This window comes from uncultured Sphingomonas sp., from assembly GCF_964244265.1.
Lineage (GTDB): Bacteria > Pseudomonadota > Alphaproteobacteria > Sphingomonadales > Sphingomonadaceae > Sphingomonas.
Map to the genome: position 1 here is coordinate 1 of NZ_CAXTHV010000027.1, position 51,881 is coordinate 51,881.

Here is a 51,881-nt window from a genome sequence, read left to right on the forward strand (position 1 = left end):
TCGAACCGGTTGGAAACCTTGTCGACGCAATCCTCGACAGTGACGCGCGCCATGGACGGCTTTCCTTCGCAACAACGATAGATGAAGAGGCGGCGGGTTAGGCAGGTAACGACGCGAAGTCAAGAAAACGCGGCCCCGCCTCGGTGCCGGCTTGCCGAGCGCGAGGTTCGCGGTCATCTGCGAACGCGATGGCCGACCAGCCCAGCTTCACCGTCGATGGCAACACCCTGCGGCTGATCACCGAGGGGCCGGAGCGGCTGGCAACGCTGATCGACCTGATCGTCAATGCCCGCGCCAGCCTGCGCATCATCTACTACATCTATGTCGACGACGATGCCGGCAAGCGCGTCCGCCAGGCGCTGATCGACGCGGCGGGACGCGGGGTCTCGGTCTATCTGATCGTCGACGGCATGGGCAGCGAGCATGCCGCCAACCACCGCTTCTTCGATTCGCTGAAGGCGGCGGGGGTGGAGGTATGCCGGTTCGTGCCGCGCTGGGGCCGGCGCTACCTGCTGCGCAATCACCAGAAGCTGGCGCTGGCCGACGAGCGGATCGTGCTGATCGGCGGCTTCAATATCCAGGACAGCTATTTCGGGACCGAGGACGAACAGGCATGGCGCGACCTGGGGTTGCTGATCGAGGGACCCGACGCCGGCGGCCTGGTCGGCTATTTCGATGCGCTGGCGGAATGGGCGCGCGAGGTGTCGCCGCCGTTGCGCCGGCTCAACCGGCTGCTCGATCGATGGAGCGGCTCGGACGGCAACATGCGATGGCTGCTCGGCGGTCCCTCGCGCCGGCTGTCGCCATGGGCGCGCGCGGTCAGGCAGGATCTCAAGAAAGCCATGCGGGTCGACCTGATCAGTGCCTATTTCGCCCCCAACCCGGCAATGCTGACGCGGCTCGACCGGGTCGGCGAGGAAGGCCGGGCGCGCCTCGTGCTGGCGTCCAAGAACGACCATGGAGCGGCGATCTGGGCGTCGCGCTTCACCTATGCCGGCCTGCTGCGCAAGGGTGTCGAAATCTACGAATACCAGCCGACCAAGCTGCACACCAAGCTCTTCCTGATCGACGACGTCGTCTATATCGGTTCGGCCAATTACGACATTCGCAGCCTGTTCCTGAACATGGAGATCATGCTGCGCGTCGACGACACCGCATTCGCCGAACATGTCCGCGCCTATATCGACGGCGAGATCGCCAATGCCGAACGGATCACGCGCGACCTCTATCGATCGCGGACCAGTGCGTGGACGCGGGTGAAGCAGGCCGCGGCGTTCTTCGTGATGACCGTCCTGGACTATAACGTGACGCGCCGGCTGAACTTCGGCGGCCGTCCTCCGAAACCTTGAGATCAGTCCTTCCAGCCCCAATAGAGCTGGGCGGGGGGCACGTTCCACCATTCCATCGCATGGTCGATCCGTACGAAATGGGCGGCCAGGAAATCGCGGACGCGCGGCGTGAACTGATAGGCGAGGAAGGCGCCGCCGGGGCGCACCGCGCGATGGGTCGCCGCCGCGATCGCCGCGCCGACGCCGGGCGGCAGCGTGGAGAAGGGCAGCCCCGACAACACGTAATCGGCGGAAGCAAAACCGTGGCCGGCGATGATCTCCTCGACATCCGCCGCCGAGCCCTTGACCGCGACCAGCCGCCTGTCGGCGAACGTCTGCCGCAGATAGCGAACGAAATCCGGGTTCGTATCGATCGCGACATAGGTGCCGTCGGCGGGAAGCCGGTCGAGGATCGCCTGGCTGAACGTGCCGACGCCGGGCCCATATTCGACGAACAGCCTCGTCGCAGACCAGTCGATCGGCGCCAGCATGCGATCGATCAGCCGGCGCGACGACGGAATGACCGATCCCACCATCACCGGGTGCTTGAGAAAGCCGGCCAGGAACATCGCCCAGGGCGACGCCGTCCGGCGGTCGCGCGACGACGCGCTGGAAAGGGCAATACGGGAATCGGTCATGTTGCTCCTTGGGCAGGGCGCGGGCGGCGCTTGATCGTCATGTTGCTGTCGCAAAGCCGTAACGTCCGATCAAGCGCGGCGTTGCCTCCGACGGACAAGCCGGACTGCGCCGCCTCACTCGATACCCTTGGGTCCATGCGGGTGGAGCTGGCCGGGAGCAACGAAGCCGATCGGCTGGAGCGACGCCGCATCCTGCTTGAGGGTCGCCGCCATCTGTTCATAGCTGCGCTCCATGTCCGACGTCACGCTGGCACGCGATTCGCCGGTCGCCGCGGTGAAATCGGCCATTGTCACCTCTTTCACGTCCATGCTCCGGCGCAGCGCGATCAGGCCGGCGCGGCGCACGAGATCCTCGAGATCGGCGCCGGTATAGCGGTCGGTGCGCCCGGCGACGACGTCGAGATCGACATCCGCCGCCAACGGCATCCGCTGCGACTGGATCGCCAGGATCCGCCGCCGGCCCGCACGATCCGGCACGCCGACATAGATCAGCTCGTCGAACCGGCCGGGACGCAGCAACGCCGGATCGATCAGGTTCGGGCGGTTGGTCGCGCCGATCACGACCACCGACTGCAGTTCCTCCAGCCCGTCCATCTCGGCCAGGATGGTGTTGACCACGCGCTCGGTGACCTGGGGCTCGCCCATCCCGCCGCCGCGCGCCGGGACCAGCGAATCGAGCTCGTCGATGAAGATCACGCACGGCGCGACCTGCCGGGCGCGGGCGAACAGCTTGGCGATCTGCTGCTCGCTTTCGCCATACCATTTGCTCAGCAGGTCGGACGATTTGGTGGCGATGAAATTGGCTTGGGCCTCGCGCGCCACCGCCTTGGCCAGCAGCGTCTTGCCGGTGCCGGGCGGTCCGTAGAGCAGGAAACCCTTGGCCGGCCGAATGCCGATGCGGCGAAACGCGTCGGGGTCCTTGAGCGGCAGCTCGACGCCCTCCTTCAGCCGCATCTGCGCGTCGTCCAGCCCGCCGACATCCTCCCAGCGCACGCGCGGCGCCTCGACCATCACTTCGCGCATCGCCGATGGCTGGACGCGCTTCAGGGCGTCGAGGAAGTCCTCGCGCGTCACCGCCAGCGTGTCGAGCACCTCGGGCGGAATCGTCCGCTCCTCCAGGTTGAGCCGGGGCATGATCTTGCGCACCGCCTCGATCGCCGCTTCGCGGGCCAGCGCGGCAAGGTCGGCACCGACAAAGCCATAGGTCGTGCGCGCCAGTTCGTCGAGGTCGACCCGGTCGCCAAGCGGCATGCCCCTGGTATGGATGCCCAGGATCTCGCGCCGGCCGCGCTCGTCGGGCACGCCGACGACGATCTCGCGATCGAACCGGCCGGGGCGCCTGAGCGCCTCGTCAAGCGCCTCGGGGCGGTTGGTGGCGGCGATCACCACCAGATTGGCGCGCGCCTCCAGCCCGTCCATCAGCGTCAGCAATTGCGCGACCAGCCGCTTCTCGGCCTCGCCCGACACCTGGCCGCGCTTGGGCGCGATCGAATCGATCTCGTCGATGAACACGATCGACGGCGCGTTCTTGGCGGCCTCGTCGAATACCTCGCGCAACCGCTTTTCCGATTCGCCATAGGCCGAACCCATGATCTCCGGCCCGTTGATCAGGAAGAATTGCGCGTCGCTCTCGTTCGCTACCGCGCGCGCCAGCCGGGTCTTGCCGGTACCGGGCGGCCCGTGGAGCAGCACGCCCTTGGGCGGCTCGACCCCCAGCCGCTGGAACAGCTCGGGATAACGCAAGGGGAGTTCGACCATCTCGCGCAACTGGTCGATCGTGTCGGCCATGCCGCCGATATCGTCATAAGTGACGTCGGCGCGGCGCGCGTCCTTGGCCTCCTCATATTCGGCGCGCAGCTCGATCTCGGTATTCTGGTCGATCAGGACGACGCCCTTGGGCATCGTCGCGATCACCGCCAGCCGGATTTCCTGAAGCGCATAGGCCGGTGCGCGCAGATATTGCGCGACGCTGGGCGGCATGCCTTCTGGATCGACACGCTGCTGGCCGGCGGTGGCAACGACGTCGCCCTGGCACAGGGGCCGCCCCAAGAAAGTGCGCTTGAGCGCCGCGGTCGATCCCTGAAGGCGTAGATTCTGTTGCGCCGGCGCAAAGACGACGCGGGCCGCCGGCTTGACGTCTGCCTTGCGGACATCGACGAAATCGCCCGAACCGACCCCCGCATTGGCCCGCTGGAGCCCGTCGATACGGATCAGGCTGAGCCCCTCATCCTCGGGATAGGGCGCGACCGCGCGGGCCGGCGTATTGGTCTTACCGACGATCTCGATCACGTCACCCTCGCCGATCCCCAGCGCCGCCAACAACGCCCGAGGCACATGCGCCAGCCCGCGCCCGCTGTCTTCTGGGCGGGCATTGGCGACCTGCAGCTTGCGGGGAGGAGCATCGTCGCTGTCGGCCATCAGATCCACCCGGCTGGAAAGTTCAACAGCGTGTGAGATAGCGACCCGGGTCCCGCGATCCTAGGGGTTGACCATCGGACAGGCCAAGTGCCGGACATGTAAAAAAATGGCCGGACCAAAAAGGCCCGGCCTGGAAAGTTTTAGGAGAGGATGCCTGAAAGGCACGACCTATGTGCGGTGCGGACTTTTTTTGTGCAAGTGCGAAATGAAAAAATCCGCATGCGTTTGATGCAATCGTCGCTGGCAGGATCGCTGTCGGCAATGATACGCTATGCCGCAGAGCAAAATAAGGGGGCCAAGCATGCGTCGCCTGCCGCCGCTGACGGCGATCGAGGCATTTGTCGGGGTTGCGCGCACGGGGTCGATCAAGGCCGCCGCGCAGGAACTGGCGCTGTCCGCGCCGGCGCTGAGCCGGCGGGTCCAGTCGATCGAGCGGTTCATCGGCAAACCGCTGTTCGAGCGGCGTCATCAGGCGGTTGCCCTCAACGCCGATGGCGAACGCCTGCTCACGCTGATCGCGCCGGCGCTCGACCGGCTTTCCGATGCGGTCGAGGCGATGACCAGCGGCACCGAGGTGCTGCGACTGCGGCTCGGCGTGCCGCCCCTGTTCGCGGCGCAGCGCCTGTTTCCGCACATGCCCGACCTGCGGCGGCGGCATCCGTTGCTCCATCTGGATATCGATACCGCGGGACATAACATGGCGCGCGTGGGGGACAGCCTCGACGCCGCGATCGCGCTTGCGCGCGACGTCGATCCCGCGCTCTACGCCAGGCGGCTGGACCGGAACTCGGTCTATGCGATCGGTGCGCGCGCGCTGACGGAGGGGCCTGATGCGGTACGCCGGCCCAGGCAAATGGCCAATCTGACCGCGCTGATCCATCGTGACATGCCCGACACGTTCATGGCGTGGCGGCGCGCCGCCGGGGTTGACGAGCTCGAGCCGGCGGCAATCGACCATTTCGATTCGGGTGCGCTGATGCTGGAGGCCGCCGCACAGGGACTGGGCATCGCCTTCATGCACGCCAGCCATTTCGACGAGGCCCAGGATCCGCGCCTCAGCCGCCTGTTCGATGTCGAAGTGCCGAGCCCGTACAGCTATTGGTTCGTCTGCCGCCCGCGCGCCCTGCAGCAGCGGCCGGTCCAGCTGTTCCACGACTGGCTGGTGGAGGTGCTCGCCGCGGATTAGCCACGCTAATCCGCGCGTCGGCGAGCACCTGGGCCGGCAAGGACAAGGTCTAGGCGGCGCGCGCCTTCAGGATCTTGCCCGGCGACCGGGGCGGCTCGCCCTCAGGCAGCGCGTCGACATGTTCCATGCCGCCGGTCACCTGACCCCAGACGGTATATTGGCCGTCAAGGAAGCGGGCGTCGTCGAACACGATGAAGAACTGGCTGTTCGCCGAATTGGGATCGTTGGTGCGCGCCATCGACGCGACGCCGCGGACATGCGGCTCCTTGGAGAATTCGGCGGGCAGATTGGGCTTTTTCGACCCGCTGGATCCCGTGCCGGTCGGATCGCCGCCCTGCGCCATGAAGCCGGCGATCACGCGATGGAACACGACGCCGTCGTAAAAGCCCTCATTGGCCAGTTCGGCGATGCGCTCGACGTGCTTGGGGGCTAGGTCGGGCCGCAGCGTGATGGCGACGTCGCCGCCCTCCAGCGTCAGGGTCAGCGTCTCGGGGGTGTCGGGCATGGGAAAGCTCCGTATCGGGGAAAGGCGCCGCCCTAAACCCGGCGCGCGGCGCTGGCAAACGCCGAAGAATAAGGCTATCGGCCGCGATCATGGAAGCCGCGACCACGCCCGTGCCAGTGACCGTGCCAGTGACCGTGCCTGTGACCGTGCCTGTGACCGTGCCCGAGAGGTCAGACGATGAGCGAGACCGATCTGTCGCCGGTGGAAGGCGAAACCACCCAGCAGCTTGACGAGGACGACCGGCTCAAGCCCGAATTTGTCCGCGCGGTTACTGACGCGGTCGAGGCGGGCGACGCCGACGCCGCGCACGCGCTGGTCGAACCGCTGCATCCGGCCGACATTGCAGACCTGTTCGAACTGATCCCGCAGGAAGACCGCGCCAGCCTGGCCAAGGCGATCCCCGATCTGCTCGACGGCGACGTTTTTGCCGAGATGAACGATTACGTCCGCGAGGACCTGATCGATGCGCTCGAGCCGCACGAGGTCGCCGATATCGCGTCCGAACTCGATACCGACGACGCCGTCGCGATCATCGAGGACATGGAACCGGAGGACCAGCGCGAGGTCCTGCGCGCGCTCGACCCCGACGATCGCGCCGCGATCGAAGAGGCGCTGTCCTACCCCGAGGAATCCGCCGGCCGGCTGATGCAGCGCGAACTGATCGCGGTGCCGGAACATTGGACCGTGGGCGACGCGATCGATTACCTGCGCGGCCATGAGGAGCTGACCACCGACTTCTGGGAGATATTCGTGGTCGATCCCGGGCACAAGCCGGTCGGCACGTGCCAATTGTCGTGGGTCTTGCGCACGCCCACCGGCGTCGCGATCGGCGACGTGATGAAACGCGAACAGACGCTGATCCCGGTCGACATGGATCAGGAGGAGGTGGCGCTCCGCTTTCAGAAATACGCGCTGATCTCGGCCGCGGTGGTTGACGGCGTCGGGCGGCTGGTCGGCATGATCACCGTCGACGATATCGTCCACATCATCCAGCAGGAAGCGGGCGAGGACGTCCTCCGGCTGTCGGGCGCCGGCGACGGTGACATCAACGAGCCGATCCGGCTGACGGTGGGCACGCGGCTGACCTGGCTGGTGGTCAATTTGGGCACCGCGATCCTGGCGGCGTCGGTGGTCGGGCTGTTCCAGGGCGAGATCGCGCGGTTCGCGCTGCTCGCGGTGCTGATGCCGATCGTCTCGGGCATGGGCGGCAATGCCGGCACCCAGACGCTGGCGGTGGTGGTGCGCGCAATCGCGACCAACCAGCTGACCGACAGCAACACGCGGTGGATGATCCTGCGCGAATTGCGCATCGCGGCCGCCAACGGCGCGTCGCTGGGCGTGCTGATCGGGCTGGGTACGTTCATCGCGTTCGCCAATCGCGACCTGTCGATCGTGATTGCCATGGCGATGGTCATCAACAACCTGATCGCCGGCCTGTCGGGCGTGGTGATCCCGGTCACGCTCGACCGATTCAGGATTGATCCGGCGGTGTCGTCGGCGGTGTTCGTGACGATGATGACCGACGTGATGGGCTTCTTCTCGTTCCTCGGTCTGGCGACATTGTGGGGACTCGGCGCCTGACCCATATCGGGGACATGGCGCTTCATCTGACCAAGGTCGCGTTCGGCGCGGCGAGCGTCGACCACCTCGCCGAACGGCTGACGGCGCGTGCCGCCGACGGACCGGTGTTCCTGACGACCCGCTATCTGCCCAAGCGCCATGCCGAGGTCGCGGGCCGGGGATCGCTGTTCTGGATCCTGAAGCATCAGCTCGTGGCGCGTTCGCCGATCCTCGGCTTCGGCGAGGCCGAGGGCGGCCGCGTCGCGATCCGGATCGATCCCGCGCTGATCCTGGTGCGGGCGCGACCGAAGCGCGCGCATCAGGGCTGGCGCTATCTGGAGGAGGCGGACGCGCCGGACGATCTCGGCGACGGCGGCGACGGGGTCGGCGCGCTTCCGCCCGCTTTGGTCAGCCGGCTGGCCGAACTGGCACTTCTCTGACGATCAGGGCGCGATGACGTTGCCGCAGCTGATCGGCCCGCCGGCGACCGCGTTGGTGATGCAGGCCGGGCTGCCCGCGACGGTGATCCGCCCCAGCCCGGTCGAGGTCAGGTTGGCGGTATAGCGCGCGGTCGCGCTCGTCTCGCCGGGGCCGTCGAGCCGGACCGCCAGGTCGTTTGTCGTCAGCGCGGTCGCGGTGATCGTCCCCGATCCGCTGGTCAGCAGCCGTGCGCGCCGCGCCCTTCCGCCGACCGCCACTTCGCCGGCACCGAGCACGGTTACGTTCAGTTCGTCGGCATCCACGGCCTGGGCGTCGATCTTGCCCGGTCCGGTTACCTGAAGGTCGATGCGCTGGCCGCGCACGATGCCCGATATGGCCAGCTTCCCCCCGCCGATCACCGTCGCGGTGCGCAACGTCGGCGCGGCCACCCGGACCACCAGCGGCGTGGCCGGACCGCCGCTGCCCCGCTCGGCCGCGCCGTTGCGATTGCGCCGGATGATCAGCGTGGTGCCCTGCACGTCAAGATCGACGGCATCGAGCGCATCGGCATCGCCCTCGACGATGCCCCGCGTCTGGGCGCCCACCTCCAGCCTCACGTCAAACGCGCCGTCGACGCGAAGGCGATCGAAGCTGGTGATGGTAAAGGTACGCTGCGCCGCGGCGGCGGGAGCGGCGAGCGCAAGCAGCGCGACGAACATCAGGCGAGGCGACATCGCCGCTGTGTCGCACCCCGCGCCACCGGCGTGCAAGCCCTAGCTGCAGCTCACCTCGCCCGATCCGATCTTGCTGGTCGTGCACCGCGCGCCACCGGTCAGCCGGACGTCGCCGGACCCCAGCATCGTGACATCGGCCGGGCCGTTGACGACGGCGTCGATCGTACCGGAGCCCACCATGTTGATCGTGACGGACGACATCCTGAGCGCCTTGCCGGCGACATCGCCCGAGCCGGCGCTGGAGAACTTGCCGGTCGCAGCACTGCCCGCCAACGTCACCTTGCCCGATCCGGCCAAGTCGACCGACAGCGACTTGACGCCAAGCGACGCGACCGCCAGGTCACCCGACCCGCTTGCCCGGGCATCGAACCGATCGCCCTGAACCCGGTCGATCATCAGCGATCCGGAGCCCGCCGTGCTGGCGGCGGCAAGGCGCGGCAGCGTGACGACTATCCTCGCGCCCTTGTCCGCGGCCCAGCCGAACCCGGTCTGCGGCTTGCGGCCGATCATCAGGGTGTCGCCGTCCTTGCGGATGTCGAGCTGGTCGAGCAGCTTCGGGTCGCCTTCGGCGCGCACCGAATAGCCCGGGCCGACGCGGACGTCGACGTCGTCCGACCCGCCAAGCACGACGGCGCTGAACCCGCTGACCGAGAAATCGCGCGTCGCCCCGCCGCCGCTGGCCGCGACCGGCGTGCCGCTCGAGGCGCCGGCCGAGCAAGCTGCTGCGAGCATAAACAAGGTGGTCAAGACAAAGCGGTGCATGGCGATCTCCCTGTGTATTGTGAGTATAACACACGTCGCCGGTTACGCAAACGCAAAAACGGCGGAGCCGCGGCCCCATCGTGATTGATTCCGGGGGAACCGGGGAGGGCTCGGAGTCCGTCTGAAACTTGCGAAAAGGCGAGTTCAATACGGTGCCGGCCTGCTCCCTCAGCGCGTTTTCAACCAGGCTCTCACTCAGGCCGGCTCCTTGTCCTTGTTCCACTGGACCGCCGCCTTGCGCAGGATGTCGAGGATCTTCTCGAGCGCGCCCTTCTCGTCGGTTTCCTCCATCGCGCCGAGCTCGCGGGCCAGACGCGACGCCGCCGCCTCGAAGATCTGCCGTTCTGAATAGCTCTGCTCGGGCTGGTCATCGGCACGGAACAGGTCGCGGACCACTTCGGCGATCGACACCAGGTCGCCCGAATTGATCTTCGCTTCATATTCCTGGGCGCGGCGCGACCACATCGTGCGCTTGACCTTGGGCTTGCCCTTCAGCGTGTCGAGCGCCTCGCGCAGCGTCTTGTCCGACGACAATTTACGCATGCCGACGCTTTCGGCCTTGTTGGTCGGCACGCGAAGCGTCATCCGCTCCTTCTCGAACCGCAGGACATAGAGTTCGAGCTGCATCCCGGCAATTTCTTGCTTGAGCAGCTCGACGACACGGCCGACGCCGTGCTTGGGGTAAACGACATAATCGCCGACGTCGAAGGACAGCGCCTTGGCAGCCATTTGACTTCAACCTTTCTGTTGTACCGAAAGCCCGCATTGCACGGTGCCGTCACGGGCGCCGCGGTTCGGGGCTGGATGGTGCGTGTATCTCTCCACCGAAGGCGTGAATACAGCCTCCGTTCTGGACCTGTTTAACACAGTCGTAATAAAATTACCAGCCCGGCGTCGCATTTAGCGTATGACTCAGCAAAGCTGAATCAGCGGTACCGGCCCGCTCCCCCACCCGACCGCCAATCAGGATACATTGTGGGCGGTCGGGGGGGAGCGGGCCGGTACCGCTTCCACGACCGTGGATCAGACTCCGGGCGGCGCCGGTTGCGGATCGGGACGTGCGGCGGCGCTCAGTCGCCCTGGCCGGGCTCCGGCGAAAAGAACTTGCCGTATTTGCCCTCTTCGCCCTTGTGCTCGTCGGCGTCGGCGGGGGTCTGGTCGCCCTTGCGCGTGACGTTGGGCCATTGCGCGGAAAAGGTGTTGTTGAGTTCCAGCCACTGTTCCAGCCCGCTGTCGGTATCGGGCAGGATCGCCTCGGCCGGGCATTCCGGCTCGCAGACGCCGCAGTCGATGCACTCGCTGGGATTGATCACCAGCATGTTCTCGCCCTCGTAGAAGCAATCGACCGGGCACACTTCCACGCAATCCATATACTTGCAGCGGATGCAGGCATCGGTGACGACAAAAGTCATTTCGGGCTCCCACGCGACGAACGGCGCTTGCTATGCCGGTGGTCACGCTCCGTCAATGACCGGCATTTTGCCGGCATCGGTCATGCTCGGCACGGACAGCTCCTCATAGGCCAGCCGCGCCTCGGCCGGCGGTCCGCGCCGCCCGGGCAGCGCGACGACGCGCAGCACCCGGACCGATCCGTGCCCGGCAAAGGTCAGGACGTCGCCGACCCGCACCGGCGCGGCGGGACGATCGATCGCCCGGCCGTTGAGGCGCAGATGACCCGAACCGGCGATCGCCTGCGCTGCAGCGCGCGACCGGGCGGCCCGGGCATACCACAAATAAAGGTCGAGCCGCATGGTGCCCGCCGCCCCTGGCCGCTCAGCCATCGACCATCGTCGCCAGCGCGGCAAAGGCGTTGTCGCGTGGCGCAGGCGTCGGCCCGGCGATCGGCGTCAGGCCCTGCCACGTCCAGCGCGGGAGGCCCGCCGCGTCGGGTCTGGCCCCGCGAAATCCGATCTGCGCCATCAGCCGCGCGATCGTCGCCGGGGCCAGTCCGATCGAGGTCGCCAACGCCAGATCGGGCGCAAACGGGGCGCGGCCATGCCCCGTTGCCCGCGACCGCGCGTCATGCACGACGCGCACGATCCGCTCGACCATGTCGACACGCACCGCCTGCTCGCCGAACGGGCGGAAGCCGTGGTCGAGCGTCGCCCCCGGAGCGTCGCGGGGCAATATTGTGGCGCCATCGCGCGGCGCGTCGGCCAGGCCCAGCAGCAACCGCCGCCAACGCGCGGCGGCGGGCTTGAGCAGCGTCGGGACGAACAGGTCGAGCGTGCCGATGGTGACGCCGGCGGTGCGCAATCGCCGGCGCCCGGCGGCATCCAGCGCCTCGACCATGGCCCCCGTGGCCCGGCGCGGCAGCAGTCCGCCCGCGGCCAGCAATGCCGCGGCGATGGCGCGTGCCGGACCCCCGGCGTGGGGGTCGCGGGCGATCGCCTCCAGCCGGGCGAAGACCGGTACGTGTCGCGCCATTTCGGCCGCCAGCCATTGCTCCAGCCGGTCGCGCACCGCCTTGCGCGCGGCCACATCCAGCACGTCGAGCGCACGGTCGAGCACGACCTTGTGCCCCGCCATGCCCGTCCCGCGCGCGGTCGTCGCGACTTGCTCGCCACGCCACGTGATCGCGATCGGCGCGCCGGGCGGGCGGTCCGCGGCGGCGGTCGCGAACTCGCCGTCGCCACCCGACACCAGCGCCTCGGCGCGCCGGGCGAGCTCGCCGCCCAGCTGCCTTTCCGCGGCCGCCAGCAGCAGGCGCTTGTCGACCGCGCGGGCATCCGCGGCGACCGTGAAACGGAATCCGTCCAGCCGGCCGATCGGATGATCCTCGACCATCACCTCGCCCTCGGTCCCGATCACCACCGGCAGGGCGCCGGCGTCGCTGCCGATCCGGCGCATCAGCATCGTCGTCCTTTTGTCGACGAACCGCTGGATCAGCGAGGCGTGGAGCGCGTCGGACAACCGTTCCTCGACCGCGCCGGCGCGCGCCGCCCAATGCGCGGGATCGGCCAGCCAGTCGGCGCGATTGGCGATATACGACCAGGTGCGAACCGCCGCGATCCGCCCGGCGATGGTCTCGACGTCGCCGCGCACGTCGTCCAGCCGCGCAACCTCCTGCGCGAACCAGTCGTGCGGGACGTGACCGGCGCCTTCGCTCAAATGCCCGAACAGGCGCGACACGAACCGCGCGTGCGGATCGGCGCCCAGCTTGCGGAAATCGGGCAGGGCCGCTGCCGCCCACAACCGCGCGACCATCGCCGGCGCGCGGGCCCGGGCACGCACCCATGCCTCTTCGGCGAGGAGCTTCAGCACCGCGAGGTCGATCGCCGGCGGTGCCGCGCGCAGCACCCGGTCGTCGGGCGGCCGTTCGAGACTGGCGACCAGCGCGTCGATCGAATCGAGATCCGGGACGCCATCGCGCCAGTAAAGGTACTCCAGGCGCGGAAAATGATGCTGCTCGATCGCATTCACTTCTTCGGGCGTGAACGCCCCTGGGCCCTCTTCGATCAGCGCACCGAACGTTCCGTCGCGCTGGTGCCGCCCGGCGCGGCCGGCGATCTGCGCCATTTCGGCCACGGTCAGCCGTCGCTGGCGGCGCCCGTCGAACTTGCCGAGCGAGGCGAACGCGACATGGTCGACATCCATGTTCAGCCCCATGCCGATCGCGTCCGTGGCGACCAGGTAATCGACCTCGCCAGCCTGGAACATCGCCACCTGGGCATTGCGGGTGCGCGGGGACAGCGCGCCCATCACCACCGCCGCCCCGCCGCGCAATCGGCGCAGCATCTCGGCCACGGCATAGACCTCCTCGGCGCTGAACGCGACGATCGCGGTCCGCCGGGGCAGGCGGCTGATCTTCTTTGCCCCGGCATAGCTCAGCGTCGAAAAACGCGGGCGATGGACGATCTCCGCGCCGGGCACCAGCGCGCGGACCATGGGCTTCAGCGCCGCCGATCCCAGCAGCATCGTTTCCTCGCGCCCGCGCGCGCGCAGCAGCCGGTCGGTGAAGACATGGCCGCGTTCGGGATCGGCGCCGAGTTGCGCCTCGTCGAGCGCGACGAACGCCAGATCCTTGTCCAACGGCATCGATTCGGCGGTGCACAGGAACCAGCGCGCATCGCGCGGCACGATCTTTTCCTCGCCGGTGATCAGCGCGACGCGCTCCCGGCCCTTGATCGCGACCACCCGGTCATAGACCTCGCGCGCCAGCAGGCGCAGCGGAAAGCCGATCATGCCGCTGGAATGCCCGCACAGGCGCTCGATCGCGAGATGGGTCTTGCCGGTATTGGTCGGCCCCAGCACCGCGGTGACCGGCCGTGGGGTGGGCGCGTTCATTACCCACGCAATGTCGACCGCAACCCCGTCCAGCGCAAGGCATCGCGGACGGCGGGACGCCATAATCCATGGTTTGGCGGCTTTCAGCGTCTTCATCCGGTCCAGTGCACGGCTCGTCGCGCCACCCCCGCGCCGCAAGTCCAGTTAATTTGACTTTAGGATTCCGCCTCCACAGTCATGCCGCCTGTGCCGGGGGTGGATCGGCGAGAAATCGGGGGGTGTGCCGCGCCGTGTTCCTGCGCAGCGATCAGTTCGAACAATCGGGCGGTGCGGCGGCCTTGTCGTTCGGCCGGGCGATCATGCCTGTTGCCGAATTGTCGCCGCTCGACAAGCTGCGCGCCGCCATCGCCCGCGTCGACTGGACACCCGATCTCGGCGCGCGGATCGGATCAACCGACTGGTTCCGCGGCCTCGCCACCTGTACTGCCCTGCTGACCGCCACCTGGGCCCTCTCGCCCAGCCTTTCGGAACCCATATTCGGCATCGGCCCGGCGCCGCTGACCGGCCTTGCCTGGGACGAGGCGCGCGCGCTGACGATCGCCCCGCGCGCGCTGGGCGCCGACACGGGCAAGCGCATGGCGGCCAACGACCTCGTCCGGCCCTTGAAGGAAGTGCCCGAACGCCCGATCCTGGAACTGACCGCGACCTTTGCCGAAGGCGACCAGTTGACGGGGCTGCTCAATCGCGCGGGCGTTTCGAAGGGCGACGCCGCCGCCGCCGCGCAACTGGTATCGCAGGCCATCGCGCTGGGCACGATCCGGCCTGGCACGCGGCTCGATCTCACGCTGGGTCGACGCGCGAGCAAGGCGGTGCCGCGCCCGCTCGAACGGCTGTCGTTCCGGGCGAGCTTCGACCTCAACCTGACGCTGACGCGGGTCGGCCAGGGCCTGAACATGGTTCGCCAGGCGATCGCGATCGACAATACGCCGCTGCGCATCCAGGGGCTGGTGGGGTCCAGCCTGTATCGGTCGGCGCGCGCCGCCGGCGTCCCGGCCAAGGTCGCCGAAAGCTATATAAAGGCGCTCGCGACGCGGCTGTCGATCGGCGGTGACGTCCGTGCCAGCGACCAGTTCGACTTCATCATCAAGCAGCGCCGTGCCGCGACCGGCGAGGTCGAACTGGGCGAATTGCTGTTCGTCGGGCTCGACCAGGGCCGCCGCAAGGTCCAGCTGGTCCGCTGGGCAGGAGAGGACGGCGACGCGCAATGGTATGACGCCAACGGCCAGAGCGAACGGCGCGGTTTCACCGGGATGCCCGTCGCCGGCCGGATCAGCTCGGGCTTCGGCATGCGTTTCCATCCCATCCTGCACTATTTCCGCATGCATAGCGGCCTCGACATCGCCTGCCCCTATGGCTCGCCGGTCTATGCGGTAATCGACGGCACGGTCACCTATGCGCGCATGCGGGCGGGCTATGGCAATTTCATCAGCGTGACGGGGCCGGGCGGCGGCATCGGCAGCGGCTATGCCCATCTCAGCCGGATCGTGGTGAACGTCGGCATGCGCGTGTCGCGCGGCATGCTGATCGGTTACTCGGGCAATTCGGGCCTGTCGACCGGACCGCATCTGCACTGGGAAATGTATCGCAATGGCGTGCCGGTGAACCCGCGCGGCTTCTCGTTCGCCTCGCTGGCGACGCTGTCAGGCAGCGCGCTGAAAGCGTTCAAGGCGCAGGTCGCAGCGCTGCTCGCGGTCCGCCCCGGAACCGTCCGCTAAACCACGCTGTCCTACACGTCCGGCTTCCGCTATCCTGCGGACGGAGCTTTGACAATACCGGTGGAGGGCAGCAAATCACGCATGGCTCAGGCTTCGGTCCAGGCCCGACCCCCCCCCGTGAACTTCTGTGAACTTTGGCCGCGGCGATCCTGCCGCGCGCATTACCGCCCCTGTGATCGCCAGCGACGGATCGTTCGGCCGATGATCTGCTCCTCGCCGCCGGTCTCGCGCCACAATTCGGAGAATAGCGGATCGCCCGACGCCGGTCGCCTGGACTCGTCGAGCGCGTCGAACGACACGCGGATCGGGATGGCGACGCCCTCGCCGCAGATGATGCACTCGCGATTGCGCAGCGCCGGGATCGAATCGAGGAAGCCGCGCGCGCCCTCCGGCATTGCGGCGCGGACGAACGCCTGGTCGCGATCGTTGTTGAGCCGCATCGAGATGATCGTGCCGCATTGCGACAGGACGCCCTCGGCAAGATCGGACGGCCGCTGCGTGATCAGGCCCAGCGACACACCGTATTTGCGACCTTCCTTGGCGATGCGGCTGAGGATGCGGCCGACCGACGATCCGTCGGCGTTGCGCTCGTTGGGGATGTAGCGATGCGCTTCCTCGCAAACGAGCAGGATCGGCCGCTGTGGTTCGTTGCGCGACCATATCGCGAAATCGAACACCATCCGCGCCAGCACCGCGACGACGACCGAGGTGATCTCGCTGGGCACGCCCGAGACGTCGATGATCGAGATCGGCTTGCCGTCGCCCGGCAGGCGGAAGACGCGGGTGATGAACGCCGCCATGGTATCGGCGACCAGCATGCCCGAGAACATGAAGCCATAGCGCGGATCGACCTTGATCTCGTCGATCTTGGTCTTGAGCCTGAGGTACGGCGCAGTGTCGCCGGCACGGTCCATCTTGCCCATTTCCAGGCTGATCAGATTGGTCAGGTCGCTGAGCAGATAGGGAATCGGGGCATCGACCGTCAGCTTGGCGATTTCCTGCCCCAGCCGGCTCTTGCCGCGCGCCATCAATAGGCATTTCGCAAGGATGTCGGCGTCGATCTGCCGTTCCGGGCCCGAGGTCGTGAGGAAAACCTCGCAATGCTCCTCAAAATTCATCAGCCAATACGGCATCTGCAGGTTGGATACGTCAAAGATCGCGCCATTGCCCTCGAACGCCGCCGAATATTCGCCGTGCGGATCGACCATGACGATATGGCCCTGCGGCGCCAGGTCGCAGATACGGTGCAGGATCAACGCCGCCGATGTCGACTTGCCGGTGCCGGTCGAGCCGAGCAGCGCGAAATGCTTGCCGAGCATCGCGTCGACGTACAAAGCGGCGCGGATGTCGCGCGTCGGATAGACGGTGCCGATCTCGACATTGGCGCGATCGTCGGCGGCGTAGATCTGCTTCAGGTCGGCGGTCGAGACGGGAAACGCCCCGGCGCCGGGCGACGGATAGCGCGTGACGCCGCGGCGGAACTTGTAGAGCTTGCCGGTCAGCCGCTCCTCGTCGCCCTCGCCCAGAAAGTCGATCTGCGCCAGGATGCCATGCTCGCCCAGCCGCAGCGAGCGGATGTTGGCGATCATCCACGTCCCGCCGACGCGGATCTTCAGCTGCGTGCCGACCGACCCGGCCGATGCCAGGACGGGGTCGGCATTGCCGGCAAAGGTTTCCAGCGCATCGGGTTCGAGCAGGACGAGGCCGCCCGATCCGGCGATTTCGATCAGCGTGCCGACCTGGTGCATGATGGCCAGCACAGCGGGCGCCAGCGCGGGCGCCGGCGTCACGACTTGCCCAAAGGCCTGGCCGCCCAACATTTCGGTCATCAGGTCTCCCGTGTCTCGCCAAACGGCTTCTGCCTGCGCCGAGACCGGTAAAGATTGCGTGTCGCGGGCTAGATCCTGCGCGCGGTCCAGCCCGCCGCCCAGCCGAGCGCCACAGACAGGAATACCGCGACCAGGCCATAGCTGATCGATGCGCGCTGCGCCGATCGCGCGACGAAGCGCTCGAATCCCGCCTTGCGGATGTCAATGTCGCGGACCGCCGCCGCCAGCACGCGGCCGTCGCGGATCAGGAAGGTCTCGGCGGTGAACCGGCCGACCGGCACGCGCGCCGGGATCGTGATGCGCGCACGGTACAGCACGCCGTCGGTGATCTCGACCGCGTGCGATGCCTCGTAATAGAGGCCCGACCGCCGCTTCAGGTCGACCAGCCCGGCAGCGAAGCGATCCTGTTCGGCGGGCGGCGCGCTGGACGCCGGCGACAATTGCAGGCTGTCGAGGCCCAGTTCATAGATTGCGCGGGTACGGTCGTCGACCATCGCGCGGATCGGCCGGGACGAGGCGAGGCCGTAGAAGCTGGGCGCCGAGCGATAGCGCATCCGCGCGGCGTTGATCCAGATGCCGGCGACATTCGCCTTTTCGCGGACCAGGATCGACTGGACCGGCCCCTTGACCACCACGACGATATCGGTGGCCTTGTCGCCATCGGGCAAATGGCCGCCGGGATAGAGGATCGCCCCGAACAGCAAGAGGTCGGCGCCGGTGAACGAATAGGCGATCTCGATCTCGCGCTGCGACACGTCGGGGACCAGTATCGGCCTGGCCTGTCCCATCAGCAGCGGCGCGGCGACCAGCGCCAGCGCCCCACGCGCCTTCACGACAATTCGACCGAATAGAGGATGTCCGGCCGCCAGCCGAGCCCGACCGCCATCCGGATCGCCACCAGCAGGACCATCGCGGCCAGCGCGAGCCGCAGATATTCGGGCCGCGCGCGGTTGGCCAGACGCGCGCCGACCTGGGCGCCGATCACCGAGCCAAGCAGCAGCAGTCCCGCGAGCACGATATCGACCGCCTTGGTCGTGGTCGCGTGGACCATCGTTGCCCAGGCGGTGACGAACAATGTCTGGAACAGCGACGTGCCGACCACGACCTGTGCCGACATGCCGAGCAGGTAGATCATCGCCGGGACCAGGATGAAGCCGCCGCCAATCCCCAGCAGGACGGTCAGCATGCCGATCATGCCCCCCAGCAGCAAGGGCGCGATGGGCGAGATGTATAGCCCGGAACGATAGAAGCGCGTGCGCAGCGGCAAGGCCGCGACCAGCGGGTGGTGGCGCCGCTTGCGCGGCCGGGGGGCGATGCGGCGGCGCTGGTCGATCACCTCGCGGACCGAGGCGAACGCCATCAGTCCGCCGATCGACCCGAGCAGCAGCACATAGACGACCGCGATCACCGTATCGATCTGGCCCGTCGCCTGGAGCATGGTGAAGACCCACGCTCCGCCGATCGACCCGATGATGCCGCCGGCGACCAAGATGCCGCCCATCTTGAAGTCGACGCCGCGCCGCGAGAGATGGGCGAACACGCCGGACACGCTGGCGCCGGTCACCTGGCTGGCCGCCGAGGCGGCGGCGACCGTCGGCGGAATGCCATAGACGATCAGCAGCGGCGTCGTCAGGAACCCGCCGCCGACGCCGAACATCCCCGACAGCAACCCGACGAACAGGCCCAGCGCGACGATCACGAACGCATTGACCGACAGGTTGGCGATAGGAAGGTAGAGATCCATGCGCGGCGGGGCATACAGGCTGGCGCGGGCCGGCGGAAGGCGTCGGAGGTTTTGGAACGCACCGCCTCAAAACGCACTCTTCCGCACGTTTCCCTTGGCTTTCAGAAGTCGCCGCCGACGGTCAGCGCCGGCCCCGATCCCGGCCGCGCGCGTCCGGCGACCCGCTGGCGCCAGTCGAGCGTCACGCGGATCGTCCGGTCGGCGACCGGCACGCGCATGCCCAGGGTCGGACCGGCATCGAGCCGGGCGGCGTCGCGTTGCGCTCCGCCCCATGTGCCGATCCCGAGATCGATCGTCGCGCGGCCGAGGCGGGTCAGGGGACGCGTGGCGCGCGCCGCACCGTCGATAAAGGCTTCCGTCCGGTCGCGCCGGATCACCCCGGCCTGGCCATAGGTTTCGAGATCGATGCCCGACGCGGTCCGGGCGGGGCCGGTGCCGCCGACGATGCCGATCGCCGGCCCGCCGCGGCCGCCGTCCAGCGACCAGCGCTGCTCGGCCACCAGCCGGACCGGCAGGCTGGTCGGACGCCATTCGAGACCGACCGATCCCTCCCGGCCACGGCCCGCCAGCGGGGTCGTGACCCGCGCAACCGCCTGCAACCGGCGGGCGCGGTCGATCGCATAGGCGACCCTGATCCCACCCTGCGCGCCGCCCAATTGGCCGCCGTTGATACCCGCGCCCAGGCCGCGCCCGTCGCGCGCCACCAGCCAGCCGCTCACCGACCAGCGGCTCGCCGTCGCGGCGCGTGGAGCGGTGACCATCGCCCCCGCCATCGGTACGCCGTCACCCGAGGGGACCGAATTGCCGGTGACGGAGGCAGGATTAGGATCGTCCATGGCATCGGCCGCCGGGGGCCGGCGCCGGCCGACCATCGGATCGCGCACGATCGAGCGCGCGCCTAGCGCACCGCCGGCGACACGCGGACTTCCCAACACCATGTTCCCCGTGACCGGAGATGCGCTGAATGGTCCCGCCTCCGACGTCCTGGCAGCCGCCGCCGGCACCAGCGCCCCGCGCACCGCCGACGGCGCATCGAGCGCCGGCCACAGCATCAAGACGCGCGCCGCCGTCCAGGCCGCCAGCGTGGCGCCCAGGAACCGCAGCGGCCGGCCGATCACGACGTTTCCCGGAGGATGTCGGGAAAGCGATGCTGTGTCTTTTCCCACGTCGTCGGGGCGCCCCGCAACGTCGCGACATAGCGCCACATCGCGCGGCGGGCGGCGAGCAGCGCGACGCAATTGGCGACGAACACGCGGGGTACCGACCATGCCGCCTCGACCGGGCCATAAGCACGCCAGGTGAACAGCACGCGCATCGCCAGCCGCCAGCCGAGCAGCCCGGCATTGACCCGCAACAGCCAGGACATCGCCAATCCCGGATCAGGCGGCGCGGTCCCGGTCAGCGCATGGACCAGCGTCGATGCTCCCCAGCCGAGCAAGGCGAGATAGGCCGCGAGCAGCACCAGCATCGCCAGCGGCGCGCGCCGGTCGCGCATCCGCATCCAATGTTCGCGCCAGTCGAGCGGCCTGCCCCAGCCGACCCGGTCCCACCCGGCAAGCGCGATCCCGACCATCCACCGCGCCTTCTGCCGGACCGCGCCGTCCAGCGTCGCCGGAAAATATTCGCGCACCGCGATCAGCTGGCCGGCATCGTCCCGCATCCGGGCGAACGCCTGTCGCGCGCCGAGGCTGGCGGTCAGCAGGCCGAGTTCGTAATCCTCGGTCAGGCTCGCCGCGTCGAACGGCCGGCCATCGCGTCCGTCGGCGATCCTGCCGAGCAAGTCGCGAGCGATCGCGCACCCGACCCCCGCCAGCGGCAATGCCGCGCCCAGCACTTCGCGCGCGATCAGCGTCTTGCCGTGGCTCTCCGCGAACTCGTCGCAATAATGCCCGGCGATCAGCGGCGATCGGGCATCGGCGAGCGGCAGCACGGGCAATTGGACGACGTCGGCGATCGACAGATAGCGCCTGAACACCGCCAGTTCATCGCGGTGGACAACATCCTCGGCGTCGTGCAGCACCACCCCGATCGCGCGCCATTGCTCGCCGCGTTCCTCGCGCAGAAGCGCTTCCCAGCAGCAATTCAGGCTGTCCGCCTTGGTCGTGGGGCCGGGCAGCGGGTTGACGACCAGCCGCACCCTGGCATCGCGTTCCGCCACCGCGACGACGACGTCGATCGTCGCACGATCGTTGGGATAGGCGCCGACATAGAGCCGGAACCGGTCGTCGCCGAACCTGGCGAGCGTGGTCGCCAGCATCGGCGCGATCACCGCCGATTCGTCCCATGCCGGCACGAAGACGGCGATCGGCCCGCCGGCGCCGGGCGATACGGCCGGGGGTGGCTGCCCGGCTGGCCGGCGGCGCAGCCGGGACCACCAGAACACCAGGTCGAGCGCGACATCGTCGATCCCACCGATCAACAGACCGGCACAGGCGAACATCATCGTTTCGCGCGCCAGCACGTCGATCGCCGCGATCAACAAGGATTCCACGCATATCCCCCGATTTGCGCGCCGGACCTTCGATGAGCGGACCGATCCGATCAAGGGGCTTCAACCCGGATATGTCCTTTTTTAAACCGCTGGACATCGCGCGTGCAGCGATTAGCCTTTGGTCCGGGAGTGGGGGGGAGAACGTATGAAGCTCGCGGTCCGGCTTGCCTTGTCGGCGCTCGTCCTCGCACCCGTTGCCGCGTTCGGCGACAGCGCGCCGCGGGTGATCCTGGCCACGCCCGGCGTGGGCGACGGGTCGATCGAACGCTATACGATGCGCTTCAGCCAGCCGATGGCCGCCCTCGGCGATCCCCGCGCGGCATCGCCGTTCGACGTCGACTGCGCCGTCGGTGGCACCGGGCGATGGGCCGACCAGCAGACCTTCGTCTATGAATTCGCCACCCCGCTGCCGGGCGGGATCAAATGTGCGTTCAAGATCCGCGACGGGCTCAAGAGCGTCACCGGCTATGCGCTGGAAAGCGGGCAGACGTTCACCATCGATTCGGGCGGGCCGATGGCGCGCGCGATCCTGCCCGGCGCCAATGGCGACGAGATCGAGGAAGACCAGGTGTTCCTGATCGCCGCCAATCTGCCGCCCGCGCCCGCCTCGGTCGCGGCCAACGCCTATTGCGCGGTCGACGGGCTGGGCGAGAAGATCCCGGTCGACGTCCTGCCCGCCGATACCGCCGTCAAGGTGCTGGGTGCGATGGGCACCGACGATTACATCATTTCCGGCTTCCTCGAAAATGCCGGCCTGCCCGCGACGATCCCGGCCGCCGCCGCTGACCGCCGGAAGATGCTGGCTGGCATCGTCGCGCTCAAATGCCGCCGGCCGCTGCCGCCGGGGCGCGACATGGCGCTGATCTGGTCGGGCCGGATCGCGTCGGCCGGCGGCAAGCCGGCGGGCGCCGACCAGCGGTTCGACTATACCGTGCGCAAGCCGTTCACCGCGCGCTTCGAATGCTCGCGGACCAACGCCCAGGCCGGCTGCAGCCCGGTCGAGAAGGCCTATGTCCGCTTCTCCGCGCCGGTCGCGATGTCGACCGCGCAGGGCGTGCGCATCACCACCGCGGACGGCAAGACGCTGGCGCCGGTGTTCGACAAGGATGACCTGAAGAAGGCGACGATCAGCGACATCGCCTTTGCCGGGCCGCTGCCGTTCTCGACCACCGCCAAGGTCAGCCTGCCCGCCGGCGTCAAGGACGAGAGCGGTCGCCCGCTGTCGAACGCCGAGCGCTTCCCGCTCGACATCCGCCTCGATGCCGCGCCGCCGCTGGTCAAGTTCGCCGCACCCTTCGGCATCCTCGAGCTGAAGGAAGGCGGCGTCCTGCCGGTAACCGTGCGCAACGTCGAACCCGCCTTGCAGGGCCGGAACCTGGCGGTCGGCGGCCAGGCGCTGAAGGTCGACGGGTCGGACAGGCAGGTCGCCGGCTGGCTGCGCCGGGTCGGTTCCGCCGGCGACACCCAGGTCGACGAGGAGAAGCGCGGCGACGAGACCGTCCGCATCCAGAACACCGGCGCGACATCGATCCTGGCCGATCAGTCCGGCACCTCGGCGATGAGCGTCGGACTGCCCGGCAAGGGCAAGGATTTCGAGGTCGTCGGCATCCCGCTGGCCAAGCCCGGCTTCTACGTCGTCGAGCTGGCCAGCCCGGTGCTCGGCGAGGCGCTGCTCGGGCGCAGGGCACCGCGCTATGTCGCGACCGCCGCCCTGGTCACCAACATGGCGGTGCATTTCAAATGGGGCCGCGAGCGCAGCCTGGCCTGGGTCACGGCACTCGATACCGGCAAGCCGGTCGGCAATGCCGAGGTGCATGTGACCGACAGTTGCACCGGGCAGCTGCTGGCCAAGGGTGTCACTGACCGGCAGGGCGGGCTGTACGTCCCCGCCGGGCTGCCCGATCCCGAAACCTATGGCGGCTGCGACAGCGGTTCCAGCCACCCGCTGATGGTGTCGGCGCGCGCCGCCGACGATTTCAGCTTCGCGCTGACCCACTGGGGCGAGGGTATCCGGCCGTTCGATTTCGACCTGCCCTATGGCTATGAGGCCGCCGGCGAGATCTTCCACACCGTGTTCGACCGCACGCTCGTCCGCCAGGGCGAGACGATCCACATGAAGCATATCGTCCGCCAGCCGAACGGATCGGGCTTCACGCTGGCGCCGGGCTTTACCGGCACGTTGCGGTTGACGCATCGCGGATCCGACACCCAGTTCGACCTGCCGCTGACGATCGACGCCAACGGCATCGGCGAGACCGAATGGACCGCGCCCCAGGGCGCGCCGATGGGCGATTACGACCTATCGGTGATCGACGGCGACCGGACGATCTCGACCGAACAGTCGTTCAAGGTCGACGAGTACAAGCTGCCGACGATGCGCGCGACGGTGGCCGGGCCGAAGGACGCCGCGGTCCGGCCCAAGTCGCTGCCGCTCGATCTGTTCGTCGGTTACCTGGCGGGGGGCGGCGCCTCCAATTTGCCGGTCGAATTGCGCGTCGGCTATTTCGGACGGTCGGCGACGCCCGAGGGCTATGACGGCTATACCTTCGGCGGCGCGCTCGTCGCTGAGGGGACCAAGCCGCTCAACGGCGACGGCGACGAGGTGACGACGCCGCTGCCACCCACGCAGACGTTGCCCGCCACGCTGGGCGCCGACGGCACCGCGCGATCGACGGTCGAGGTGCCGGGGCTCGACGACGCGACCGACATGCTGGTCGAGATGGATTACCAGGACGCCAATGGCGACGTGCTGACCGCGTCGAAGCGCATCCCGATCTTCCCCTCGGCGGTGCAATTGGGGGTCAAGACCGACGGCTGGCTGATGAAGCAGGACGACCTCAGGCTGCGTTTCGTGGCGCTCGACACCGACGGCAGACCCCGCGCCGGCCAGCAGGTCCAGGTCGCGCTGTACAGCCGCCAGGTGCTGACCGCGCGGCGCCGGCTGATCGGCGGCTTCTACGCCTATGACAACCAGATGAAGACGGCCAAGCTCGCCGGCGCGTGCAGCGCGACGACCGACTCGCTGGGCCTTGCGCAATGCCAGGTCGATCCGGGCGTGTCGGGCGAGGTCTATGTCGTCGCCACCACCACCGACGCCAACGGCAACGTCGCGCGCGCGACAAGGTCCGTATGGCTGGCGGGCGACGACGAATGGTGGTTCGGTGGCGACAATGGCGACCGCATGGACGTCGTCCCCGAACAGCCCGCATACAAGGCCGGCGAGACCGCTCGGCTCCAGGTGCGCATGCCGTTCCGATCGGCCGAGGCGCTGGTCACCGTCGAGCGTGAGGGCGTGCTGTCGAGCTTCGTTACCGAATTGTCGGGGTCGAACCCGGTGGTCGAGGTCAAGATGCCGGCCAGCTATGCGCCGGACGTCTATGTCTCGGTGATGGCGGTGCGCGGGCGCGCGCAATCGGGATGGCTGTCGTGGCTGCGCGGCATCGGTCGCGCGATCGGGCTGGTCAAGGGACCCGACGAGACGCAGGAGCCGACCGCCTTGGTCGACCTCGCCAAGCCGAGCTATCGGCTGGGCATCGCTAAGGTGAAGGTGGGGCAGGAGGGGCATCAGCTGCAGGTCGCGGTCAAGGCCGACAAGCCCCGCTATGCCGCCCGCGATACCGCGATGGTCGATGTTTCGGTCCGCACCCCCGACGGCAAGCCGGCACGATCGGCCGAGGTTGCGTTCGCGGCCGTCGACCAGGCGCTGCTCCAGCTTGCGCCCAACGATAGCTGGAACCTGCTCGACGCGATGATGGGCGACCGGCCGCTCAGCGTCCTGACCGCGACCGCGCAGACCCAGGTGGTCGGCAAGCGCCATTACGGGAAGAAGGCGGTCGAGGCCGGCGGCGGCGGTGGCGGCGACCTGTCGGGGCTGAACCGCGAAAATTTCCAGCCGGTGCTGCTGTGGAAGGGCCGCGTCGCGCTCGATGCTCAGGGGCATGCCCGCGTGCCGGTCCAGCTCAACGATGCGCTGACCAGCTTCAGGCTGGTGGCGATCGCGACCGACGGCGCGCAATTGTTCGGCACCGGCATGGCCGATATCCGCAGCGCGCAGGACCTGACGGTCTATGCCGGCCTGCCCGGCCTGATACGCACCGGCGATTTCTACGCCGCGGGCTTCACGCTGCGCAACGGGTCCGACAAGCCGATGACGGTGACCGCGACGGTCGACCTGTTCCCGCGGGTCGCGACCGGCAGGCCGCTGACCGTGACGATCCCCGCCGGCGGCGCTGCCCCGGTGGCATGGAACCTGGCCGCGCCGATGGATCCGGGGCAGTTGAAATGGACGATCAGCGCGCGGTCGGCCGACGGCAAGGCGGTCGATCGGCTGACGACGGTGCAGGACGTCGTGCCCGCGGTTCCGACCGAGATCTGGGCGGCGACGCTGGCGCGGGTCGGCGCCGGCACGCTGATCCAGATCGCCCCGCCGACCGGCGCGCTGCCGGGGCGCGGCGTCGTCGACGTCCGCCTCGATGACAGCCTCGCGCCGCCTCTTGCCGGGGTGCGGGCCTATATGACCGCCTATCCCTATGATTGCTTCGAACAGCGGCTGAGCAGGATCGTCGCCCTGGGCGATACGGGCGGCTGGAATGCGCTGGCGGGCGAAATCCCGACCTATCAGGCCGATGACGGGTTGTTGCGTTACTGGCCGATGGCGTCGCTGTCGGGGTCGGAAGCGTTGACCGCCTATGTCCTGTCGCTGACCGCGGATGCCGGCCTGCCGATCCCGGAAGCGGCCAGGACCAGGATGGTCGAGGCGATGAAGGCGGTGCTCGACGGGCGGTTGCGGCACGAGGATTACGGCGACGTCCGCGTGCAGCGGCTGGCGGCGTTCAACGCGCTCGCCCGCGCGGGTGCGGCGACGTCGGCGATGGTCGGGCAGATCGGCCTGACCCCGGCCGAGATGACGACGGCGAGCCTGGCCGACTATATCGTCGCGCTCGACAAGGTGCCGGGCCTCGCCAACGCGCCCGCATTGCGCGGCGCGGCGGAGGCGACCCTGCGCACGCGGCTGGTCTATGAGGGCACGCGGCTCGATTTGTCGGACCAGGACAGCGCCGCCTGGTGGATGATGTCGTCGGGCGACGAGAGCGCGATCAAGGCGGTGGTCGCGACGCTCGGTCGCCCCGGCTGGGAAGACGATGCGGCCAAGATGATGGTCGGCGTCGCGCTGCGCCAGTCGCGCGGGCATTGGGATACGACCACCGCCAACGCCTGGGGCACGATCGCGGCCAAGAAGTTCGGCGAGCTGTATCCGGCCAGCGCGATCACCGGAACGACCAGCCTGATGCTCGGCGGCCAGGCGGTATCGCGGGCCTGGCCGTTGGCCGACGGCCAGCGGCTGGCGAGCTTCCCGCTGCCCGCGGCGGCCACCCCGCTCAGGCTGGCGCAGTCGGGCGGCGCCGGGCCTTGGGCGACGGTCCAGGTTTCGGCGGCGGTGCCGCTGACCCAGCCGCTCTATGCCGGCTACCGGATGACCAAGAAGGTCGAAGCCGTCTCGGCGCGCGTCCCCGGGCAATTCACCCGCGGCGACGTGCTTAAGGTGACGATCACGGTCGAGGCGACCGCCGAACGCAATTGGGTGGTGATCAACGATCCGATCCCGGCCGGCGCGACGATCATCGGCGATCTCGCCAACCAGTCGTCGATGCTCGGCACTACCGAAAGCGAGGGTCTCTCGCCCAGCTATGTCGAGCGCGGCCGCGACGCCTGGAAAGCCTATTTTGCGTGGGTGCCGCGTGGCTCGTTCACCGTCGCCTATACGATGCGCCTCAACGGCGCCGGCCGGTTCGGGCAGCCGTCGACACGGGTCGAGGCGATGTATTCGCCGTCGATCCGCGCGCAGCTGCCCAACCCCGCGGTGACGATCGCCCAGCGGTGACTGAGCGGAGGACCGGAAAGACGATGCAAGCCAGGGTGCGGACCCTTAGGATGCTCGTGCCAGCGATGACCGTCCTGACGGGAGCGTGCGACACCACGCTGGACCACAAGCCGATGCTCGCCCGTTGCGAGCAGCAGATACGCGCCCGGGTTGCCGTCCCCGCCAGCTTTCGGGTGATCGCCACCTCGCCGCCTGTCGAAATCGTGCAATTCGCCAGTTCGAAGCGTGAATCCCAGTGGATCTTCTTTCAGGTCGCCGGCACGGACGGGGCGATCCATCGGGTCAATGTGCCTTGCACGCTTGGCGAGCCGCTGATCGATGTCAACGATCCCTTGACCGTGCTGAAGAACGCCGGGTCCGCGACCGCCGGCACCGGCACCAACGCGGCGGGCGCCGACGCGCGATGATCCTGCGCCGGATCGCCGCGATCGAGGCGTGGGTCGATGATGCCGTCGCCCGGTTCGGCCGCCGGCTGCGCAATGGCTGGCCACCGCGCCGGGGGCCAGTCGCGGTCGCCGCGCTGGGGTGTCTCGCGGTCGCCGCCGGAATGGTCGATTATCTGACGCTGCCGCCGCCGCTTCCTGATTACCGTACGGTGCGCGCGCGGTGGCAGCCGTCCGAGGCGTGGCTGTACGATCGCAACGGCGTGCTGATCGATTCGTCCCGGGTCGATTTCGCGCAACGCCGCCTCGCCTGGGTGCCGATCGACAAGGTCGCCCCGGCCGCGCGCACGATCCTGGTCGCCGCCGAGGATCACCGTTTCTATGCGCATGGCGGCGTCGACTGGCTGGCGACGGGCGGCGCGCTGCGCGACCGGCTGGAAGGGCGCGCCTCCCGCGGCGCGTCGACGCTGTCGATGCAGGTGGCGGGGTTCCTCGCGCCCGATTTGGCGCGGCCGGGCGCGCGCGGCTGGCTCGACAAATTGCGTCAGATGCGCGCGGGGCTGGCAATCGAGCGCGGGTGGAGCAAGGACCAGATCCTTGAGGCATATCTCAACCTCGCGGGATTTCGCGGCGAGGCGCAGGGAATCGGCGCCGCCGCGCTCGGGCTGTTCGGCAAGACTCCCGACGCGCTGGCCCGCGACGACGCGTTGCTGCTGGCGGCATTGCTGCCCGATCCGCGCGCCGGCCCGGCGACGATCGCCAGGCGCGCCTGCATATTGTCGCGTGAGAAGGAGTGCGCGCGGTTCGAAGGCGCGGCCTATTCGATGCTGGGCCCCGCACGCAGCCTGATGCTCGACCCCGGCCTTGCCCCGCATCTCGCGCAACGCCTGCTGACCAAGCCTGGCGCCAAGGTGACGACGACGATCGATGCCGCGGTCCAGCGGGTCGCGATCGCCGCGCTCAAGCGCCAGCTGGAGGGCCTGGGCGGCAGCCGTGCGCGCGACGGCGCGGTGGTGGTGATCGACAATGCCGGGGGCGACGTGCTCGCCTATGTCGGCGGGATCGGTGGCAATTCGACCGCCTCCTCCGTGGACGGCGCGAATGCCTATCGTCAGGCGGGATCGACGCTGAAACCGTTCCTTTACGCCCAGGCGATCGAGAAGGGATATCTCACCCCCGCCTCGATCCTGGACGATTCGCCGGTGCAGCTGGACACCGCGTCCGGCCTCTATGTCCCACAGAATTACGACAAGGGGTTCAAGGGGCCGGTTTCGGCGCGCTCGGCGCTGGCGGGGTCGCTCAACGTGCCGGCGGTGCGGACGCTGCTGCTGGTCGGGGTCGATGCGTTCCGCGACCGGCTGTGGGACAGCGGCTATCGCGGGCTGGTCGAGGATGGCGATTATTACGGATTCAGCCTGGCGCTGGGTTCGGCCGAGGTGACGCTGCTCGAACAGGCCAATGCCTATCGCAGCCTGGCCAATAGTGGGCGCTGGGCGCCTTTGCGCCTGCTCGCCGACGATCCCCGGCCGGCACCGCGCGCTGTCGTCGGCACCGCGGCGGCGTGGATCGTCGCCGACATGATGGCCGACGCCAATGCCCGCGCGGTTACCTTCGGGCTCGATTCGTCACTTCGCCTGCCGTTCTGGGCGGCGGTCAAGACCGGGACGTCGAAGGCGATGCGCGACAATTGGTGCGTCGGCTTCAGCGACCGCTATACCGTCGCGGTATGGGTCGGAAACCTGGAGGGCGATCCGATGCGCGCGGTGTCGGGGACCAGCGGCGCGGCGCCGGTATGGCGCGACGTCATGCTGGCGCTGCACGCCGACCGGGCAAGCACGGCGCCGGCCATGCCGGCCGGGGTCGAGGCGCGATCGATCCGGTTCGAGGGCAATATCGAACAGCCACGCCGCGAATATTTCCTGCGCGGCACCGGCATGACGCTGGTGGCATCCACCCCGGGCGAGGCGCGCCGCCCGCGGATCACCAACCCGGTGACCGGCAGCGTCTATGCGATCGACCCCGACATTCCGATCGATCGCCAGCGGCTGGCGGTCGCCGTATCCGGCGATGCGGCGACGCACCGGCTGGTGCTCGACCGCCGCGACCTGGCATCGGCCGACGCCGCGCCGCTGATCCTGCCCGGCCCCGGGCGCCATCGTCTGGCGCTGGTCGACCTGGGCGGCAGGATCGTCGACCAGGTGGTCTTCACCATGCGTTAAAGGCCGTCTTGTTCAGCGGCACCAACCCGCTTCTCACCGGGCGTCAGAGCGAAGCGAGGCCTCCGGGCATTCGGGCCTATGGCTGGTCGCGCCCGTTGCCGCCCCCGGTGCCGGCGCCCGTCGTGCCGACGGCGCCGATATTGCCGAACAATTCCTGAAAGAACGAGCGCTTGCGGCCCAGCGTCGGTGTGGTCTTGCCATAGGGATTGACCGCCGCGACCTGCGCCATGCCCATCCTGGTGATCGAGGACACCGTCCCGCGCTGGTCGAAGCTGATCTTCAGCGTGACCTGCTCGCTGGGACGCGGGTTGCGGAATGCCAGGTTGCGGCTGTCGCGGGCGACATAATACCAGTCGCCGTTGTTGAATTGGCTGGCGAAGCTCGGCTTGCCCAGCGTCTGCACCACCGACGCCCGGTTATCGACGCCCGGCTGGACCGAATTGACCAGGTCGGCATCGATCAGATAGCCCTGGTGCGAGCGCAGCTGGGTACAGCCGGCGGTCATCGCCGCCGCCGCCATCATCGCCGCCAGCCCCAATGTCCGAAGGGCCTTGGTCATCATCGTCTCCCGCGCGCTCAAGCATAACCGGCACCGCGATTGCATCGCGGGCCGTTCGCCTCAATATGCGGGTGGCGGCGGACGCACAAGGTAGCGGTGACGATGGGCTTATTCGAGCGGTTCAGGAAACGCGACGCGGCGGCGTCGCTCTACGCAGCGATCGTCGCGCGCGCGCGCCAGCCGCACTGGTTCGAGGACGGGCAGGTTCCCGACAGCGTCGACGGACGGTTCGACATGATCGCCGCGGTGCTGGCGATGGTGCTGCTCAGGCTGGAGACCGAGCCGGCCGGCGCCGAGCCGGCGGCGCGGCTGACCGAGCGGTTCGTCGAGGACATGGACGGCCAGTTGCGCCAGATCGGCATCGGCGACATCGTCGTCGGCAAGCATATCGGCAAGATGATGGGGATGCTGGGCGGGCGGCTGGGCGCCTATCGCGCCGGACTGGCGGCGGGCGACGTCAAGCCGGCGTTGCTGCGCAACCTCTATCGCGGCGTGGCACCCGGCCCGGCGGCGCTGGCCCATAGCGAAGCGGCTTTGGTCGCGCTGCGCGACGCCATGGCCGGCGTGAGCGTGGCCGAGCTGGCGTCGGGCACGCTGCCGTGAAAGCCGAATTCTCGCGACCGGTACGCATTGAGACGCTGGGCGAAGGCGAGCGCGCCATCGAAATCGCCGCCGATGCGACCGAATGCGCGGCGCTGGCCGAGCGGTTCGGCCTGCTCGCTGTCGACCGGCTGGAGGCACGCTTCGCGGTACGGCGCGAGGCCGGGGCGATCGCCGCCACTGGCCAGGTGACGGCGACGCTGGTCCAGGCGTGCAGCGTGACTGGCGACCCATTGCCCGCCACGGTCGACGAGGAGGTGGCGCTGCGCTTCGTCGACGACGATGCGGCGACCGGCGACGAGATCGAGCTGACTGACGACGACCTCGACGTCATTGCCTATGACGGCGGCGCGATCGACCTGGGTGAAGCGGCTGCCGAGACGATGGCCCTGGCGCTCGACCCTTTTCCGCGCGGCCCCCGCGCCGCCCACGCGTTGCGCGAGGCAGGCGTGATCGGCGAAGAAGAGGCCGGCCCGTTCGGCGCGCTGGCCGGGCTGAAGGACAAGCTGGCGGCACGCTGAGTCCGATCGCGGCTCAGAACACCGGTTTTTTACGCGCAGCGCCTTTACCTGTCGTTGCGATGGCGCAACAAGGACGCAGCACCGATTCCCTGGGAGGAAATGCCATGCGTTTGTCGTTATGCATCGCCGCGCTCGTGTCGATGAACGTCTCGCCCGCGCATGCCGCCGTTACCCCCCGTGGACAGACGATAGCGATCGCCTGTGCCGGGCCGGTGGCGGTCGCCGCGCGCAAGGTGGCGATCACCAACGGCATCAAGCTCGGCAGCGACCCCAAGGCCTGTTTCGGCAAGATGCAGATCTTCGACGGGCCCAGTTTCCAATATGTCGTGGTGGTGCCGTCGGTGACCTGCCCGGGCGGCAAGGCCGTCGATGTCTACGGCAAGTCCAATGCCGGATCGTGGTACAGCTATTTCGAAAAGCCGGTGTGCGGCTCCCGCGTATCGATCGGGCCCGAAAACCAATGGGGTGACTGGATGATCACGGTCGACGGCAAGCATTATGACAGCCGCGGCGCATATTATATCCTGGTGCCCTGATCCGGCGAGGGAACGCCAGGCCGAACAGCCTTAGTCGGCGTCTGGCCCCAGTCCCGGATCGAGGTCGCGCGGCCGGACGAACTTGGTGAGGGTGATGGCGCGCGGCGTGAAATCCGCCCAGCGATCGACCTCAGCGGTGGTGACCGCCATGCTGCAGGTCGGGAATTTCGCCTCGACCGCGTCGCGCAGCGGGTTGTCGGGGATATCGGCGACCAGCGTCAGGATCAGATCCTCCAGACCCGGATTATGCCCCGACAGCAACAGGCCGCCATGGTCGTCCGCCGTCGACTGGACGAGATCGAGCAAGGTCGCCGCCGACGCCAAATAGACGCGGCGATCCCAGACCGGTTCGATTGCGCGGCCATATCCTTCGGCCACCTCGTTCAGCGTCTCGACCACCCGCGCCGCCGGCGAGGCGATTGCGTGGTCCCAAGCCACGCCGGAATCGCGCATGTGGCGGCCCATCAGGCGCGCGGCACGCTTGCCCTTGGGATTGAGACGACGGTCGAAGTCGCGGACCCCCTGGTCGTCCCAACCCGATTTGGCGTGGCGGAGCAGGGTCAGGGTCTTCATGCCGGCTCCGTCACGAGGCGTCGATCGCTTCATGCCCCAGCCGCGCGGTGGAGGAAAGCCGCGATCGCACGCGGGCGACCGCTTCGTCGAGCGGCACGCGCGCGATCGGCACTCCCGGCGGAAAGGCGCTGAGCAGCCGCGAGGGCATAGCCGCCGACAACAGCACGAAGGCGCCGCGATCATCGGCCCGGCGGATCAGCCGGCCGAACGCCTGCGCCAGCCGCGCGCGGACCAGCCGGTCGTCATAAGCCGCACCGCCGCCGGCCAGGCGCCGCGCCGCGTGCAGCATTGTCGGCTTGGCCCAGGGCACGCCCTCGAGGATCACCTGGCGCAATGAATCGCCGGGCACGTCGACCCCGTCGCGCAAGGCATCGGTGCCGATCAGCGAGGCGCGCGGCTCGTCGCGGAACATGTCGATCAGCGTTCCCGGATCGATCGGATCGACATGCTGGGCATAAAGCGGCAGCCCGGCACGCGCCAGCCGGTCGGCGATTCGCGCATGCACTCCGCGCAGTCGGCGGATCGCGGTGAACAGCCCCAAGGTACCGCCGCCCGCCGCCTCGATCAGCCGGGCATAGGCATTGGCCAGGCTCGCAAGGTCGCCGCGCCGGATATCGGTGACGATCAATATCTCGGCCTGGGCGACATAGTCGAACGGGCTGGCCGCGGCGAAGCGCGCGGCGGCGCGATCGAGATGGGGAACGCCGGCGCGCGCTTCCGCCACCGCCCAGTCCTCGTCGCCGCTGCGTAGCGTCGCCGACGTCACCAGCACGCCGTGCGCGGGCTTGAGCACGGTCGCGGCCAGCGGTCGTGTCGGATCGAGCCAGCGGCGGTGGAGGCCGATGTCCCATTCGCGTTCCTCGACCCGCTCGACGCTTAGCCAGTCGACGAAATCGGGGTCGACCGGGCCGCCGATCCGCGCGAGTAGGCCAACCCAGGCACCAACCGTTTCCGCCCGCCAGCCGAGCGAGGCCACCGCGCCATCGATCCGCGCGCGCGCCTGGCCGTCCATCCAGTCGGGCGCCTCGGCGAGTACCGCCTCCAGCCGCTGGCCTAGCGCGATCAGCGGGCGGAGCAGCGCCTCCAGCGCATGCGCCGCGGTCGCCGCCGCCTCGACCAGTGCGGGCGGCGGCTCGGCCAGTTCGGTCTCCAGCGCATAGCCGGCATCGGCCTCCTGCTCGGCGCGCGCATAGACCAGCCCGCGCGTCGCGGCGAGCAGCGCCTCGACCGCGCCCAACGGATCGCCTTCCGCAACGCGCAGCAGCCAGCCGTCGCTGGCCAGCGCGCGCGCCGCCGCGATCGCCTCCGTAACCGCGCGGCCCCCGGCCTCGTCATAGCTGGCGACGTCGGACAGCCGCGCCGCCAGCCCGCGCCGCCGGCCGCGCGCGGCGTTTTCCGGTCCGACGATCCAGCGGCGCAGCTCGATCGTCTCCTGCCCGGTCAAAGCGACGCCGAACATCGCATCGGCGGCGTCGAACAGATGGTGCCCCTCGTCGAACACATAGCGCGTCGGGCGGTTGTTGGTCTCGCGCCCACGCGTGGCGTTGACCATCACCAACGCGTGGTTGGCGATGACGATATCGGCCTCGGCACTGGCGCGCGCGGCGCGTTCGATGAAGCATTTGCGATAATGCGGGCAGCCGGCATAGACGCATTCGCCGCGCCGGTCGGTCAGCGCGGTCGATCCGTTGCGGCGGAAGAGGGTCAGCAGCCACCCCGGCAGGTCGCCGCCGATCATGTCGCCGTCGGCGCTGTACGCCGCCCAGCGCGCGACCAGCTGCGCCAGGATCGCGGCACGGCCGGCGAATCCGCCCTGCAACGCGTCCTCCAGGTTGAGCAGGCACAGGTAATTCTCGCGGCCCTTGCGCGTCACCACGCGGCGGCGGCGCTCGGCGGGGTCGGGGATCAGCCGCACGGTCTCATGATTGAGCTGGCGTTGCAGCGCCTTGGTATAGGTCGATATCCACACCGCGCCGCCCGCGGCCTCCGACCACAGGCTGGCCGGCGCCAGATAGCCCAGCGTCTTGCCGATCCCCGTTCCCGCCTCGGCCAGCACCATGTTGGGCGAATCGCGGATCACGCGCGGGGCGAAGGCGGCACCGGCGGCATCGGCAAAGGCGCGCTGGCCGGGGCGCTGCTCGGCGCCGTGGCCGGTCAGCGTGGCGAGCCGTTCGGCGATGGCGTCGCTGCTCAGGATGACCGGGCGGGGCGCGGGGCGGGGCGCGCCCTCGCTCCATTCGGGCAGTTTGGAAAACAGCCAGCGCTCGCCTTGGACCGGGCGCGCCAGCCGCTCGACCAGCAGCGGCGCCCACGGCCAGCGCTGCCGCGCGAGGCTATGCGCTGCGGTCCACGCGCCGTCGCGTTCGGGCCAGTCGCCCACTGGGATCGCGAGCAACGCCGCAGCGGCGTCGCGCAGGAACACGGCGATCGCAGCCTCGTCCTCCGGCGGCGCCAGCCCGAGCAGCCGCGCCAGCCCACGCGGCGTAGGCGGCAGGAAGTGCGCGGGCCTGAGGAAGGCGAACAGTTCGAGCAGGTCGAGCCCCGACAATTCGGCATGGCCCAGCCGCTGGCTGACCAGGGGCGCGTTCAGCACGATCATCGGCGTGTCGGCGGCGCGCCGGATCGCCTCGCTCCGCCCGACCGCGCGCGCGCTATCGGCATCGGCGATCCAGACGCCGGCGTGGCTCGCGTGGAGCGCGGGATAGGGCAACGGTAACGTCATCGGGCAAACCGACGATGTACCCTTTTCGTTCCGGAAAGCCAGCGGGTTGTCGTCCGGCAGCAACTACCGCCCACCGTCCTCACACGGCCTCCCCTGTTCTCTGCCAATCCAACACACTTGAAATGTAGGATTGTTGCTGACAGCGTAGACAGGTTCTTTGTCATCGTCAGCCGCCCTGCCAATCCGCCATGTGGGCGATACGGGCTGGCGCACGCTCGTGCGCCGATAGACGGGCGTCCATGCCGCTGCTGCCGGACGGTATGGCGAAATGGCCCGACCCCGTGAACTTTCGTGAACTTAGGGCACGCCGTCCCCTCTCCTTGGCAGAGGAACGGGTTACCATACGCCGCGCTGGCGTGGTAAGCGGCGCTTCGCTAGACGCGCGCGATCATGACCCTGACTTCCGACCTGCGCGCCGCCGCGCTCGATGCCAAGGCCTGGCCGTATGAAGAGGCGCGCAAGCTGCTCAAGCGGTATCCGGACGGCAAGTCCGATGGCGCGCCGGTCATCTTCGAAACCGGCTATGGCCCCTCGGGCCTGCCGCATATCGGCACGTTCAACGAGGTGCTGCGCACGACCATGGTGCGCCGCGCGTTCGAGACGCTGTCCGACACGCCGACCCGGCTGATCGCCTTTTCGGACGACATGGACGGGTTGCGCAAGGTGCCGGACAACGTTCCGAACAAGGCGATGCTGGCCGAGCATCTCGGCAAGCCGCTGACCCGCATTCCCGATCCGTTCGGCACGCATGACAGCTTTGCGGCGCATAACAACGCGTTGCTGCGGCAATTCCTCGATCAGTTCGGCTTCGACTATGATTTCGCCTCGGCGACGGATTATTACGCGCAAGGCCGGTTCGACGATACGCTGAAGAGCGTGCTGCGTCACTATCGGGCGATCCTTGACGTGATGCTGCCGACGCTCGGGCCTGAACGCCGCGCAACCTATTCCCCCGTGCTGCCGGTCAGCCCGACCAGCGGCATTGTCCTCCAGGTGCCGGTCGACGTGGTCGACGCCGATGCTGGACTGATCGCGTTCGAGGATGCGGGCGAGCGGATCGAACAGAGCGTGCTTGGCGGGCGGGCCAAGCTGCAGTGGAAGGTCGACTGGGCGATGCGCTGGGTCGCGCTGGGCGTCGATTACGAGATGGCGGGCAAGGATCTGATCGATTCGGTGACACAATCGTCCCGCATCTGCCGCGTGCTCGGCGGGCGCCCGCCTGACGGCTTCAACTACGAGATGTTCCTTGACGAAAAGGGCGAGAAGATCTCGAAGTCGAAGGGCAACGGCCTGAGCCTGGAGCAATGGCTGACCTATGGTCCCGAGGAGAGCCTGGCATTCTTCGCCTATCGCGAGCCGCGCAAGGCCAAGCAGCTGCATATCGGCGTGATCCCGCGCGCGATCGACGATTACTGGCAGTTTCGCGGCAATTATGCCGACCAGCCGGTCGATCAGCGGCTGGGCAATCCGGTCCACCACATCCATGACGGCCCGCCGCCCGCCGAAACGCTGCCGGTGACGTTCGGACTGCTGCTCAATCTGGTCGGCGTGATGGGGGGCGACGCGACGCGCGAACAGGTGTGGGGGTATCTCGGCAATTACGTGCCCGATGCGTCGCCCGGCCGCTATCCCGCGCTGGACCGGCTGATCGACCATGCGCTGGCGTATAACCGCGATTACGTCGCACCGACGCTGCGCCGGCGTGCCCCCCAGGGCATCGAGGTCGAGGCGCTGCGGCGGCTCGATGCCGCCCTCGCCGCCCTCCCCATCAAGGCAAGCGCCGAGGACATCCAGACTCTGGTCTATGAAATCGGCAAGACCGCCGGGTTCGACAATTTGCGCGACTGGTTCAGGGCGCTGTACGAAACGCTGCTGGGGTCGAGCCAGGGGCCGCGGATGGGGAGCTTCGTCGCGCTCTACGGGATCGACAATACGCGCCGACTGATCGCCGAGGCGCTGGCGCGGTGAAGGCGTTCTTCCACCGGCGGCAATTGCTGCACGCGCCCACCAGGGAGCTGCACAATGGCGGCTTCACCGATTACGCCGAGACGCCCGCACGGGCCGAAGCGATCCTGGCGGCAATCGGCGACGTACAGATGCCCGGAGACTTCGGCGAGAAGCCGATCCTGGCGGTCCATGACGCAGGCTATGTCGAGTTCCTGAAGACCGCCGCCGAACGCTGGGCGGCGGCGGGGCGGCCCGGCGATGTCACGGGCTATGTCTGGCCGGTGGTGCGGCGGCGCGCATTGGCGCTCGACCGGATCGACGCGCTGGTCGGCCGCTACAGTTTCGACGCATCGAGCCCGATCACTGCCGATACCTGGACCAGCGCCTATTGGAGCGCGCAATCGGCGCTCGCCGCGACGCAAGCGGTGCTGTCCGGCGAGCGCTCGGCGTTCGCCCTGTGCCGTCCGCCGGGACATCATGCCGGGGCCGATTATCTCGGCGGATACTGCCACCTGAACGTCGCCGCAATCGCCGCGCAGGCGGCGCGCGATGCCGGCGTCCGCCGCGTTGCGATCCTCGACATCGACTATCATCACGGCAACGGCACCCAGGACATCTTCTGGGAACGCGGCGACGTATTCTACGCCAGCATCCACGCCGATCCGGCGAGCGACTATCCGTTCTACTGGGGGCATGCCGACGAGGTCGGCGAAGGCAACGGCGCGGGGGCGACGCTCAACCTGCCCCTGCCCCGCGGCACCGGCCTGGCGGTGTTCCGTCGCACGCAGGGGATGGCGCTGGAGGCGATCGCCGCGTTCGGCGCGGAGCTGCTGGTCGTCAGCTTCGGCGCCGACACTTATGCCGGCGACCCGATCTCGTCGTTCAAGCTAGAGACGCCTGATTATGCGGTCCTCGCCGCCGACATCGCCGCTGCCTGTTTGCCCACCGTTATCATGATGGAAGGCGGCTATGCGGTCGACGCGCTCGGCGACAACGTGGCGAGCCTTCTGCTGGGGTTCGCGGGCTGAGTGCCCGTCGGCCACGCGTGGCTATCGGGCGGTATTCTCGCCCGCCGCCGGCTCGGGATAATCCTCGGGCTTGACCGATCCCTGGTTCTTGACCGCTTGCAGGTCGTCCACGTCTCGCGCCTTGCCATTGTCCTTGAAGTTACCGCCGGGCTTGTTCGGTTGCTTGTCCATATGCGTCCTCCTCGCCTGCTGAACGCGGGCGCGGCGCGCGGGTTGCGTCAGAGGTTCTCGATGACGTTCGGCCGCGTCTTGTTGGCCATGATGTCGACGACGCCGCCCTTTTCCAGGGTGCCTGGGCTGCCGGTCGTCTTGTAGCTGCTGGTGTGGATCTGGCTGTCGGGCGGCGACGTATAGCGGACGAACACCTCGATCTTGCGCTTGAGCGTCATGCCGGCATAGGCCGAGCGGTCGCGGAGCAATGCCTCTGCCTCGTCGCAATTCATGTCGTCGGTCCATTCGCGACGCTTGGCGACGCCGTAATATCTGGTCCGCTCCAGGCTGCATTGCGATCGGATGTCGTCGATCCGCGCCTGGACCTCGACATAGTTCAGCGCGCGATCGGTATAATAGAAGCCCATACCGCCGATCACGACGACACCGAGCAATCCAAGGCGAAAGATCAGTCCCCGGAACATCGATCACCCCCGCTTTCCTGGCGACAGGACAGTAACGGCGATCAGGTTACCAAGGGATAAGCGCGTCTCATGACGGGCGCGGCGTCGCGGGAGCAAGTCCAGCGCGCTCCGCTCTCCCCTACAATTTCGACGTAAGCTCGGGCACCAGCTTGAACAGGTCCCCGACCAGGCCGATGTCGGCAACCTGGAAGATCGGTGCGTCCTCGTCCTTGTTGATCGCGATGATCGTCTTCGAATCCTTCATCCCCGCCAGATGCTGGATAGCGCCCGAAATGCCCACCGCGATATAGACTTCCGGCGCGACGATCTTGCCGGTCTGCCCGACCTGATAGTCGTTGGGCGCGTAGCCGGCATCGACCGCCGCCCGGCTGGCGCCCACGCCCGCGCCGAGCTTATCGGCCAGCGGCTCGATCAGTGCATGGAAATTGTCGCTGTTCTGGAGCGCGCGGCCGCCCGAGACGATGATCTTGGCGCTGGTCAGTTCGGGGCGTTCGGACTTGGCGATCTCGCTGCCGACATAGGTCGATACACCCTTGTCGCCGGTCGATCCGACCGCCTCGATGGTGCCGGAGCCACCGTCGGTCGCGGCCTTCTCGAACGCGGTGCCGCGCACCGTGATGACCTTCTTGGCATCTTTCGTCTGGACGGTCGCGATCGCGTTGCCGGCATAGATCGGGCGCGTGAAGATATCCTCGCCCTCGACCGACAGGATGTCGCTGATCTGCATCACGTCGAGCAACGCGGCGACCCGCGGCGCGATGTTCTTGCCGTTGGAGGTTGCGGGCGCGAGGAAGGCGTCGTGATGCCCCATCAGTTCGGCGACCAGCGGGGCGACGTTTTCGGCGAGCGCATTGGCGTACGCTGCGTCGTCGGCAACGTAGACCTTGTCGACGCCGGCAATCTTCGCCGCTTCGGCGGCAACCCCATCGACGCCCTGACCGGCGACCAGCAGATGCACCTCGCCAAGCTGAGACGCGGCGGTGACCACGGCGAGCGTGGCATCCCTGACGGACGTGCCGTCATGTTCGACCCAGACCAACGTCTTCACTTGGCAACTCCCATCGCCTTCAGCTTGCCCACCAGTTCGTCGACATCGGCGACCTTGATGCCGGCGGTGCGCTTGGCCGGCTCGACGACCTTCAGCGTGGTCAGCCGTGGACTGACGTCGACGCCATAATCGCCGGGTGTCTTCTGCGCCATCGGCTTCGACTTGGCCTTCATGATGTTGGGCAGCGAGGCATAGCGGGGCTCGTTGAGGCGCAGGTCGACCGTGACGATCGCCGGCAGCGTCAGCTTCTCGGTCTCCGATCCGCCATCGACCTCGCGTGTCACGGTGACGCTGTCGGGCGCCAGTTCGAGCTTCGACGCAAACGTCGCCTGGCCCGCGCCCATCAACCCGGCGAGCATCTGCCCGGTCTGGTTGTTGTCGTCGTCGATCGCCTGCTTGCCCAGGATGACGAGGTCGGGCTTCTCCTCGTCGACGATCGCCTTCAAGAGTTTGGCAACGCCCAACGGCTCGACCTTCTCTTCGCTGACCACCAGGATCGCGCGATCGGCACCCATCGCCAGCGCGGTGCGCAGCGTCTCCTGGCTCTTCGCCTCGCCGATCGAAACGGCGACGATCTCGGTGACGCCCCCGCCATTCTTGCCTTCCTTCAGGCGGATGGCTTCCTCGACCGCGATCTCGTCGAACGGGTTCATGCTCATCTTGACGTTGGCGAGGTCGACCCCCGTCCCGTCCGCCTTCACCCGGGGCTTCACGTTATAGTCGAGCACGCGCTTGACCGGCACCAGCACCTTCATGCTTAAATCCTTTGAACCAGCCAACATCGGGCCCGCCAGCAGGCGATCAACGTGGCGCCTCCATACAAGATGCCGAAGCACCAATTAAACAGCACGTAAGACACAGCGCCGAGGCCATCGAGATCGCCTCTCGCGTCCGCTTCGGTCGGAACATAAGCAACCGAGATCACGGTCAGCAGCCATGCCATCGCCAGCGTGGCGGTCGCTCCCAGCCCTAACCGACCGAACCGCGATGTGCACGGTCCTATGATAAGCAACAGGCCTGCCGTAAAGCCGCAGAAAATCGCAAGCTCCAACACGATCTAGGCCGCCTGCACACGAGGCTTCACGTTGTAGTCGAGCATGCGCTTGACGAGCACCGGCACCTTCATCGCTTGTTCCTCAGTTCGTCAGGTCCAACCTGCGCTCGATACGGTCGAGCCGGTCGGCGAATCGATCGATCTGCGACTGCATGTGCGCGGTGACTTCAGCGTCGCTCACCAGGTCACGGCGAAGACCGAGAACCGCCGTGTGCGTTTCCGACTGCCGAAGCTTCAGCTCGCGTATGTCATACTGCATGCTGTCGAGCGTCGCCTGAAACTTTTTTAGATGCTCCAGCATCAGGTTCTCGACGTTGTCGGCCATGTCGCTGTCCTCAAGCCGCCTTCACCTCGGCGACGATCTTGCGGGCTGCATCGCCCAGATCGTTCGCCGGCACGATCGCCAGCCCCGAGCCCGACAGGATCGCCTTGCCCTGCTCGACGTTCGTGCCCTCCAGCCGAACCACCAGCGGCACCGACAGGTTCACTTCCTTCGCCGCCGCGACGATGCCGTCGGCGATGATGTCGCACTTCATGATGCCGCCGAAGATGTTGACCAGGATGCCCTTCACGTTCGGATCGGCCAGGATGATCTTGAACGCCGCGGTCACCTTCTCCTTCGACGCACCGCCGCCGACGTCGAGAAAGTTGGCCGGGAACATCCCATTCAGCTTGATGATGTCCATCGTTGCCATGGCGAGGCCCGCGCCGTTGACCATGCAGCCGATGTCGCCATCGAGCTTGATATAGGCGAGGTCGTATTTCGACGCCTCCAGCTCGGCCGGGTCTTCCTCACTTTCGTCACGCAGGTCCACAAGGTCCTTGTGGCGGAACAACGCGTTGCCGTCGAAACCGACCTTGGCGTCAAGCACCATCAGCTTGCCGTCGTCGGTCACCGCGAGCGGGTTGATCTCGATCTGCTCGGCATCGGTGCCGAGGAACGCGTCGTACAGCTTCGCCGCCACGTTCGCCGCCTGTTTGGCGAGGTCGCCAGTCAGCTCCAGCGCCGCCGCAACCGCGCGGCCGTGATACGGCATGAAGCCGGTCGCGGTGTCGATGTCGATCGCATGGATCTTCTCGGGGCTTTCGTGCGCGACGGTCTCGATATCCATCCCGCCCTCGGTCGACGCTACCATCGACACGCGCCCGGTCGCGCGGTTAACCAGCAAGGCGAGGTAGAATTCCTTGGCGATGTCGACGCCGTCGGTCACGTACAGCCGGTTGACCTGCTTGCCGTGCTCGCCGGTCTGCACCGTGACCAGCGTGTTGCCGAGCATGTCGGTCGCCGCCGCGCGAACCTCGTCGGGGGTCTTGGCCAGCCGCACGCCGCCCTTGGCGTCTGGGCCGAGTTCCTTGAACTTGCCCTTGCCGCGCCCCCCGGCGTGAATCTGCGCCTTGACGACATAAAGCGGCCCGGGGAGTTTGCCCGCGGCCGCGACTGCTTCGTCGACCGACATTGCGGCAAAGCCGGCCGGAACGGGGACGCCGAACTTGGCCAGCAGCTCCTTTGCCTGATATTCATGGATGTTCATCGGGGCGCTACAACCTTTTCAGGAGAACCTTTGCACTGGCCTAAAGCACAGGGTGGGGGATGAATCCACCCCCGCCGTCGGCTATGGCGGGCGCTGGCAGGGACTTCGTAATGGGGACGAGACGATGTGGCAGGACATCAGGGAGTTTTACGCCGCCAGCTGGAAGTTCGCGCTGGCGGTGCCGATCCTGTTCCTGATCCCGCCCCTGTTTGAATTCGCCCAGCATGTCGCGGAAATCCATATCGGCATGTATGCCAACCGCGCTGCGGCAAAAGCGCTGGCGAACAATGACGTGCGCCTGGGATTCGGTTTCGCCAAGACGGTGGCGCTGATCCTGCCGGGTTACTGGTTCACCCGCTTCATGGCGTGGGACGACGCGCGCAAGGCTGGTCGGCCGGATCGGCCCGCATTCGCGTTGTGGCTGATCCTGTTCGCCGCCCAGGCTGCGCTCCAGGCCTTCACCCTGTTCGGGCCGTCGATCGGCGCCTTGATCGGCCTGGCGGGACAGCCGGCCCAGGTCGCGAGCGCCGCATTGGCCTTGGTCGCGGGTATCGCCGGGATGTGGCTCACCGCGTGGGGCGTCGCCTGGCCCCTTGGCAATGCCGCGTGCGGCCCGATTCAATCGGTCAAGGTCATGGCCGGCAGCTTTTGGCGGACAATGGGATATACGCTGGCAGGCGTCCTGCCGCTGATGGTCGTGCATTACGCGTTGGGGCTGGGTGCGATAGGACTGCCGGCCTGGGCGTATTGGCCGATGCTGGCGATCGACGCCGTCGCAGTAGGGTTCCTGGCTTGCGCGATGGCGGGCAGCGCTTTCGTCGCGGCGCGCCATGCCGCACGGCGCAACGACTACCCGCTGATCCCGCCCCGGTAAGACGATGTATTGCGGCCCAAGCCTCGCTATAATGGGGGATGCACTGGACGGTCGGGACACTGCTCTTTCTTGCCACCATCGTTGGGATGGAGGGATTCGCGTACGTCGCGCACCGCTGGGTGATGCATGGGGCGGGCTGGTTCCTCCATGCCAGCCACCACCGCCCGCGTACCGGCAATTGGGAACTGAACGACCTCTATGCGGTGATCTTCGCCGCGCCTTCGATCGTCCTGTTGCTCGGCGGCGTGCAGTTGGGCTGGTGGCCGGGCTGCGCGTGGATCGGCGCGGGCATTGCCGGCTATGGCGCGATCTATTTCGGGTTCCACGACGTCATCGTCCACCGCCGCATCGCCACCCGATACCTGCCGAAATCGGCGTACATGAAGCGCATCGTCCAGGCGCATCGCCTGCACCACGTCGTCGAGACGAGGCGCGGCACGGTCAGCTTCGGCTTCCTGTGGGCGCCCAGCCCCGCCCGGCTGAAGGCCGCGCTGAGGGGCCGGGGCGGTCGCGGCATGAGGTTGCCGGGCGGCACCCGAAATGCCGGTTCCTGAATAATCGACTGACTTGCGGGTCTGCGCCCTAATCAAACAGGCTCGACACCGACGATTCATCGGCGATGCGGCGAATCGCCTCGGCGAGCAGCGGCGCGATCGTCAGGTGTCGGATCTTGGCCGTGTCGTGGATCACCTCGTGATTGCCGATCGAATCGGTGATGACCAGCTCGGCGAGCGCCGATCCCTCAACCCGCGCCACCGCCCCCCCCGACAGCACGCCATGCGTGACATAGGCGACAACGCCCTGGGCGCCGGCTTCCTTCAGCGCGGCGGCGGCATTGGCCAGCGTACCGGCCGAATCGACGATGTCGTCGATCAGGATGCAGAATCGCCCCTCGACGTCGCCGATGATGTTCATCACCTCGCTTTCGCCGGCGCGTTCGCGGCGCTTGTCGACGATCGCCAGGGGAGCGTTGTCGAGCCGCTTGGCCAGCACCCGCGCGCGCACCACCCCGCCGACATCGGGCGACACGACCATCAGGTTGCGGCCCTTGTACCGTGCCAGGATGTCCGCCGACATGACCGGCGCGGCGAACAGATTGTCGGTGGGGATGTCGAAGAAGCCCTGGATCTGCCCGGCATGGAGATCGATCGACAGCACGCGGTTGGCGCCCGCCACGGTGATCAGGTTGGCAACCAGCTTGGCCGAGATCGGCGTTCGCGGGCCTGGTTTCCGATCCTGCCTGGCATAGCCGAAATAGGGCACGACCGCGGTGATCCTTTTGGCCGACGCGCGCTTCAGTGCGTCGATGCAGATCAGCAATTCCATCAGATTGTCGTTCGCTGGAAAGCCGGTCGATTGCAGCACGAACACGTCCTCGCCACGAACATTCTCGTTGATCTCGACGAACACCTCCTCATCGGCGAAGCGGCGCACGCTCGCGTCGGTCAGCGGCAGTTCGAGATATTGGGCAATCGCCCTGGCCAGCGGCAGGTTCGAATTGCCGGTCATCAACTTCATGCGCGCCCCCTGGATCGTGGCTCCTCTTAGGCAGGAGTAGAAAGTCGGTCCAGCACTCCGCGCTCGGTGATGTAGCCGGTCACCAGCCGGGCGGGGGTGACGTCGAATGCCGGGTTGTAGGCCGGCGATTGCGTCAGCCGGACCGTCTCCAGGCCATGGTCGGTAGCACCGGTTACTCGGGTGAGTTCCTCGGGGCTGCGGTCCTCGATCGTAATCGCGTCGCCGCTGGGGGTCGCGGCATCGAACGTGGTATAGGGGAGCGCGACATAGAAGGGGACGGCGGTGTCGTGCGCGGCGAGGGCTTTTAGATATGTGCCGATCTTGTTGCAGACGTCGCCGTTGGCGGCGACGCGATCGGTGCCGACGATTACCGCGTCGACCTGGCCGCGCGCCATCAGCAGCCCGCCGGCATTGTCGGCGATCAGGGTGTGCGGCACGCCGTGGTTCTTCAGCTCGAACGCGGTGAGCAGCGCGCCCTGGTTGCGCGGACGCGTCTCGTCGACCCAGACATGGACCGGCAGGCCGGCATCGTGCGCGAGATAGATCGGCGCGGTCGCAGTGCCGTAATCAACCGTCGCCAGCCAGCCGGCGTTGCAATGCGTCAGGATGTTGAGCGGGCGGCCGGGATGCTGTGCATGCAGGGTGCGCAGCAGGTCGAGGCCGTGCTCGCCGATCGACCGGCACAAAGCGACATCCTCGTCGCAGATCGCATCGGCCCGCGCCAACGCCGCGCCGGCGCGGTCGACGGGGGCGAGCGGGCGCACCGCCGCCGCGACCTGATCGAGCGCCCATTGCAGGTTGATCGCGGTCGGCCGCGTCTCGACCAGCATCGCATAAGCGGCATCGAGCGCGGCATCGTCCGCCGCCTCGGCCAGCGCCATCGCCAGGCCATAGGCGCCGACCGCGCCGATCATCGGGGCGCCGCGCGTCCACATCTCGGCAATCGCCACCGCCGCGTCGCGTGCGCTGCGCAGTTCGACCCAGCGCACTTCCCAGGGCAGTTGCCGCTGGTCGAGGATGCAGATGCCGGCGCCGTCCGCGGTGCGCCTGACCGATCGCGTCGCCTGACCATCGAGGATCACGGCAGAACGTCGGCCAGGCTGGCGACATCGCCCCGCCCGCCGTCGCGATCGATCAGCATCGCCGCCATGCCCGCCGCGCGCGCCGCGTCGACTTCGGCCGGCGTGTCGGACACGAACAGCATCGCCGGGGTCACGGTGCGGAGTTCGGCCGCGATCGCCTGGTACGATGCAGCTTCGCGCTTGGCGCCGACGCGCGTGTCGAAATAGCCCGACAGCATTGGCGTCAGGTCACCCTCGACACTGTGGGCGAACAGCAATTGCTGTGCCTCGACCGATCCCGAGGAATAGATGTAGGTCGGCACGCCCGCCCGGCTCCAGCGATGGAAAGCGGCGACCGTATCGGGATAGACGTGGCCGGCCAGCGCGCCCGCCTCATAGCCCTCTCGCCAGATCCGCCCCTGGATTTCCTTGAGCGCGGGCTCCTTGGCGTCATGGTCCATCCAGCCGAGCAGGGTCGCGACCGGATCGCCCGGCGGCATCCCGGCGAGGATCGACGCGAGTTCCTCGCGATGGATGGGAACATAGGCCGCCAGCCGCTCTCGCGCATAGGGGAACAGCGTGTCGGTGACGAAGGCGGTGCTGGTCGTCGTGCCCTCAACGTCGAGGAGGAGGGCACTTGGCGGAAGCGGCATCAGGCGGCCACCGGTTCGTGGCGGGGAAAGCGGTCGGCGATCGCGTCGCCGGTGAATTTCGCTATCCAGCCGTCGACATTCTCGAACAGACGGATCGCGACGAAGCGCGGGGTCGGCCCCATGTCGAACCAATGGCGCATACCCGCCGGCACCGAGATCAGGTCGCCGGCGGTGCACAGCACGGCATGGATGCGGTCATCGTCGGTACGTAGCGTGAACAGCCCCTCGCCGGCGACGAAAAAACGAATCTCGTCCTCCGAATGGCGATGCTCGGACAGGAACTTGCCGCGCAGCACCGCGCGATCGGGATGATCGGGCGCTAGCGCCACGATGTCGACCGAGCGATAGCCCTGCTCGGCCTTGAGCCGCTCGACTTCAGGCGCATAAGCGGCGAGGATCGTCTCGGCGCCGGCGCCGGCGGCGATGTCGCGCAACGCCCAGCGTTGGTAACGCACGCCGATCGCGGTCAACGCCGCGCCGATTGCCGCGGGATCCTGGGTATCGAGCGTGGCGGCGCCGGCATCGTCGGCGGCATAGACACGCAATCGGGTCATCGTGCTTTCTCCCGGAAGCCGCGCTCGGCAAGCTCGGCAGCGATCAGCCATTCGACGGCTTCAAGGATGCGCTCGGCCTCGTCAAGGTCCGCGCCCCACGCATAGAGGCCATGGTCGCGGATCAGATAAGCGGGGGCGACGCCAGGCGGGTTCAGCGCCGGCATCACCGCCGCCTCGATCACCGCCATATCCTGGCTGTTGTCGACGATCGGCAGCGTGATGGCGGTCTTGTGCGTGGTGACGCCGGGAAACGCCTTCAGCATTTCGTGCCCTGCAAAGCGCCACTCGATCCGCGCCGGATAGGCCCGGGTCAAGGCGACCGCGGCCGGCGAATGGCCGTGCAGGACGGCCCCCGCGTCGGGAAACCGGCGATAAAGCGCAAGGTGCAGCGCCGTCTCGGCAGAGGGCCTGCCGTCGCCGATCACCGCGCCGTCGCCGTCCAGCCGCAGGATGTCGCTTTCCGTCAGGCGTCCCTTGTGGCGGCCCGACGCGGTCACCGCAAAGCCGTCCGCGGTCCGCGCCGAATAATTGCCGGCGGTGGCCGGCGCCCAGCCCTGCGCGGCGATCCGTCGCCCGACATCGACGATGCCCGCTTGCGCGTCGGCGAAGCTGTAGAATACCATGCGCGCCATCTTAAGGCGCAGGTCCTTGGATTGCGAGGCCACGATGAGCCGGCGCCGCTTTGCCGGGAGAAAATCAAGGATGTGCGCCGGCGCGGTGCGATCCGCGCCGGCCGTCGCGCCGTCTGGCTGCCCGTCGGCCGAAGAGATGCCGGCACGAAGCAGTGCCGCCATTTCCGTGCCGGTCACCGGTGCTCCCACAGGGGCAAGATGGGCACTCGAATCATTGGAGAATTTGCGTCAATTGCCGCTGATCTCGCCATCGTCGTCGGGCAGTTTCGCCTTGACGCGACTGCGGCGGGCATCACGCAATACGCCCTCGATTTCCAGGAGCAGCGCGTGTCCCTCATCAGTCTTGCCGTTGGTGTCGTCCTGATCGGCAGCGAAGAGCGCCTTGGCGCGCGCAGCCAAATCAATCAGCGCGGCGCAGCGCTCCTCGCCAAGCTTCTTTCGAACGACGCACCCGGCCATCCGAACCGGCGTGCAAGCTCGGCCAGATACAATGCGCCGCCGTCATGTACATGAGCGCGTTGTAAGGAGCTTTGCCGAGGCTGTAGCGAGGCGACAGATACGCCCACGTCGCAGGCATGATCTGCATGCAGCCGATCGCGCCTTTGGTCGAGACAATGTCCGGGTTGCCGCCGCTTTCCGCGCGCATGACGCGCAGTATCACATCGACGGCGATGCCGGAGCGCGTCGATGCTTCAGGCGCATGCGCGCGGCAGCTCGCGGTCGGCGACATGGCCGGTGGTGCGGCATAAGCCGACGGACTGCCCACAACCACGACGATCGGCATGAGCGCGAAGCGGAGCCGGCGCCTCACTGCCAGATCTCTGACGACTTTAGGCGATATGGCGACGTCGAACTGACGGTCCTGACTGGGTTAGGGCGACACCCACTGGTTCAGGCGTTGTCGCGCGCCGTGTGACGCCTGTGCCCTCTCGCAAGCAAGACGACCACGAGCGTTGCGGCCGAGGCACCCAGGATCGTGAACATATCGTCCCCGAATTCGACGGGATATCCGATCAGCCCCGCCAGCGCATGGCCCGCCATGCCGAATGACAGCGTCACGATCACCCAGCCGACCGCCCGGCGGTAGCGAAGCGCGAGAGCCGTCCCCGAACCTGCCAGCAACAGTCGCCCGACGATCTGGCTGTCGATCGTGTCCGACAGGATCATGCCGATGGCGAACATGGCCGCTACGGTCCCCGCCGCCGCCAGCCCGCCCATCGTCGATGCCGCGGCGCCCCAGGCTGCCGCCTGCGTCGCGGTGTCGAAGACCAGGCCGAAGATCATGCCGATCGCCACCACCGCGAGCGGGTGCGTGCTGGCGCGCAGCGACGCGGGCACCAGCGCCGCACGCCACCCGACCGGCGTATAGCCGCCCCGCCGGAGCAGCGCGGCGAGATTGAGCGATCCGACCAGCAACAGGAGCAGGACGACCATCCATGCCATGACGTCGCCGATCCATGGCGGCACGGCGAACCAGCCGGCGACCAGCGAGACGCCGATCGCCACGGTCGCGACCGACACGCTGTGCCCGATCGCGAACAGCGTGCCGGTCCAGCGCGCGAGCCGCGGGCGTACCTCGACCGTGCGGAAGACGATGTTGTCGATCACCGCGACATGATCGGGATCGAGGCCGTGGCGCAGGCCAAGGATGAACATCAGGCCGAGCGCCGGCTGGACCACCGAGGGGTCGGTCAACGGCCTTTCTCCGGAGCCGGCTCGCCGCGCGCTGCGAGCCTGGCGAGGCGGCGCGGCAGCTCGGCGCTGAGCGCGAGCAGTTTCGGGCGGGCGGCCTTGCGCCAGCTCCGGCACTCGTCCTTCGTCCGGCCGCACGCGACGCACCATCCGGTGCGACCGTCGAACCGGCAGATATCCACGCACGGGCTCCTCACGCCCGCGCGTCCATGTCGAGCAGCCCTACGCGCCCGTCCTCGTCGCCCCATGCCAGGCGCGTGCCGGCGTCGTTCCAGGCGAGCGCGGTGATCGCTAACGCCGGCTCGTCGATCGCCAGCAGCTCGCCGTCGTCGAGCCGGCCGAGCGCCACCGCGCCGTCGCTATAGCCGATCGCGAGCAGATCGTTCGTCGGATGAAACGCCACGCGCGTCACCAGTGCGCCCTCGCGCGCGCCGAGCACGACCGGCGCCTTGCCCATCGGCCCGGTCTTGCCCTCGAACGGCCAGACGATCGCCTGCCCGTCGCCGCCGGTCGCCAGCCATTTGTCGCGCCGGCTCCAGGCGAAGGAGCGCGTCTTGGCCGCATAGCCCGACATCCGCATGTCGCGCGGCTCGGGCAGCTGCCAGCCGTGCAGGCCGGTTTCCTGGAGCGCGGTGATGAGATAGCCGCCGTCCCGGCTCATCGTGCAGGCGAGGTGCGAGCCAACCCAGTTGAGCGCGACGCGGCCGCTCGCCGCGCTCGATGCGTAGAGCAGGGTCGCGCCGTTGTAATGCGCGACCGCCAGCCGCCTGCCCTTGCCGTCCAGCGCGAGGCCACCGATCGTTGAGCCGAAGGCGTAGCGGTGGGAGGGCTCTACCGCGCCCTTCGCCCAGACGACCGCCTCGCGGCCGACGCCGGCGACGATCAGTCCGGAGGCGGCGCTGGCGGCGAGATGCTCGACCCATTTCGATCCGAAGGCGCCGAGATCGGCGACGCCGCCGTCGGGCGTCACGCGCCGCACCCGGCCATCGTCGCCGCCGGTGACGATCGACACGCCGTCGGGATGGCGGCACGCGGCGAGGATCGCGCCGTTATGCACGGCGATGGTAGCGGGCGCGCCGTGCGGCTCGATCCGGCGCACGCTGCCGTCGCCCAGCGCCACCAGCGCGGTATCGCCGATCCAGACGATCGCGGTGGTCGCGGCCCTGACGACGACATGGCGGCCGTGGCGATAGACCAGCGCCGCGTCGGTCATGCGGCGAGCGCGGCGCACGCCTCGAAGCTGCGCTGCAACGTCTCGCGGTCGAGGTTGCGGCCGATGAACACGATCCGGCTGGTGCGCGGCTCGTCCGGCTTCCAGTCGCGCTGGGTATCGCCGTCGAGCAGCATGTGGACGCCCTGCACGACATAGCGTTGCGGCTCGTCGGGGAAGGCGATGATGCCCTTCAGGCGCAGGATGTCCTGGCCCTGGCGCGCGGTCAGCGCGCGCAGCCACGGCATGAAGCGGTTCGGGTCAAGCGGCTGGTCCGACGACAGCGACACCGAGGTGATCGCGTCGTCATGTTCGTGATCGTCTTCCGACAGGAAGTTGGGCTCGATCTCCAGGATGCGGTCCAGGTCGAACGCGCCGCGCTCCAGCACTTCCTCCAGCGGCACGACGCAGTTGAGGGTCTCGTGAAGCCGCGCGGCGCCGTTGATCGCGCGGATGCGCTGGCGGACCTCCTCAAGTTGCTGCTCGTCGACCAGGTCGATCTTGTTGAGCAGGATGACGTCGCCGAACGCGATCTGCTCCTCGGCCTCGTGGCTGTCCTCGAGCCTCGCGAGCACATGGCGGGCATCGACCACGGTCACGATCGCATCGAGGCTGGCGCGCGCGCGGACGTCGTCGTCGACGAAGAAGGTCTGCGCCACGGGCGCCGGATCGGCGAGGCCGGTCGTCTCGATGATGATCGCATCGAATCCATCCTTGCGCTTCATCAGCCCCTCGATGATGCGGATCAGGTCGCCGCGCACGGTGCAGCAGATGCAGCCGTTGTTCATCTCGAACACTTCCTCGTCGGCATCGACGATCAGCTCGTTGTCGA

Annotated in this window: 49 protein-coding genes; 15 read left to right on the plus strand and 34 right to left on the minus strand. The window is 68.1% G+C overall.

Annotation, left to right across the window (positions count from 1 at the left end; genetic code table 11):
• Positions 1 to 188 precede the first annotated feature (188 nt).
• The gene (locus ACFE7K_RS11645) at positions 189 to 1,349 is read left to right on the plus strand and encodes a phosphatidylserine/phosphatidylglycerophosphate/cardiolipin synthase family protein (protein ID WP_375398362.1); all 1,161 of its coding nucleotides are present in this window, start codon (positions 189 to 191) and stop codon (positions 1,347 to 1,349) included.
• Positions 1,350 to 1,351: 2 nt separating this feature from the next.
• Here ACFE7K_RS11645 and ACFE7K_RS11650 read toward each other — a convergent pair whose 3' ends face one another.
• Together ACFE7K_RS11650 and ACFE7K_RS11655 are read right to left on the minus strand one after the other, a co-directional pair.
• Positions 1,352 to 1,966: a class I SAM-dependent methyltransferase gene (locus ACFE7K_RS11650; RefSeq protein WP_375398363.1), complete on the minus strand. Its 615-nt coding sequence runs from the start codon at positions 1,964 to 1,966 to the stop codon at positions 1,352 to 1,354.
• A gap of 114 nt (positions 1,967 to 2,080) precedes the next feature.
• Positions 2,081 to 4,384, minus strand: a complete 2,304-nt coding sequence (locus ACFE7K_RS11655; RefSeq protein ID WP_375398364.1) for a CDC48 family AAA ATPase — start codon at positions 4,382 to 4,384, stop codon at positions 2,081 to 2,083.
• 301 nt (positions 4,385 to 4,685) lie between these two features.
• Between ACFE7K_RS11655 and ACFE7K_RS11660 the strand changes: the two genes are divergently transcribed.
• Positions 4,686 to 5,570: a LysR substrate-binding domain-containing protein gene (locus ACFE7K_RS11660; protein WP_375398365.1), complete on the plus strand. Its 885-nt coding sequence runs from the start codon at positions 4,686 to 4,688 to the stop codon at positions 5,568 to 5,570.
• Positions 5,571 to 5,619: 49 nt separating this feature from the next.
• Here ACFE7K_RS11660 and ACFE7K_RS11665 read toward each other — a convergent pair whose 3' ends face one another.
• Positions 5,620 to 6,075, minus strand: coding sequence for a peptidylprolyl isomerase (locus tag ACFE7K_RS11665; RefSeq protein WP_375398366.1), 456 nt, complete (start codon positions 6,073 to 6,075; stop codon positions 5,620 to 5,622).
• Positions 6,076 to 6,252: 177 nt separating this feature from the next.
• Between ACFE7K_RS11665 and mgtE the strand changes: the two genes are divergently transcribed.
• Together mgtE and ACFE7K_RS11675 are read left to right on the plus strand one after the other, a co-directional pair.
• A complete protein-coding gene (gene mgtE, locus ACFE7K_RS11670) occupies positions 6,253 to 7,656 on the plus strand; it encodes a magnesium transporter (protein ID WP_375398367.1) in 1,404 nt (467 codons plus the stop codon).
• A gap of 14 nt (positions 7,657 to 7,670) precedes the next feature.
• Positions 7,671 to 8,075: a DUF1489 family protein gene (locus ACFE7K_RS11675; protein WP_375398368.1), complete on the plus strand. Its 405-nt coding sequence runs from the start codon at positions 7,671 to 7,673 to the stop codon at positions 8,073 to 8,075.
• 3 nt (positions 8,076 to 8,078) lie between these two features.
• On the opposite strand, the gene ACFE7K_RS11680 is transcribed toward ACFE7K_RS11675, so the two are convergent.
• From ACFE7K_RS11680 to ACFE7K_RS11705, 6 genes are all read right to left on the minus strand, one after another.
• Positions 8,079 to 8,789 carry a head GIN domain-containing protein gene (locus ACFE7K_RS11680; protein ID WP_375398369.1) on the minus strand — a complete coding sequence of 237 codons (711 nt, stop codon included), beginning with the start codon at positions 8,787 to 8,789 and terminating at the stop codon, positions 8,079 to 8,081.
• Positions 8,790 to 8,828: 39 nt separating this feature from the next.
• Positions 8,829 to 9,551: a head GIN domain-containing protein gene (locus ACFE7K_RS11685; protein ID WP_375398370.1), complete on the minus strand. Its 723-nt coding sequence runs from the start codon at positions 9,549 to 9,551 to the stop codon at positions 8,829 to 8,831.
• A gap of 195 nt (positions 9,552 to 9,746) precedes the next feature.
• Entirely contained in the window at positions 9,747 to 10,280 is a 534-nt protein-coding gene (locus ACFE7K_RS11690; protein ID WP_375398371.1) for a CarD family transcriptional regulator, read from the minus strand.
• A 341-nt stretch (positions 10,281 to 10,621) separates the two neighbouring features.
• Entirely contained in the window at positions 10,622 to 10,963 is a 342-nt protein-coding gene (fdxA, locus tag ACFE7K_RS11695) for a ferredoxin FdxA (RefSeq protein WP_375398372.1), read from the minus strand.
• Positions 10,964 to 11,005: 42 nt separating this feature from the next.
• Positions 11,006 to 11,332 (minus strand): S4 domain-containing protein, encoded by a 327-nt coding sequence (locus ACFE7K_RS11700; protein WP_375398373.1) that lies wholly within the window; start codon positions 11,330 to 11,332, stop codon positions 11,006 to 11,008.
• A complete protein-coding gene (locus ACFE7K_RS11705; protein WP_375398374.1) occupies positions 11,325 to 13,838 on the minus strand; it encodes a helicase-related protein in 2,514 nt (837 codons plus the stop codon). Before ACFE7K_RS11705 ends, ACFE7K_RS11700 begins: the two co-directional genes overlap by 8 nt.
• 230 nt (positions 13,839 to 14,068) lie before the next feature.
• Here ACFE7K_RS11705 and ACFE7K_RS11710 point away from each other — a divergent pair, with 230 nt between their 5' ends.
• Positions 14,069 to 15,553 (plus strand): peptidoglycan DD-metalloendopeptidase family protein, encoded by a 1,485-nt coding sequence (locus tag ACFE7K_RS11710; RefSeq protein WP_375398375.1) that lies wholly within the window; start codon positions 14,069 to 14,071, stop codon positions 15,551 to 15,553.
• A gap of 161 nt (positions 15,554 to 15,714) precedes the next feature.
• On the opposite strand, the gene ACFE7K_RS11715 is transcribed toward ACFE7K_RS11710, so the two are convergent.
• From ACFE7K_RS11715 to ACFE7K_RS11735, 5 genes are all read right to left on the minus strand, one after another.
• Positions 15,715 to 17,382, minus strand: coding sequence for an ATP-binding protein (locus tag ACFE7K_RS11715; protein ID WP_375398376.1), 1,668 nt, complete (start codon positions 17,380 to 17,382; stop codon positions 15,715 to 15,717).
• Between the two features lie 68 nt (positions 17,383 to 17,450).
• Positions 17,451 to 18,170, minus strand: coding sequence for a TIGR02186 family protein (locus ACFE7K_RS11720; protein ID WP_375398409.1), 720 nt, complete (start codon positions 18,168 to 18,170; stop codon positions 17,451 to 17,453).
• Positions 18,171 to 18,211: 41 nt separating this feature from the next.
• Positions 18,212 to 19,126: a sulfite exporter TauE/SafE family protein gene (locus tag ACFE7K_RS11725; protein ID WP_375398377.1), complete on the minus strand. Its 915-nt coding sequence runs from the start codon at positions 19,124 to 19,126 to the stop codon at positions 18,212 to 18,214.
• 101 nt (positions 19,127 to 19,227) lie between these two features.
• Complete coding sequence (locus ACFE7K_RS11730) at positions 19,228 to 20,244, minus strand: hypothetical protein (RefSeq protein WP_375398378.1); 1,017 nt, start codon at positions 20,242 to 20,244, stop codon at positions 19,228 to 19,230.
• A complete protein-coding gene (locus tag ACFE7K_RS11735; protein WP_375398379.1) occupies positions 20,241 to 21,617 on the minus strand; it encodes a glycosyl transferase family protein in 1,377 nt (458 codons plus the stop codon). Before ACFE7K_RS11735 ends, ACFE7K_RS11730 begins: the two co-directional genes overlap by 4 nt.
• Before the next feature lie 145 nt (positions 21,618 to 21,762).
• Between ACFE7K_RS11735 and ACFE7K_RS11740 the strand changes: the two genes are divergently transcribed.
• The 3 genes from ACFE7K_RS11740 to pbpC all read left to right on the plus strand — a co-directional run bounded on the left by ACFE7K_RS11740 (position 21,763) and on the right by pbpC (position 30,100).
• Positions 21,763 to 27,498, plus strand: a complete 5,736-nt coding sequence (locus ACFE7K_RS11740; protein ID WP_375398380.1) for an alpha-2-macroglobulin — start codon at positions 21,763 to 21,765, stop codon at positions 27,496 to 27,498.
• A gap of 65 nt (positions 27,499 to 27,563) precedes the next feature.
• A complete protein-coding gene (locus ACFE7K_RS11745) occupies positions 27,564 to 27,905 on the plus strand; it encodes a hypothetical protein (RefSeq protein ID WP_375398381.1) in 342 nt (113 codons plus the stop codon).
• Positions 27,906 to 28,045: 140 nt separating this feature from the next.
• A complete protein-coding gene (gene pbpC / locus ACFE7K_RS11750; RefSeq protein WP_375398410.1) occupies positions 28,046 to 30,100 on the plus strand; it encodes a penicillin-binding protein 1C in 2,055 nt (684 codons plus the stop codon).
• A 76-nt stretch (positions 30,101 to 30,176) separates the two neighbouring features.
• On the opposite strand, the gene ACFE7K_RS11755 is transcribed toward pbpC, so the two are convergent.
• A complete protein-coding gene (locus tag ACFE7K_RS11755; protein WP_375398382.1) occupies positions 30,177 to 30,659 on the minus strand; it encodes an outer membrane protein assembly factor BamE in 483 nt (160 codons plus the stop codon).
• Between the two features lie 102 nt (positions 30,660 to 30,761).
• Here ACFE7K_RS11755 and ACFE7K_RS11760 point away from each other — a divergent pair, with 102 nt between their 5' ends.
• From ACFE7K_RS11760 to ACFE7K_RS11770, 3 genes are all read left to right on the plus strand, one after another.
• Complete coding sequence (locus ACFE7K_RS11760; protein WP_375398383.1) at positions 30,762 to 31,262, plus strand: ubiquinol-cytochrome C chaperone family protein; 501 nt, start codon at positions 30,762 to 30,764, stop codon at positions 31,260 to 31,262.
• Complete coding sequence (locus ACFE7K_RS11765) at positions 31,259 to 31,780, plus strand: DUF177 domain-containing protein (RefSeq protein ID WP_375398384.1); 522 nt, start codon at positions 31,259 to 31,261, stop codon at positions 31,778 to 31,780. Before ACFE7K_RS11760 ends, ACFE7K_RS11765 begins: the two co-directional genes overlap by 4 nt.
• Positions 31,781 to 31,884: 104 nt before the next feature.
• On the plus strand, positions 31,885 to 32,316 hold the full coding sequence (locus ACFE7K_RS11770) for a hypothetical protein (protein WP_375398385.1): 432 nt from the start codon (positions 31,885 to 31,887) through the stop codon (positions 32,314 to 32,316).
• A gap of 30 nt (positions 32,317 to 32,346) precedes the next feature.
• On the opposite strand, the gene ACFE7K_RS11775 is transcribed toward ACFE7K_RS11770, so the two are convergent.
• Both ACFE7K_RS11775 and ACFE7K_RS11780 read right to left on the minus strand, forming a co-directional pair.
• Positions 32,347 to 32,889 carry a histidine phosphatase family protein gene (locus ACFE7K_RS11775; protein ID WP_375398386.1) on the minus strand — a complete coding sequence of 181 codons (543 nt, stop codon included), beginning with the start codon at positions 32,887 to 32,889 and terminating at the stop codon, positions 32,347 to 32,349.
• 10 nt (positions 32,890 to 32,899) lie between these two features.
• Positions 32,900 to 35,611, minus strand: a complete 2,712-nt coding sequence (locus ACFE7K_RS11780; RefSeq protein WP_375398387.1) for an ATP-dependent DNA helicase — start codon at positions 35,609 to 35,611, stop codon at positions 32,900 to 32,902.
• Between the two features lie 390 nt (positions 35,612 to 36,001).
• Here ACFE7K_RS11780 and ACFE7K_RS11785 point away from each other — a divergent pair, with 390 nt between their 5' ends.
• Positions 36,002 to 37,579 (plus strand): lysine--tRNA ligase, encoded by a 1,578-nt coding sequence (locus tag ACFE7K_RS11785; RefSeq protein ID WP_375398388.1) that lies wholly within the window; start codon positions 36,002 to 36,004, stop codon positions 37,577 to 37,579.
• A complete protein-coding gene (locus tag ACFE7K_RS11790; protein ID WP_375398389.1) occupies positions 37,576 to 38,586 on the plus strand; it encodes a histone deacetylase family protein in 1,011 nt (336 codons plus the stop codon). Before ACFE7K_RS11785 ends, ACFE7K_RS11790 begins: the two co-directional genes overlap by 4 nt.
• A gap of 21 nt (positions 38,587 to 38,607) precedes the next feature.
• Here ACFE7K_RS11790 and ACFE7K_RS11795 read toward each other — a convergent pair whose 3' ends face one another.
• From ACFE7K_RS11795 to sucC, 6 genes are all read right to left on the minus strand, one after another.
• Positions 38,608 to 38,757: a hypothetical protein gene (locus tag ACFE7K_RS11795; RefSeq protein WP_375398390.1), complete on the minus strand. Its 150-nt coding sequence runs from the start codon at positions 38,755 to 38,757 to the stop codon at positions 38,608 to 38,610.
• A 47-nt stretch (positions 38,758 to 38,804) separates the two neighbouring features.
• The gene (locus ACFE7K_RS11800) at positions 38,805 to 39,221 is read right to left on the minus strand and encodes a hypothetical protein (protein WP_375398391.1); all 417 of its coding nucleotides are present in this window, start codon (positions 39,219 to 39,221) and stop codon (positions 38,805 to 38,807) included.
• A gap of 118 nt (positions 39,222 to 39,339) precedes the next feature.
• Entirely contained in the window at positions 39,340 to 40,269 is a 930-nt protein-coding gene (locus tag ACFE7K_RS11805) for an electron transfer flavoprotein subunit alpha/FixB family protein (RefSeq protein ID WP_375398392.1), read from the minus strand.
• Positions 40,266 to 41,024, minus strand: coding sequence for an electron transfer flavoprotein subunit beta/FixA family protein (locus ACFE7K_RS11810; protein ID WP_375398393.1), 759 nt, complete (start codon positions 41,022 to 41,024; stop codon positions 40,266 to 40,268). Before ACFE7K_RS11810 ends, ACFE7K_RS11805 begins: the two co-directional genes overlap by 4 nt.
• Before the next feature lie 381 nt (positions 41,025 to 41,405).
• Positions 41,406 to 41,648, minus strand: coding sequence for a hypothetical protein (locus ACFE7K_RS11815; RefSeq protein ID WP_375398394.1), 243 nt, complete (start codon positions 41,646 to 41,648; stop codon positions 41,406 to 41,408).
• Positions 41,649 to 41,658: 10 nt separating this feature from the next.
• Positions 41,659 to 42,855 (minus strand): ADP-forming succinate--CoA ligase subunit beta, encoded by a 1,197-nt coding sequence (gene sucC, locus ACFE7K_RS11820; RefSeq protein WP_375398395.1) that lies wholly within the window; start codon positions 42,853 to 42,855, stop codon positions 41,659 to 41,661.
• A 52-nt stretch (positions 42,856 to 42,907) separates the two neighbouring features.
• On the opposite strand from sucC, the gene ACFE7K_RS11825 reads away from it, so the two are divergent.
• Together ACFE7K_RS11825 and ACFE7K_RS11830 are read left to right on the plus strand one after the other, a co-directional pair.
• A complete protein-coding gene (locus ACFE7K_RS11825; protein ID WP_375398396.1) occupies positions 42,908 to 43,729 on the plus strand; it encodes a hypothetical protein in 822 nt (273 codons plus the stop codon).
• A gap of 38 nt (positions 43,730 to 43,767) precedes the next feature.
• Positions 43,768 to 44,283 (plus strand): beta-carotene hydroxylase, encoded by a 516-nt coding sequence (locus tag ACFE7K_RS11830; RefSeq protein ID WP_375398397.1) that lies wholly within the window; start codon positions 43,768 to 43,770, stop codon positions 44,281 to 44,283.
• 28 nt (positions 44,284 to 44,311) lie between these two features.
• Here ACFE7K_RS11830 and ACFE7K_RS11835 read toward each other — a convergent pair whose 3' ends face one another.
• The 11 genes from ACFE7K_RS11835 to ACFE7K_RS11885 form a co-directional block, all read right to left on the minus strand.
• Positions 44,312 to 45,247: a ribose-phosphate pyrophosphokinase gene (locus tag ACFE7K_RS11835; protein WP_375398398.1), complete on the minus strand. Its 936-nt coding sequence runs from the start codon at positions 45,245 to 45,247 to the stop codon at positions 44,312 to 44,314.
• Between the two features lie 26 nt (positions 45,248 to 45,273).
• Positions 45,274 to 46,329, minus strand: coding sequence for an S-methyl-5-thioribose-1-phosphate isomerase (gene mtnA, locus ACFE7K_RS11840; protein ID WP_375398399.1), 1,056 nt, complete (start codon positions 46,327 to 46,329; stop codon positions 45,274 to 45,276).
• Positions 46,326 to 46,961: an acireductone synthase gene (gene mtnC / locus ACFE7K_RS11845; RefSeq protein ID WP_375398400.1), complete on the minus strand. Its 636-nt coding sequence runs from the start codon at positions 46,959 to 46,961 to the stop codon at positions 46,326 to 46,328. Before mtnC ends, mtnA begins: the two co-directional genes overlap by 4 nt.
• Complete coding sequence (locus tag ACFE7K_RS11850; RefSeq protein WP_375398401.1) at positions 46,961 to 47,515, minus strand: acireductone dioxygenase; 555 nt, start codon at positions 47,513 to 47,515, stop codon at positions 46,961 to 46,963. The genes mtnC and ACFE7K_RS11850 overlap by 1 nt, the downstream gene beginning before the upstream one ends.
• Complete coding sequence (gene mtnB / locus ACFE7K_RS11855) at positions 47,512 to 48,309, minus strand: methylthioribulose 1-phosphate dehydratase (RefSeq protein WP_375398402.1); 798 nt, start codon at positions 48,307 to 48,309, stop codon at positions 47,512 to 47,514. Before mtnB ends, ACFE7K_RS11850 begins: the two co-directional genes overlap by 4 nt.
• 66 nt (positions 48,310 to 48,375) lie before the next feature.
• Positions 48,376 to 48,546: a hypothetical protein gene (locus ACFE7K_RS11860; RefSeq protein ID WP_375398403.1), complete on the minus strand. Its 171-nt coding sequence runs from the start codon at positions 48,544 to 48,546 to the stop codon at positions 48,376 to 48,378.
• Position 48,547: 1 nt separating this feature from the next.
• The gene (locus tag ACFE7K_RS11865) at positions 48,548 to 48,931 is read right to left on the minus strand and encodes a transglycosylase SLT domain-containing protein (protein ID WP_375398404.1); all 384 of its coding nucleotides are present in this window, start codon (positions 48,929 to 48,931) and stop codon (positions 48,548 to 48,550) included.
• Positions 48,932 to 49,038: 107 nt separating this feature from the next.
• Positions 49,039 to 49,842 carry a nickel permease gene (locus ACFE7K_RS11870; RefSeq protein WP_375398405.1) on the minus strand — a complete coding sequence of 268 codons (804 nt, stop codon included), beginning with the start codon at positions 49,840 to 49,842 and terminating at the stop codon, positions 49,039 to 49,041.
• Positions 49,839 to 50,087, minus strand: coding sequence for a DUF1289 domain-containing protein (locus tag ACFE7K_RS11875; protein ID WP_375398406.1), 249 nt, complete (start codon positions 50,085 to 50,087; stop codon positions 49,839 to 49,841). Before ACFE7K_RS11875 ends, ACFE7K_RS11870 begins: the two co-directional genes overlap by 4 nt.
• Positions 50,033 to 51,052: a WD40 repeat domain-containing protein gene (locus tag ACFE7K_RS11880; RefSeq protein WP_375398407.1), complete on the minus strand. Its 1,020-nt coding sequence runs from the start codon at positions 51,050 to 51,052 to the stop codon at positions 50,033 to 50,035. The genes ACFE7K_RS11875 and ACFE7K_RS11880 overlap by 55 nt, the downstream gene beginning before the upstream one ends.
• Positions 51,049 to 51,881, minus strand: an 833-nt coding sequence (locus ACFE7K_RS11885; RefSeq protein WP_375398408.1) for a CobW family GTP-binding protein, incomplete at its 5' end; no start/stop codon positions are given. The genes ACFE7K_RS11885 and ACFE7K_RS11880, both read right to left, overlap by 4 nt.

Coding starts and splice junctions, on each gene's coding strand:
- ACFE7K_RS11690 (WP_375398371.1), bottom strand. CDS start 10,280: ATGGCTGCCAAGGCGCTGTCCTTCGACGTCGGCGATTATGTCGTTTAC.
- ACFE7K_RS11785 (WP_375398388.1), top strand. CDS start 36,002: ATGACCCTGACTTCCGACCTGCGCGCCGCCGCGCTCGATGCCAAGGCC.
- sucC (WP_375398395.1), bottom strand. CDS start 42,855: ATGAACATCCATGAATATCAGGCAAAGGAGCTGCTGGCCAAGTTCGGC.
- ACFE7K_RS11715 (WP_375398376.1), bottom strand. CDS start 17,382: ATGACCGAAATGTTGGGCGGCCAGGCCTTTGGGCAAGTCGTGACGCCG.
- ACFE7K_RS11850 (WP_375398401.1), bottom strand. CDS start 47,515: ATGACCCGATTGCGTGTCTATGCCGCCGACGATGCCGGCGCCGCCACG.
- ACFE7K_RS11675 (WP_375398368.1), top strand. CDS start 7,671: ATGGCGCTTCATCTGACCAAGGTCGCGTTCGGCGCGGCGAGCGTCGAC.
- ACFE7K_RS11725 (WP_375398377.1), bottom strand. CDS start 19,126: ATGGATCTCTACCTTCCTATCGCCAACCTGTCGGTCAATGCGTTCGTG.
- ACFE7K_RS11880 (WP_375398407.1), bottom strand. CDS start 51,052: ATGACCGACGCGGCGCTGGTCTATCGCCACGGCCGCCATGTCGTCGTC.
- ACFE7K_RS11760 (WP_375398383.1), top strand. CDS start 30,762: ATGGGCTTATTCGAGCGGTTCAGGAAACGCGACGCGGCGGCGTCGCTC.
- ACFE7K_RS11660 (WP_375398365.1), top strand. CDS start 4,686: ATGCGTCGCCTGCCGCCGCTGACGGCGATCGAGGCATTTGTCGGGGTT.
- ACFE7K_RS11645 (WP_375398362.1), top strand. CDS start 189: ATGGCCGACCAGCCCAGCTTCACCGTCGATGGCAACACCCTGCGGCTG.
- ACFE7K_RS11780 (WP_375398387.1), bottom strand. CDS start 35,611: ATGACGTTACCGTTGCCCTATCCCGCGCTCCACGCGAGCCACGCCGGC.
- ACFE7K_RS11830 (WP_375398397.1), top strand. CDS start 43,768: ATGCACTGGACGGTCGGGACACTGCTCTTTCTTGCCACCATCGTTGGG.
- fdxA (WP_375398372.1), bottom strand. CDS start 10,963: ATGACTTTTGTCGTCACCGATGCCTGCATCCGCTGCAAGTATATGGAT.
- ACFE7K_RS11835 (WP_375398398.1), bottom strand. CDS start 45,247: ATGAAGTTGATGACCGGCAATTCGAACCTGCCGCTGGCCAGGGCGATT.
- mtnB (WP_375398402.1), bottom strand. CDS start 48,309: ATGGCGGCACTGCTTCGTGCCGGCATCTCTTCGGCCGACGGGCAGCCA.
- ACFE7K_RS11740 (WP_375398380.1), top strand. CDS start 21,763: ATGAAGCTCGCGGTCCGGCTTGCCTTGTCGGCGCTCGTCCTCGCACCC.
- mgtE (WP_375398367.1), top strand. CDS start 6,253: ATGAGCGAGACCGATCTGTCGCCGGTGGAAGGCGAAACCACCCAGCAG.
- ACFE7K_RS11685 (WP_375398370.1), bottom strand. CDS start 9,551: ATGCACCGCTTTGTCTTGACCACCTTGTTTATGCTCGCAGCAGCTTGC.
- ACFE7K_RS11680 (WP_375398369.1), bottom strand. CDS start 8,789: ATGTCGCCTCGCCTGATGTTCGTCGCGCTGCTTGCGCTCGCCGCTCCC.
- ACFE7K_RS11795 (WP_375398390.1), bottom strand. CDS start 38,757: ATGGACAAGCAACCGAACAAGCCCGGCGGTAACTTCAAGGACAATGGC.
- pbpC (WP_375398410.1), top strand. CDS start 28,046: ATGGTCGATTATCTGACGCTGCCGCCGCCGCTTCCTGATTACCGTACG.
- ACFE7K_RS11700 (WP_375398373.1), bottom strand. CDS start 11,332: ATGGCTGAGCGGCCAGGGGCGGCGGGCACCATGCGGCTCGACCTTTAT.
- ACFE7K_RS11705 (WP_375398374.1), bottom strand. CDS start 13,838: ATGAACGCGCCCACCCCACGGCCGGTCACCGCGGTGCTGGGGCCGACC.
- ACFE7K_RS11720 (WP_375398409.1), bottom strand. CDS start 18,170: ATGGGACAGGCCAGGCCGATACTGGTCCCCGACGTGTCGCAGCGCGAG.
- ACFE7K_RS11865 (WP_375398404.1), bottom strand. CDS start 48,931: ATGCCGATCGTCGTGGTTGTGGGCAGTCCGTCGGCTTATGCCGCACCA.
- ACFE7K_RS11745 (WP_375398381.1), top strand. CDS start 27,564: ATGACCGTCCTGACGGGAGCGTGCGACACCACGCTGGACCACAAGCCG.
- ACFE7K_RS11810 (WP_375398393.1), bottom strand. CDS start 41,024: ATGAAGGTGCTGGTGCCGGTCAAGCGCGTGCTCGACTATAACGTGAAG.
- ACFE7K_RS11655 (WP_375398364.1), bottom strand. CDS start 4,384: ATGGCCGACAGCGACGATGCTCCTCCCCGCAAGCTGCAGGTCGCCAAT.
- ACFE7K_RS11815 (WP_375398394.1), bottom strand. CDS start 41,648: ATGGCCGACAACGTCGAGAACCTGATGCTGGAGCATCTAAAAAAGTTT.
- mtnC (WP_375398400.1), bottom strand. CDS start 46,961: ATGCCGCTTCCGCCAAGTGCCCTCCTCCTCGACGTTGAGGGCACGACG.
- ACFE7K_RS11800 (WP_375398391.1), bottom strand. CDS start 39,221: ATGTTCCGGGGACTGATCTTTCGCCTTGGATTGCTCGGTGTCGTCGTG.
- ACFE7K_RS11755 (WP_375398382.1), bottom strand. CDS start 30,659: ATGACCAAGGCCCTTCGGACATTGGGGCTGGCGGCGATGATGGCGGCG.
- ACFE7K_RS11665 (WP_375398366.1), bottom strand. CDS start 6,075: ATGCCCGACACCCCCGAGACGCTGACCCTGACGCTGGAGGGCGGCGAC.
- ACFE7K_RS11770 (WP_375398385.1), top strand. CDS start 31,885: ATGCGTTTGTCGTTATGCATCGCCGCGCTCGTGTCGATGAACGTCTCG.
- ACFE7K_RS11775 (WP_375398386.1), bottom strand. CDS start 32,889: ATGAAGACCCTGACCCTGCTCCGCCACGCCAAATCGGGTTGGGACGAC.
- ACFE7K_RS11875 (WP_375398406.1), bottom strand. CDS start 50,087: ATGGGGCGACGAGGACGGGCGCGTAGGGCTGCTCGACATGGACGCGCG.
- ACFE7K_RS11650 (WP_375398363.1), bottom strand. CDS start 1,966: ATGACCGATTCCCGTATTGCCCTTTCCAGCGCGTCGTCGCGCGACCGC.